This window comes from Staphylococcus sp. SUC_1.2, from assembly GCF_026222585.1.
This window is the reverse complement of the sequence record NZ_JANJPM010000016.1, coordinates 1-56,346: the sequence shown is the minus strand read 5'-3', so window position 1 is coordinate 56,346 and position 56,346 is coordinate 1. Positions and strand designations below refer to the sequence as shown.

The 56,346-nt window shown below is 31.0% G+C and carries 56 protein-coding genes and 3 pseudogenes; 42 read left to right on the top strand and 17 right to left on the bottom strand.

Translation table 11 applies throughout. From position 1 onward, the window contains the following. Positions 1–240 precede the first annotated feature (240 nt). A pseudogene (locus NR218_RS07140) lies at positions 241–1,069 on the bottom strand (lysostaphin resistance A-like protein); the annotation flags it as partial. 256 nt (positions 1,070–1,325) lie between these two features. On the opposite strand from NR218_RS07140, the gene hutG reads away from it, so the two are divergent. The 6 genes and pseudogenes from hutG to NR218_RS07110 all read left to right on the top strand — a co-directional run bounded on the left by hutG (position 1,326) and on the right by NR218_RS07110 (position 7,223). Next, entirely contained in the window at positions 1,326–2,261 is a 936-nt protein-coding gene (hutG, locus tag NR218_RS07135) for a formimidoylglutamase (protein WP_019835632.1), read from the top strand. Positions 2,262–2,417: 156 nt separating this feature from the next. Next, positions 2,418–3,536: an amidohydrolase gene (locus NR218_RS07130; protein WP_242282565.1), complete on the top strand. Its 1,119-nt coding sequence runs from the start codon at positions 2,418–2,420 to the stop codon at positions 3,534–3,536. Between the two features lie 87 nt (positions 3,537–3,623). After that, positions 3,624–4,505, top strand: a pseudogene (locus NR218_RS07125) (SDR family oxidoreductase). A gap of 77 nt (positions 4,506–4,582) precedes the next feature. Continuing rightward, complete coding sequence (locus NR218_RS07120) at positions 4,583–5,194, top strand: flavin reductase family protein (protein ID WP_017174904.1); 612 nt, start codon at positions 4,583–4,585, stop codon at positions 5,192–5,194. A gap of 96 nt (positions 5,195–5,290) precedes the next feature. Continuing rightward, on the top strand, positions 5,291–6,583 hold the full coding sequence (locus NR218_RS07115) for a Na+/H+ antiporter NhaC family protein (RefSeq protein ID WP_017174903.1): 1,293 nt from the start codon (positions 5,291–5,293) through the stop codon (positions 6,581–6,583). A 121-nt stretch (positions 6,584–6,704) separates the two neighbouring features. Further along, on the top strand, positions 6,705–7,223 hold the full coding sequence (locus NR218_RS07110) for an SRPBCC family protein (protein ID WP_002448616.1): 519 nt from the start codon (positions 6,705–6,707) through the stop codon (positions 7,221–7,223). Between the two features lie 57 nt (positions 7,224–7,280). Here NR218_RS07110 and NR218_RS07105 read toward each other — a convergent pair whose 3' ends face one another. After that, positions 7,281–8,042, bottom strand: coding sequence for a MurR/RpiR family transcriptional regulator (locus NR218_RS07105; RefSeq protein ID WP_048679170.1), 762 nt, complete (start codon positions 8,040–8,042; stop codon positions 7,281–7,283). Positions 8,043–8,243: 201 nt separating this feature from the next. On the opposite strand from NR218_RS07105, the gene NR218_RS07100 reads away from it, so the two are divergent. Next, positions 8,244–9,845: an alpha-glucoside-specific PTS transporter subunit IIBC gene (locus tag NR218_RS07100; RefSeq protein ID WP_017174901.1), complete on the top strand. Its 1,602-nt coding sequence runs from the start codon at positions 8,244–8,246 to the stop codon at positions 9,843–9,845. Positions 9,846–9,890: 45 nt separating this feature from the next. Here the strand turns inward: NR218_RS07100 and NR218_RS07095 are convergent, their stop codons facing one another. After that, on the bottom strand, positions 9,891–10,421 hold the full coding sequence (locus tag NR218_RS07095) for a hypothetical protein (protein WP_017174900.1): 531 nt from the start codon (positions 10,419–10,421) through the stop codon (positions 9,891–9,893). A 284-nt stretch (positions 10,422–10,705) separates the two neighbouring features. On the opposite strand from NR218_RS07095, the gene NR218_RS07090 reads away from it, so the two are divergent. Genes NR218_RS07090 through NR218_RS07080 form a run of 3 tightly spaced genes read left to right on the top strand, consistent with a single transcriptional unit; the run spans position 10,706 to position 12,511 of the window. Then, positions 10,706–11,620 (top strand): bile acid:sodium symporter family protein, encoded by a 915-nt coding sequence (locus tag NR218_RS07090; protein WP_017174899.1) that lies wholly within the window; start codon positions 10,706–10,708, stop codon positions 11,618–11,620. Between the two features lie 49 nt (positions 11,621–11,669). Next, positions 11,670–12,314, top strand: a complete 645-nt coding sequence (locus tag NR218_RS07085) for an HAD-IA family hydrolase (protein WP_265883293.1) — start codon at positions 11,670–11,672, stop codon at positions 12,312–12,314. 5 nt (positions 12,315–12,319) lie between these two features. Next, positions 12,320–12,511, top strand: coding sequence for a hypothetical protein (locus NR218_RS07080; RefSeq protein WP_002454981.1), 192 nt, complete (start codon positions 12,320–12,322; stop codon positions 12,509–12,511). A gap of 56 nt (positions 12,512–12,567) precedes the next feature. On the opposite strand, the gene NR218_RS07075 is transcribed toward NR218_RS07080, so the two are convergent. Further along, entirely contained in the window at positions 12,568–12,756 is a 189-nt protein-coding gene (locus tag NR218_RS07075; RefSeq protein ID WP_002448560.1) for a hypothetical protein, read from the bottom strand. A gap of 4 nt (positions 12,757–12,760) precedes the next feature. Next, a complete protein-coding gene (locus NR218_RS07070) occupies positions 12,761–13,105 on the bottom strand; it encodes a hypothetical protein (RefSeq protein WP_017174897.1) in 345 nt (114 codons plus the stop codon). A gap of 326 nt (positions 13,106–13,431) precedes the next feature. Here NR218_RS07070 and NR218_RS07065 point away from each other — a divergent pair, with 326 nt between their 5' ends. Continuing rightward, entirely contained in the window at positions 13,432–14,820 is a 1,389-nt protein-coding gene (locus tag NR218_RS07065) for an amino acid permease (protein ID WP_019835274.1), read from the top strand. Between the two features lie 215 nt (positions 14,821–15,035). Here NR218_RS07065 and NR218_RS07060 read toward each other — a convergent pair whose 3' ends face one another. From NR218_RS07060 to NR218_RS07050, 3 genes are all read right to left on the bottom strand, one after another. Next, the gene (locus NR218_RS07060) at positions 15,036–15,908 is read right to left on the bottom strand and encodes a MurR/RpiR family transcriptional regulator (RefSeq protein WP_017174895.1); all 873 of its coding nucleotides are present in this window, start codon (positions 15,906–15,908) and stop codon (positions 15,036–15,038) included. A gap of 323 nt (positions 15,909–16,231) precedes the next feature. Continuing rightward, the gene (locus NR218_RS07055) at positions 16,232–16,585 is read right to left on the bottom strand and encodes a hypothetical protein (protein ID WP_017174894.1); all 354 of its coding nucleotides are present in this window, start codon (positions 16,583–16,585) and stop codon (positions 16,232–16,234) included. Between the two features lie 105 nt (positions 16,586–16,690). Continuing rightward, complete coding sequence (locus tag NR218_RS07050; protein WP_070436506.1) at positions 16,691–17,386, bottom strand: helix-turn-helix transcriptional regulator; 696 nt, start codon at positions 17,384–17,386, stop codon at positions 16,691–16,693. Between the two features lie 368 nt (positions 17,387–17,754). Between NR218_RS07050 and NR218_RS07045 the strand changes: the two genes are divergently transcribed. From NR218_RS07045 to NR218_RS07015, 7 genes are all read left to right on the top strand, one after another. Next, a complete protein-coding gene (locus tag NR218_RS07045) occupies positions 17,755–18,534 on the top strand; it encodes an inositol monophosphatase family protein (protein WP_048762118.1) in 780 nt (259 codons plus the stop codon). A 115-nt stretch (positions 18,535–18,649) separates the two neighbouring features. Beyond that, positions 18,650–19,597 (top strand): LCP family protein, encoded by a 948-nt coding sequence (locus NR218_RS07040; RefSeq protein WP_048762117.1) that lies wholly within the window; start codon positions 18,650–18,652, stop codon positions 19,595–19,597. Positions 19,598–19,851: 254 nt separating this feature from the next. Continuing rightward, complete coding sequence (gene fdhF, locus NR218_RS07035) at positions 19,852–22,803, top strand: formate dehydrogenase subunit alpha (protein WP_265883290.1); 2,952 nt, start codon at positions 19,852–19,854, stop codon at positions 22,801–22,803. Position 22,804: 1 nt separating this feature from the next. Further along, positions 22,805–23,272, top strand: coding sequence for a DUF1641 domain-containing protein (locus NR218_RS07030; RefSeq protein ID WP_017174889.1), 468 nt, complete (start codon positions 22,805–22,807; stop codon positions 23,270–23,272). 165 nt (positions 23,273–23,437) lie between these two features. Beyond that, the gene (locus tag NR218_RS07025) at positions 23,438–23,659 is read left to right on the top strand and encodes a hypothetical protein (protein WP_017174888.1); all 222 of its coding nucleotides are present in this window, start codon (positions 23,438–23,440) and stop codon (positions 23,657–23,659) included. 23 nt (positions 23,660–23,682) lie between these two features. Beyond that, positions 23,683–24,474 carry an N-acetylglucosaminidase gene (locus NR218_RS07020; protein ID WP_048762113.1) on the top strand — a complete coding sequence of 264 codons (792 nt, stop codon included), beginning with the start codon at positions 23,683–23,685 and terminating at the stop codon, positions 24,472–24,474. Between the two features lie 20 nt (positions 24,475–24,494). After that, a complete protein-coding gene (locus NR218_RS07015; protein ID WP_017174886.1) occupies positions 24,495–25,619 on the top strand; it encodes an FAD-dependent monooxygenase in 1,125 nt (374 codons plus the stop codon). Between the two features lie 56 nt (positions 25,620–25,675). Here the strand turns inward: NR218_RS07015 and NR218_RS07010 are convergent, their stop codons facing one another. The 4 genes and pseudogenes from NR218_RS07010 to NR218_RS06995 form a co-directional block, all read right to left on the bottom strand. Then, positions 25,676–26,635, bottom strand: a complete 960-nt coding sequence (locus NR218_RS07010) for a 2-hydroxyacid dehydrogenase family protein (protein ID WP_017174885.1) — start codon at positions 26,633–26,635, stop codon at positions 25,676–25,678. Positions 26,636–26,714: 79 nt separating this feature from the next. Next, positions 26,715–27,029 carry a DMT family transporter gene (locus tag NR218_RS07005; RefSeq protein ID WP_017174884.1) on the bottom strand — a complete coding sequence of 105 codons (315 nt, stop codon included), beginning with the start codon at positions 27,027–27,029 and terminating at the stop codon, positions 26,715–26,717. A gap of 1 nt (position 27,030) precedes the next feature. Continuing rightward, entirely contained in the window at positions 27,031–27,360 is a 330-nt protein-coding gene (locus NR218_RS07000) for a DMT family transporter (protein WP_048681895.1), read from the bottom strand. 204 nt (positions 27,361–27,564) lie between these two features. Further along, positions 27,565–27,720, bottom strand: a pseudogene (locus tag NR218_RS06995) (CHAP domain-containing protein); the annotation flags it as partial. 557 nt (positions 27,721–28,277) lie between these two features. Here NR218_RS06995 and NR218_RS06990 point away from each other — a divergent pair. Further along, positions 28,278–29,348, top strand: coding sequence for an NAD/NADP-dependent octopine/nopaline dehydrogenase family protein (locus tag NR218_RS06990; protein ID WP_002448510.1), 1,071 nt, complete (start codon positions 28,278–28,280; stop codon positions 29,346–29,348). 56 nt (positions 29,349–29,404) lie between these two features. Further along, a complete protein-coding gene (nhaC, locus tag NR218_RS06985) occupies positions 29,405–30,790 on the top strand; it encodes a Na+/H+ antiporter NhaC (RefSeq protein ID WP_265883289.1) in 1,386 nt (461 codons plus the stop codon). Between the two features lie 301 nt (positions 30,791–31,091). On the opposite strand, the gene NR218_RS06980 is transcribed toward nhaC, so the two are convergent. Beyond that, positions 31,092–31,874, bottom strand: coding sequence for a CHAP domain-containing protein (locus tag NR218_RS06980; protein WP_019835268.1), 783 nt, complete (start codon positions 31,872–31,874; stop codon positions 31,092–31,094). 747 nt (positions 31,875–32,621) lie between these two features. Between NR218_RS06980 and NR218_RS06975 the strand changes: the two genes are divergently transcribed. The 7 genes from NR218_RS06975 (at position 32,622) to NR218_RS06945 (ending at position 38,614) form a co-directional block, all read left to right on the top strand. Then, on the top strand, positions 32,622–33,347 hold the full coding sequence (locus NR218_RS06975) for a helix-turn-helix domain-containing protein (protein ID WP_235444177.1): 726 nt from the start codon (positions 32,622–32,624) through the stop codon (positions 33,345–33,347). A gap of 177 nt (positions 33,348–33,524) precedes the next feature. After that, positions 33,525–34,253, top strand: coding sequence for a transcriptional regulator, SarA/Rot family (locus NR218_RS06970; protein ID WP_019835266.1), 729 nt, complete (start codon positions 33,525–33,527; stop codon positions 34,251–34,253). A 273-nt stretch (positions 34,254–34,526) separates the two neighbouring features. Beyond that, a complete protein-coding gene (locus tag NR218_RS06965; RefSeq protein ID WP_017174877.1) occupies positions 34,527–34,871 on the top strand; it encodes a transcriptional regulator, SarA/Rot family in 345 nt (114 codons plus the stop codon). 145 nt (positions 34,872–35,016) lie between these two features. Continuing rightward, entirely contained in the window at positions 35,017–36,162 is a 1,146-nt protein-coding gene (locus tag NR218_RS06960; protein WP_019835265.1) for an acyl-CoA dehydrogenase family protein, read from the top strand. Positions 36,163–36,252: 90 nt separating this feature from the next. Continuing rightward, a complete protein-coding gene (locus NR218_RS06955) occupies positions 36,253–37,194 on the top strand; it encodes a nucleoside hydrolase (protein WP_049379340.1) in 942 nt (313 codons plus the stop codon). Positions 37,195–37,268: 74 nt separating this feature from the next. Next, the gene (locus tag NR218_RS06950; RefSeq protein ID WP_002448536.1) at positions 37,269–37,814 is read left to right on the top strand and encodes a biotin transporter BioY; all 546 of its coding nucleotides are present in this window, start codon (positions 37,269–37,271) and stop codon (positions 37,812–37,814) included. Positions 37,815–37,849: 35 nt separating this feature from the next. Continuing rightward, positions 37,850–38,614: a GNAT family N-acetyltransferase gene (locus tag NR218_RS06945; RefSeq protein WP_049382608.1), complete on the top strand. Its 765-nt coding sequence runs from the start codon at positions 37,850–37,852 to the stop codon at positions 38,612–38,614. A 38-nt stretch (positions 38,615–38,652) separates the two neighbouring features. Here NR218_RS06945 and fdhD read toward each other — a convergent pair whose 3' ends face one another. Further along, positions 38,653–39,447: a formate dehydrogenase accessory sulfurtransferase FdhD gene (gene fdhD, locus NR218_RS06940; protein ID WP_049379341.1), complete on the bottom strand. Its 795-nt coding sequence runs from the start codon at positions 39,445–39,447 to the stop codon at positions 38,653–38,655. 187 nt (positions 39,448–39,634) lie between these two features. Here fdhD and modA point away from each other — a divergent pair, with 187 nt between their 5' ends. The 5 genes from modA to NR218_RS06915 all read left to right on the top strand — a co-directional run bounded on the left by modA (position 39,635) and on the right by NR218_RS06915 (position 43,342). Further along, a complete protein-coding gene (modA, locus tag NR218_RS06935; RefSeq protein WP_049419996.1) occupies positions 39,635–40,426 on the top strand; it encodes a molybdate ABC transporter substrate-binding protein in 792 nt (263 codons plus the stop codon). A 12-nt stretch (positions 40,427–40,438) separates the two neighbouring features. Then, complete coding sequence (modB, locus tag NR218_RS06930; protein ID WP_049419995.1) at positions 40,439–41,110, top strand: molybdate ABC transporter permease subunit; 672 nt, start codon at positions 40,439–40,441, stop codon at positions 41,108–41,110. Continuing rightward, positions 41,111–41,716, top strand: coding sequence for an ATP-binding cassette domain-containing protein (locus NR218_RS06925; RefSeq protein ID WP_072291583.1), 606 nt, complete (start codon positions 41,111–41,113; stop codon positions 41,714–41,716). 101 nt (positions 41,717–41,817) lie between these two features. After that, positions 41,818–42,822, top strand: coding sequence for a ThiF family adenylyltransferase (locus NR218_RS06920; protein ID WP_049419994.1), 1,005 nt, complete (start codon positions 41,818–41,820; stop codon positions 42,820–42,822). 13 nt (positions 42,823–42,835) lie between these two features. Continuing rightward, positions 42,836–43,342, top strand: coding sequence for a MogA/MoaB family molybdenum cofactor biosynthesis protein (locus NR218_RS06915; RefSeq protein ID WP_017174867.1), 507 nt, complete (start codon positions 42,836–42,838; stop codon positions 43,340–43,342). Between the two features lie 87 nt (positions 43,343–43,429). On the opposite strand, the gene moaC is transcribed toward NR218_RS06915, so the two are convergent. Further along, positions 43,430–43,924 (bottom strand): cyclic pyranopterin monophosphate synthase MoaC, encoded by a 495-nt coding sequence (gene moaC / locus NR218_RS06910; protein ID WP_048762098.1) that lies wholly within the window; start codon positions 43,922–43,924, stop codon positions 43,430–43,432. 142 nt (positions 43,925–44,066) lie between these two features. Here moaC and glp point away from each other — a divergent pair, with 142 nt between their 5' ends. The 7 genes from glp to NR218_RS06875 all read left to right on the top strand — a co-directional run bounded on the left by glp (position 44,067) and on the right by NR218_RS06875 (position 48,712). Further along, positions 44,067–45,326 (top strand): gephyrin-like molybdotransferase Glp, encoded by a 1,260-nt coding sequence (gene glp / locus NR218_RS06905; protein WP_017174865.1) that lies wholly within the window; start codon positions 44,067–44,069, stop codon positions 45,324–45,326. Further along, positions 45,323–45,814, top strand: a complete 492-nt coding sequence (gene mobB / locus NR218_RS06900; RefSeq protein WP_017174864.1) for a molybdopterin-guanine dinucleotide biosynthesis protein B — start codon at positions 45,323–45,325, stop codon at positions 45,812–45,814. Before glp ends, mobB begins: the two co-directional genes overlap by 4 nt. Continuing rightward, on the top strand, positions 45,801–46,250 hold the full coding sequence (locus tag NR218_RS06895; RefSeq protein ID WP_017174863.1) for a molybdenum cofactor biosynthesis protein MoaE: 450 nt from the start codon (positions 45,801–45,803) through the stop codon (positions 46,248–46,250). The genes mobB and NR218_RS06895 overlap by 14 nt, the downstream gene beginning before the upstream one ends. Next, complete coding sequence (gene moaD, locus NR218_RS06890; protein ID WP_017174862.1) at positions 46,251–46,484, top strand: molybdopterin converting factor subunit 1; 234 nt, start codon at positions 46,251–46,253, stop codon at positions 46,482–46,484. Between the two features lie 2 nt (positions 46,485–46,486). Further along, on the top strand, positions 46,487–47,092 hold the full coding sequence (gene mobA, locus NR218_RS06885) for a molybdenum cofactor guanylyltransferase MobA (RefSeq protein WP_017174861.1): 606 nt from the start codon (positions 46,487–46,489) through the stop codon (positions 47,090–47,092). 14 nt (positions 47,093–47,106) lie between these two features. Next, on the top strand, positions 47,107–48,129 hold the full coding sequence (gene moaA / locus NR218_RS06880) for a GTP 3',8-cyclase MoaA (RefSeq protein WP_017174860.1): 1,023 nt from the start codon (positions 47,107–47,109) through the stop codon (positions 48,127–48,129). Positions 48,130–48,361: 232 nt separating this feature from the next. Next, positions 48,362–48,712: a SarA family transcriptional regulator gene (locus NR218_RS06875; protein ID WP_017174859.1), complete on the top strand. Its 351-nt coding sequence runs from the start codon at positions 48,362–48,364 to the stop codon at positions 48,710–48,712. Between the two features lie 74 nt (positions 48,713–48,786). Here the strand turns inward: NR218_RS06875 and NR218_RS06870 are convergent, their stop codons facing one another. Further along, positions 48,787–49,992 carry an MFS transporter gene (locus tag NR218_RS06870; protein WP_048762095.1) on the bottom strand — a complete coding sequence of 402 codons (1,206 nt, stop codon included), beginning with the start codon at positions 49,990–49,992 and terminating at the stop codon, positions 48,787–48,789. Continuing rightward, the gene (locus NR218_RS06865) at positions 49,979–50,422 is read right to left on the bottom strand and encodes a MarR family winged helix-turn-helix transcriptional regulator (protein ID WP_048682439.1); all 444 of its coding nucleotides are present in this window, start codon (positions 50,420–50,422) and stop codon (positions 49,979–49,981) included. Before NR218_RS06865 ends, NR218_RS06870 begins: the two co-directional genes overlap by 14 nt. 170 nt (positions 50,423–50,592) lie before the next feature. On the opposite strand from NR218_RS06865, the gene NR218_RS06860 reads away from it, so the two are divergent. The 3 genes from NR218_RS06860 to NR218_RS06850 all read left to right on the top strand — a co-directional run bounded on the left by NR218_RS06860 (position 50,593) and on the right by NR218_RS06850 (position 56,320). After that, entirely contained in the window at positions 50,593–51,363 is a 771-nt protein-coding gene (locus NR218_RS06860; RefSeq protein WP_048762094.1) for a VOC family protein, read from the top strand. Positions 51,364–51,777: 414 nt separating this feature from the next. Continuing rightward, entirely contained in the window at positions 51,778–53,040 is a 1,263-nt protein-coding gene (locus tag NR218_RS06855; RefSeq protein ID WP_048762090.1) for a lipid II:glycine glycyltransferase FemX, read from the top strand. 106 nt (positions 53,041–53,146) lie between these two features. Then, the gene (locus tag NR218_RS06850; RefSeq protein WP_048762089.1) at positions 53,147–56,320 is read left to right on the top strand and encodes an efflux RND transporter permease subunit; all 3,174 of its coding nucleotides are present in this window, start codon (positions 53,147–53,149) and stop codon (positions 56,318–56,320) included. Positions 56,321–56,346 lie beyond the last annotated feature (26 nt).

Here is a 56,346-nt window from a genome sequence, read left to right as displayed (position 1 = left end):
TTTCTTTTTATTTATTAGATTTATGGATATCATTGATTTCTTCTTTTACATTATCCACTACAGATGAGCGTCTATCTTCTGTATATTTAGAAGATGATTTTAAATGATGATCACCGTCTTGGACTTCAGATTCATTAGTCTGTGTATGAGTCACATTATTTTCTTGTAACGATTGATGTGACGTTTCTTTTTTATCCAATTCACTATTAGATATCTTATTTGAATCATCTGTGTCATCATTTACATGGTCTAAATAATTATTAGGTTCTACTTCATCTAATGATTGGTTTGTTGTTTTATATAAGATAAAGCGAATGACTAAACTTAAAAGAATGAAAATAATACCAACAATTGTAGTACTTAAAGCAATGACTTTCATAGAGAATAAGTCGCCAGTTTCTTCGCTAAATAAGAATACTTGAGCAAATGTCATTGCAGCATGGAATAACATTGCAATATAAATCGTACGACCTTTAGTTGCTCTAATTAATTCACCGACAATCATTGAAAACATAAATGTATATAAGAAGTGATAACCTGCATATTGCATTCCATATGTCGTGTTAATAGTCCAAATAGAATACATTAAACCTACAATGATTGAAGCAAAAAATGTATTGACTTTACTTTCAACAATATTTTGTAAATATGAACGGAATCCAAATTCAGCAAAGAAAGCCATGAAAATATGACCAATCATAATTGTAAATACAGATACTGATAAATCATTGGCTTGTAATAAAATAAAACTATCAGCAAATCTATTGAAACTCATCATTCCAATAATAAAAATAATGAGCGGCAAAATTAACGCAAGTATTATACGTTCAATAACTCTAATATCAATAGAGAAATTCAAACCAGCTAGTTGAGTACGCTTATTTTTAAATGCAATAATACAAATTATTGCAGCAATAAATGGCGCTAAATTATTAATACTAAACACAAAACGTTTAATACCAATAGATGCTTGAAAGTCTCGCAGGATTAAAGACAATGCCATTGTAACAACGAAAAATACAAAAATTGTTAAAGTCCATTGAAATCCTGAAATACGTTTCGTCTTCATGTATGTAACCTCCATTAGGGTAACCATATATATTCTTTTCTTAATATTATACATATTACAAGGGGATAAATAAATTGTCCATTTTAAATATCATTAAAATGTAATAGTATTGAATTATTTTTAAATTTTTGAAACTAATATTTAATGTCTGAATCATAAATTAAAGGGTAAATAATTTAATAAAAATGGGTATTGATTGTATAAAATATGTTATATGATTAAGATAACCTTAAATAATTAGGAGGCATCTAATATTATGTACAGTGAAAGCAATCCAAAACTATGGAAAGGAAGAGTAGATAGTCAAAATGATCCTAAGCAGTTTAAGCATTTTCAGACCGTCACATTTGCTAATTTAGAAAAAATAGAAAATCGTTTTGATAAAGTTGGTGTAGGTTTGTTAGGCTATGCCGTTGATAAAGGGATTGAACTGAATGAAGGAAGAATTGGTGCTAAAAAAGGACCAGACGAAATAAAAAAAGCGTTTGCCCAATTACCTGATTTAAGTGAATGTGAATCTCTTGTTGATTATGGAAATGTAGAATATACAAAAGGTTCTCTAAGTGAAGTTCAAGAAGAAATGGGACATTTGGCTGCTCGAGTTATTCAACAGCATCACCAATCTTTTTTTATTGGTGGAGGACATGATATCGCATACGCACAATACCTAGCAACGAGACACACTTATCCTGATGCTTCTATTGGCATTATTAATATCGATTCACATTTTGAGACGCGTGCTGATGTACAATCTAATTCTGGTACAATGTTCAGACAAATTTTAGAAAAAGATGATAATGTTGATTACTTAGTTTTAGGCTTATCTCAAGGTAGAAATACACGTTCTCTATATGAATATGCTGAAGAAAAAGGAATTATCTATGTATATGCAGATGAAATTTTAAATGATTTGTCTCCAACCATTAAAGATAAGATTGAACGTTTTATTCATCAGCATGAAACGATTATGTTTACAATTAGTATGGACGCCATCGATAGTGCATTTGCACCTGGAGTAAGTGAACCTACTGTCCTCGGATTGAATCCTCATTCTGTATTTAATATAGGTAAACGCGTTATATTAAGTGGAAAGACATCTTCTATTAGTATTGCTGAAGTCAATCCAAATTATGATATTGATCATCGTACTGCTCAACTTGCAGCGAATTTTATTCACCATTTTATAGAGTAGTTATTTTAAAAATTGAAATGAACTTTTAGATAAGAGTAGTCCACCATTCTAAGTAATGGATATCTACTCTTATTTAGTTATAAGAAAAGTTTGATAATTATGATACTATAGACTATACAACATTTTATTGGACTTAGAGAAAGGGAAGTGACATTGATGACAAGTTTTAACGACGTTGTAAAATGGAGACGCATGTTTCATCAATATCCTGAGTTATCAAAATACGAATATAAAACGACGCAACGTATAAAAGATATATTAACTTCATACAATATTAAAATGATTGACATTCCAATGGAAACGGGCCTAGTAGCAGAAATAGGACAAGGAGAAAAATGTATTGCTGTTCGTACTGATATTGATGCGTTACCTATTCAGGAGCAAGTTAGTCAAGACTTTACTTCTACTAATGATGGAGTGATGCATGCTTGTGGACATGATATTCACATGGCTAGTATCTTAGCTATTGCTACCAAGTTAAAAGAAGAAGAAGAACAATTAAATGGAAGAGTAAGGTTTTTATTTCAACCCGCTGAAGAGCTTGGGTATGGTGCTAAAGTCATGGCTAAAACCAATGCATTAGATGATGTACAAGCGATTGTTGGATTTCACAATTATCCAACATTAGATATTGGAGAATTTGCAATTAAATCTGGTCCTATTACGTCTGCTGTAGATCGTTTTGAATTTAAAATTCATGGCAAGGGAGCTCATGCTGCCAAGCCAGAGCAAGGCAATGACCCTGTAATGGCGTTAGGGCAATTAATTACAAGTTTGCAAACAATTATTAGTCGTAATTTATCTGCCTTTGATAGTGCTGTCATTACAATAGGAGAAGTGTCTTCAGGTAATACTTGGAATGTTATTGCAGATAATGCTTATGTTCAAGGTACGGTACGTTCATTCAAACCTGAAGTACAAGATTATATTGAACAACGTATGCATGATATTGCTAAAGGATTAGAACAATTATTTAATATAGAGATTGAATTAATTTATACACGTTTACCAGGCGCAGTTATTAATGACGTAGAGCTTACAAAACATGCTAAAGAAGCGGCAAAAAAAGTAGGATACACAGTAATTGATTTAGAACATCCATATACAATTGGAGAAGATTTTTCTGGTTTATTAGAGCATCATCCAGGTGTGTTTGCATTTATTGGATCGAATAGCGAATATGATTTACATCATCCAAAATACAATCCAGATGAACGTATTTTAGAAAAAACACCTGATTATTTTATAGAACTGATTTATCAATTATTATCATAATATTTATTAGAAAATTTTAGAATTATGATTTAATTACTACTTAACGTGGTAAACCAGTGTTGAGTAATTAAATAGGAGATGATTTTAATGGGTGCACAAGATCCAAGAACTAAATTTAAAGATTCTGATTATAAAAAACAAGAACAAGAAACACCAGGTTATCAATATAAAATGTCACCTAAACCAGATTGTGGTGAAGAATCATATGAAGGTCATGGTCGTTTACAAGATTATAAAATGCTGGTAACTGGTGGCGATTCAGGTATTGGACGTGCAGCAGCAATCGCTTATGCTAAAGAAGGCGCTGATGTAGTTCTTAACTACTTACCAAGTGAAGAACAAGATGCACAAGAAGTTAAAGAAGTCATCGAAAAAGCTGGAAGAAAAGCAGTACTTATCCCTGGAGATGTGAGAAATGAGCAGTTTAACTATGATTTAGTAGAACAAGCTTATAATGAATTAGGTGGCTTAGACAACATTACTCTTGTTGCGGGTCATCAACAGTATCATGATGATATTCATGGATTTACAACTGAACAATTTGCTGAAACATTTGAAACAAATGTGTATCCAATTTTTTGGACTGCTCAAGCAGCAACTAAATATTAAAAACCAGGTGCTTCAATTACAACGACATCTTCAGTACAAGGGTATAAACCAGCTGCAATTTTACATGATTATGCCGCTTCTAAAGCAGCAATTATTTCATTAACAAAAAGTCTTTCTGAAGAATTTGGAGATAAAGGTATTAGAGTGAATAGTGTAGCGCCAGGACCATTTTGGTCACCTTTACAAATCAGTGGTGGACAACCTCAATCAGCAATACCAGAATTTGGCCAAGCTACTCCACTAGGCCGTGCAGGTCAACCTGTTGAATGTGTGGGACCATATGTATTATTTGCTTCAGAAGATGGTAGTTATTTAACTGGTCAAGTTCATAGCGTTACTGGTGGTATTCAAATCGACTAATTTAGTTAAACGTTAAGTATACTGGCGAGAGATTTTTAGAAATCTCTCGCTTTTTATTTTATAAAGGAGAATTAAAAATGAAAGGGATTAATCCAAATCAATTATCAGATATTCAAAATTATAAATTATTAAGTGGTTCAGTTATACCTAGACCTATTGCGTTTGTAACATCGGAAGATGAAAAAGGTAATTTAAACGGTGCACCATTTAGCTTTTTCAATGTAGTGAATAATAAGCCACCTATGATAGCAATTGCAGCACAAAGAAGTAATGGTAAGCGTAAAGATACTGCTATAAATATTGAAAAAACAAAAGAATTTGTTGTGCATATTACAGATGAATTCAATATTGAAGATATCAATGAGACGGCTGCACCTTTAAAATACGAAGACAATGAATTAGAACGCACATCATTGACTCTTATCAGTTCATCTATTATACAGACGCCTGCTGTGAAAGAAGCTAATATTCGTTTTGAATGTAAATTAGATCAAATGATTCAATTAGGTACTAAAAATGATGGTGCGGATTTAATTATAGGAGAAGTTGTTATGTATCATATAAATGAAGATGTCTATTTTGAGGATAGTAAAATTGATTTTAATCAGCTTAAACCCGTAGCACGTTTAGCGGGAAATAATTATTCTAAACTCGGAGACACATTTACAATTAAACGTCCAGAATCATAATAATATGAATTTTACATGTAATTGTATTGACGATGATATATGAATCTTGTACCTTTAAATATAAATTCAATTAGTATTAAGGAAAGTAGGTTAAATATGGAAGAAGGGAATAAAGGGCATGCATGGGCACTACTACCTCTTGTGCTATTTATTGCATTATTTTTAGGAATAGGAATCGCTACTGGAGATTTTAGTAATATGCCTTTAAATGTTGCGATAACGATTACTGTGATTGTAGCATTAATGATGAATAGAAAAGAAAAATTTTCAAAAAAGATTGAAATATTTACTCAAGGGGCAGGGCATTCAAATATTGTCCTAATGGTTTTCATCTTTATCTTAGCAGGTGCATTTTCAACTACTGCTGAAAAAATGGGTGGTGTCACGTCTACAGTTAATTTAGGACTATCACTCATACCACAAAATTTTATTATTGTAGGATTGTTTATAATTTGTATGTTTGTCTCTATCTCTATGGGAACCTCAGTTGGAACTATTGCAGCACTTGCACCTGTAGGATTTGGATTTTCTCAGGCAACTGATATTTCAGCTATGTTAGCGATGGGAACAGTAGTAGGCGGTGCGATGTTTGGTGATAATTTATCAATGATATCAGATACCACAATAGCAGCAGTACGTACTCAAAAAACAAAAATGAGCGATAAGTTTAAAGTTAATTTTTGGATTGTTTTACCAGGTGCAATTCTAACAATTATCATTTTATTTTTCTTAACAAATGGTGTACATATTGATCATTCTAAGCAATATGATTATAACTTAGTGAAAGTCATTCCTTATATTTTAGTGCTTGTTTTAGCCGTCATTGGTGTGAATGTTATCGTAGTTTTAATTAGTGGTACTATACTTTCTGGAATCATTGGTCTTATTGATGGTTCTTTCAATTGGAAAGGTTTATTAACTGCTATATCAAAAGGAATTATTGGAATGGAAGATATTGCAATTATAGCTTTACTTATTGGCGGGCTTGTTGGTCTTATTCAACATAATGGCGGTGTAGAATGGTTGCTTAATTTTGTGAAATCGAAAGTGAAATCGAAACGTGGTGCTGAATTTGGTATCGCTAGTCTTGTGAGTGTAGCGGATATCGCTACAGCAAATAACACAATTTCAATTATTATGTCAGGACCATTGGCTAAAAATATTGCCGACGAGTATGAAGTAGATCCTCGTAAATCAGCAAGTCTTCTTGATATTTTTGCTGGATGTTTTCAAGGTCTGTTACCCTATAGCCCTCAACTTATTGCAGCAGCGGGTGTTGCTGGAATATCTCCTTTTAGTATGTTGCCATATTGTATTTATTCAATTTTATTAGGCATTTGTGGAATTCTAGCAATTGTATTTAGATTTCCACGTCTTAAGACGAAATAAATGATATATAACAAGTTAAAATCATCTAAATTTATATTTTTTTTAATTTCTGATAGTTGAAATTTTGGTAGTATTTATAAATGCGTTAAAATATAACTAAGAGTGAAAGTAGGTGAGATGAGTGGCAAAATATAATGTAGAAAATGAACAAGTTGAGATTCATATTGAGCGTTTATTTAAATATTCTCCAGAATTGGTTTATAGTGCTTGGACAGATATAAACTTATTAAAGCAATGGTTTATGACCTCCCAACGAACAAATAAATTATTTGATGCAGATATTCATGAAGGTGGACAATATCGAATAGTAGATGCTCGTAATGGTAAACAAAATGTAATTCAAGGTAAATATGAAGAATTAGTATCCGATGAATACATCAAAATGACTATTGGAATGCCAGAATTAAGCGATAGTCAAGATGTTATTGAAGTAGAATTTGAAGAGCGTGAATCAGGCGGTACGCAAATGTTCTTTTACTATCAATCTATAGTAGAAAAAGAACGTCGTTTAACGGCTTTAGAATATAAACATAAAAAGAAAGAATATCATGATTCTACTGCACATGGTTTAGAATTAATGTTTGATCGAATGAATGAAGTTTTAGATCAATATGTAGAGGACAATGATATGTTACTTTAATTAAAATGAAAAGACCTATTGAGTAAAAGTCAGTTATTACTTAATAGGTCTTTTTATTTATTGTAATTCACCGTTTTCTTTTCGCTCATTATATTTTCTTAGTAGCGTTTCAAAAAAGATATGATAATTAATAAAGCTAGAATAATCTATATCATTGTATAAATAAAATGTATGGCTAGAAACGTAAACATTATAATTTGCCTTTTGTGCTAATGTATTGTCTTTCATGGTTGTAACAGAAATAAAATAACGTTGGCGCAATTGAAGTAAATTAGTAATCTCAGTTAATTGGTGAGTTTCTCCAGATAAAGAAATCACAAAAAATAAGTCATCTTCATTAGAGTAGTTAAGTACCATTTTAATCTCATGTTCATCATGCAATACAATTACATTTTTATGCATAGTTAATAAGATACGTTGTGCTTCTTCAGCTACATTTTTCTGAGCTCGTCCAGTACCATATAAGTATACATTGGTAGCTTTATCAATTTTTTCAGTAATAAGGTTAAAATTTACCCTTTCTAGGTAAGTAAATGTTGTTTCAATTTCTTGTTTAAATTGTTTGATTGAATCGGTAGGAACTTCATGTAAAGATTGACTTTCAAATTTTAAATAAGATTTAAAATCACTATAGCCATCAAAGCCTAATTTACGTGTGAAACGATGAATAGTTGCGTTTGATGCATGTGTATATTGTGATAGTTCTTGTATTTTTAAAGTTTTACATTGTTCTATATGTGTATTAACAAAATGAGCTATATGAAGATCATTGTCATTTAATTTATCAAAGTTAGTATTAACTCTCTCATCTAATAACATATAAACACCTCAAGTTATAATATTGAAAATTTTTTCATCTATAGAAAATGTAAACTGATTATACAAAAATATTTCAAAATGAGTCAATATCATTGTATATATGAAAGCGTTTACTATAATAGAATTAAGATATTAAGAAAGCGCTTAAAAAAGTGCAATATCATATGATTAACTATGATATTTAGATTTGGGGGTCAGCATATGAACGCAATAAAACGTTTTGGGAGCGCAATGATAGTTCCAGTATTAATGTTTGCATTCTTCGGGATTATATTGGGGTTTGCAACACTATTTAAAAACCCAACAATAATGGGTGGTTTGGCAGACAGTCACACATTTTGGTTTAAATTTTGGTCAGTCATTGAATCTGGTGGTTGGGTTATCTTTAATCACATGGAAATTGTATTTGTAGTAGGTTTACCAATTTCACTTGCTAAAAAAGCACCAGGTCACGCAGCATTAGCAGCTTTAATGGGTTACTTAATGTTTAATACATTTATCAATACCATTTTAACGCAATGGCCACATACGTTTGGTGCAAACTTACAAAAAGGTGTTGAAAATGTTACAGGTTTAAAAGCAATTGCAGGTATTCCAACATTAGATACTAATATTTTAGGTGGTATCATTATTTCAGCTATTGTAACTTGGATACATAATAGATATTACAGTAAGAAATTACCTGAAATGCTTGGTGTTTTCCAAGGTTTAACATTTGTAGTCACTATTTCATTCTTTGTTATGTTACCTGTAGCAGCCATTACATGTGTAGTGTGGCCAACGATTCAAAGCGGAATTGAATCATTACAACACTTCATTATTGCTTCTGGTTATATAGGCGTATGGTTATACCATTTCTTAGAACGTGTATTAATACCTACTGGACTTCACCATTTTGTTTATGCACCAATTGAAGTAGGTCCAGTTGTAGCAAAAGATGGTTTAAAAGCAGAATGGTTTAGACATTTAAATCAATTTGCCGAAAGTAGCAAACCATTAAAAGATCAATTCCATTATGGTTTCATGCTTCAAGGTAATGGTAAAGTATTTGGCGCAATTGGTATTGCTTTAGCAATGTATTCTACAACACCTAAAGAAAATCGTAAAAAAGTAGCTGCATTATTGATACCTGCTACATTAACTGCTGTTGTAGTTGGTATTACAGAACCATTAGAATTTACATTTTTATTTATTGCACCATTCTTATTTGTTATTCATGCATTATTAGCTGCAACAATGGATACAATCATGTATGGTTTTGGAGTAGTTGGTAATATGGGTGGAGGACTACTTGACTTTATTGCAACAAACTGGATTCCACTTGGACAAAATCACTGGATGACTTATGTAGCTCAAGTTATTATTGGTTTAATTTTCTCAGCAATTTACTTCTTTGTATTTAGATATCTTATTTTAAAATTTGATATTCCATTACCAGGACGTCGTGCTGAAGAAGAAGTGAAACTATTTTCTAAAAAAGATTATAAAGAGAAAAAAGGTGAAGATAGTACAGACACTTCAGGTTTTGAGCCTAGTAATGAATATGAAGAAAAAGCATATTATTATTTAGAAGGTTTAGGTGGAAAAGAAAATATTAAAGATGTGACAAATTGTACAACACGTTTACGCTTAACTGTTAATGACGAATCAAAAGTAGAAGATACTGCATATTTTACACATCAACAAATGTCACATGGACTTGTAAAAAGTGGTAAGAATGTACAAGTAGTTGTAGGGATGACCGTACCACAAGTACGAGAAGCATTTGAACACTTAGTATTTGATGAAAATGACAAAAAATAAGATACTAAAAGGGTCGAAACATTTTGTTTCGACCCTTTAACTATTCTAAGAAATACGTGCATTATGTAATGCGCGAGCTTTATATGTGGCTGATAAAATATCAATATTTCGACAAGCAATAAACTGAATGAGTTTCGAGAATATTTCTGGTTTACAACATACGCTAGCATAATTATTGTTTAATGTATAAGTTAAATCATATTGATTAGAGAAATATGTCATTATATCAATAACTTTATCTTTAATAAAAGCATCTTGTAATCCATCTATACATAAATTAAAGCGTTTAGAAGAAGAATAATATTGTCCAGAATCCAATAAGATGTGTGTATTTCTAGAAGAAAGAATTTGGTAAATAGAAATTTGGTAAAAACTTAAAAAACTAATGAAATAGGGTAATTGTTGTTTAGGCAAGCTGATTTCAAGGGCTGGAGTATTGTTATATTTAATAATGTTGTATTGAAATGATTCGCAAAATTGAACATTTCTGCAAATTTTCATTAATTGTCTTTTAGTCGATCTTGATTGCAAACCTACAATATTTAGAATGTAAGTTTCAAATTTATCTATCCACATGCAAGAACCTCCCAATTCTTAATAATATGTAGTCTTCATGTCATTATCATTCTTAAAATGAAACACGTCGTTCCCATATACAGTCTGATTGTATCACTCTTTATTATGATTATCACTACGACTTTTGAATGAATTTTAATTTAATATTTTTGTAATATATTCGTAACTCTATTTAAAAAAGAAAAAATAAAGACATACATATTTTAAATATTCTGAAAATTCATTGTTTTACTTTTTCTCCTGTGATACTCTTATTTCATTATTTAAAATAAGAGGGTGACATCATGTTAAGTAAAGTAAGTGAATTTGCAACTAAGACATTTTTATTATGGATGTTTATTGCTGCTATTATAGGTTTTATATTTCCAACTCAACTAGCGACGATGGGTCAATTCGTCCCATGGCTATTAGGAATTGTGATGTTAGGCATGGGAATGACAATTAAACCTAGTGACTTTAAATTAGTTTTTAAAGAGCCGAGGTCTGTTATTATCGGAGTGATCTTACAATTCACTATTATGCCTACCTTGGCCTATACTATTGCTAAAATATTTAATTTACCAGCTGAGTTAGCAATTGGAGTGATTTTAGTTGGATGTTGTCCTGGCGGAACATCAAGTAATGTCATGAGTTATCTAGCTAATGCTAATGTCGCGTTATCTGTAGCGATTACAAGTGTATCTACTTTATTAGCACCATTTGTAACACCGGCTTTAATTTATTTATTTGCTCATGAGTGGTTACATGTATCATTTTTAAGTATGTTATGGTCGGTCATTCAAGTTGTTTTATTACCAATAATCATAGGATTCCTTTTACAACTTGCTTCCAAAAAAGTAACTCGGGAAGCTACTAAAATTTTACCAATTATTTCTGTAGTAGCGATTTCATTGATTTTAGCGGCTGTTGTTGGAGGGAGTAAATCACAAATTCTTAAAACTGGATTCCTTATTTTTATTGTAGTCATTTTACATAATGTAGTGGGCTATTTATTAGGTTATGTTTTAGCGCATGTATTCAAACTTGATAGAAGAGACAAAAAGGCCGTTTCTATTGAAGTTGGAATGCAAAATTCAGGTTTAGCTGTGTCTTTGGCAACTGTACATTTTAGTCCACTAGCAGCAGTGCCAGGAGCTGTATTCAGTTTTGTTCATAATATTTCTGGACCTATTCTTGCCAAATATTGGTCTAAACGTTAATGTAATATGTTAAACTTACCTATAATATTAAGTTTAAAGGAGAAATATCATGTATAAAGCAATAGTATTCGATTTTGATGGTACAATTGTCGATACTGAACAACATTTATTTAATATTATTAATAAGCATTTAATTAGTCATAAAGCAACACCAATTACACTCGATTTTTACCGTGAAAATATTGGTGGAGAAGCAAAGGATTTACACGAATATTTGGAACAGACGATTGGAAAAGATAATAAAGAAATTATTTATAAAGAACACCATCAAACAAGTAATCAATTAGAAATTAATCCTACGATTAAACAATTAATGAAATACTTGAAGCAACGTCATATTCCTATGGCAATTGCGATAAGTAGTTATAAAAAGGATATTTTTCCAGTATTTAAGAGTTTAAGTTTAGGTGAATATATAAATATTATTGTTGGGAGAGAAAGTGTAGAATATGTAAAACCAGATCCAGAACTTTATTTGACTGCGGTTCAGCAGCTTAATTATTCTCCAACTCATTGTTTAGCTATTGAAGACTCTGTAAATGGTGCTACAGCTGCTTTTCGCGCTGGATTAGATGTTATAGTAAATACAAATGATATGACTCAAAAACAAGATTTCTCAACTATTCCATATATTGGTAAAGATTTAAATGGTGAAGAAATTATAAATCGTTTTTTTGAAAAGGGTCATGTGTGAATGACATGTCGTGGCAATTAATCATCTTCTTTTTAGCTGGACCCATTATTATCGGAATAGGAAATCTTGTTTTAGGTCCAATATTTAATAAACGTATTCCTTTTAGAGTTCGTATACGTTCATTCATGTTAGGATCAATGATATATCTTATACTTGCTTTTATAGCGTATTTCTTTTTGTTACAAGGCAAATTATAAAGTGACTGACCAATATAACAGTAAAAAAGGAACCTTTTTCTAAGGTTCCTTTTTTATTAAATAATTATTTTTAGAATAATTGTAAAGACTAATAAAACAATTAAAATCGCATCAATACCTACCATTACGGTAAATCTAGTGCTTTTAGATCCTTGAGATTTAGCTTGTTTCATTGCATTATAATTTGGTATGAGACTTAAAAATAATAAAACAATAATTAATATTATACCAATAGTGACTGACATATATTTATTCTCCTTTTCTTTTTTCAATCCATTCCCATATAAATCCTGCAATAATACCTACACAGATTCCTGTTAAAACACCGAACTTTGGAGAAGATAATAATGTTCCTATAATTAAAAAGATTATAACAGCGATAGATAAAGTAATACTAAATTTTATTTTACGTTGATCAGAATTAAAGATTGAAAATACAATTAAGTATAGTAAGAAAAATACTAAAGTTGCTAAAAGCGTTCGTAGTATAAGCAAACTTACCATGTGTTGTTGTTCACTAAAAAAGTTCAGTAAAAAGAACACAATAGCAAAAATAATAGATACCTTCATATCCTTTTTTAATAAATGCTGCATAAGGTTAAACTCCTTTAAGTCTATATAAGCAGTATAGCATACTGCTAAAGTATCAATTAAATATATTAATTTAGTAATATGATTCTCAACTAAAAATAACCCAATAACACAAATATTAGATTATTCATTTTTGCAAAAAGTAAAAAAATTTAAGTAAATTGACGAAACCGCTTTCGACAGAATTTAAAAAATATATTTTATTTTCTGAAAATTATAGTATAATAACTTCAATAAGGTAAAGGATATGTCGACTAAGAAAACGTAATAAATATTTTCTAAAGGTTAAAAGTATCGCACCTTAGTCCAAATAGAGATGGGGTATTTTTATGGATAATAATGAATTACATAGGGGACTGAGTGCACGTCAAATTAGAATGATTGCGCTGGGTGGGACAATCGGTGTAGGTTTATTTATGGGGGCAACAAGTACAATTAAATGGACTGGACCATCAGTTATTTTTGCGTATTTAATCGCAGGGATATTCTTATTTTTAATAATGAGAGCAATGGGAGAAATGATTTATTTAAATCCAACAACAGGTTCATTTGCAACATTTGCTAGTGAATACATACATCCAGCTGCTGGCTATATGACAGCGTGGAGTAATATATTCCAATGGATTGTCGTTGGGATGAGTGAAGTCATTGCCGTAGGTGAGTATATGAATTATTGGTTCCCTCATTTACCACAATGGATACCAGGCGTGATTGCAGTAGTATTATTATTAATAGCAAACTTAGCTTCAGTTAAAGCGTTTGGAGAATTTGAGTTTTGGTTTGCAATGATAAAAGTGGTAACAATTGTATTAATGATTATTGCTGGATTAGGATTGATTTTCTTTGGAATTGGTAATGGAGGACACCCTATCGGTATTTCTAACTTATGGAAACATGGTGGATTTATGCCAAATGGATTAGTTGGTTTCTTCTTTGCACTTTCAATCGTTATTGGTTCTTATCAAGGGGTTGAGCTAATTGGTATTACTGCAGGTGAAACAAAGAATCCTCAAAAGAATATTAAAAGTGCTGTAAATGGTGTTATATGGCGTATATTAATTTTTTACATAGGTGCTATTTTTGTTATTGTTTCAATATACCCTTGGAATCAATTAGAAAGTATTGGTAGTCCTTTTGTAGCTACATTCTCTAAAATTGGTATTACATTTGCCGCAGGTTTAATCAACTTTGTTGTATTAACTGCTGCATTATCAGGATGTAACTCTGGTATTTTTAGTGCAAGTCGTATGATATATACACTTGCTCAAAAAGGGCAAATGCCTAAAATCTTTACACGTGTAATGAAAAATGGTGTGCCATTTTATCCTGTATTAACTATTGCAATTGGTATTTTAATTGGAGCATTATTAAATGTTATTTTACCTTTATTTATAAAAGGCGCTGATAGTATTTTCGTGTATGTTTATAGTGCATCTATTTTACCAGGTATGATTCCATGGTTTATGATTTTAATCAGTCATATTCGTTTCAGAAAATTACATCCAGAACAGGTTGAAAATCATCCATTTAAAATGCCAGGAGGCACAATTTCTAGTGTTATGACAATTATCTTTTTACTCATTGTTTTAATTGGTATGTTATTTAATAAAGACACAGTTATTTCAGTGGTTATAGGTATTATTGTCTTAGCAGGGGTTACAGTGTATTACTTTATTCGCGGTCATCACAAAAATGATGCTATAAAAAGAGTAAAATAACGATAAAAATATATAATAAAAAATCTGAGACGTGCATAAACGTCTCAGATTTTTTAACGTTTGGATAGTAAATCCCTAAATTAAACATAGACTAATATCAAGTTTTTTTAATTGTAGACCGAGACCCCAACATAAAGTCATTCAAAAAGAACGTCGACGCCCAACATAAGTTGGGAATGAAGTGGAACAATGAGTTTTATCCCACTCCTTTTTTATTAATGTTTAAATTCAATTTTTGATAAATACTTGTGGTAATTATCTAATGAAATCTTTGACTGTGTCATATAGTCTAAAGAAGCGTGATAATTACGTGCTATAAAGCGGTAAAATATAATATCAATCGTATATAATTGTGCAAATAATGCAGTTGTCGCACTCATACACAGTTCGTTTTTATAATCTTCATTATACGTTAAAACTAAATCAGAATCTTTTGCAATTGAATTATTGTTAGAACTTGTAATTGTAATCATTGAAAGGTTAAAATCTTTAACGACTTTTACCATTGCTTGTAGTTCGCTCTGTTCACCACTATGGGTAATAAAAACGACACAATCATTTTTATTATGTGTAGACAACATTGTAGTTAGTAAATGTGTATCTTGAACTAATTGAATATTGAGACCAATACGGGATAATTTCTGATAAAATTCAAGCGCACACACGTATGAACTCCCATAACCATATAGAAAAATGGTATGTGCCTGTTTAAATGTTTCGCAAATAGCGTCAATAGTTTGGTGATCTATAAAATGATTACTTTGTTTTAACGACGCTTTAGTTTGAAAATATAATTTTTGTTTTAAGCTTTCTACTGATTCATTTTCTACTAACTTGATATTATACGGTGTGACTTGTTTAGGAAACCATTGCTTAATTTCATCGCGTATAGCTTTAAAATTTTGATTAATTAATTTTTGACTATAACGATTCATAGTAGACACACTAATATTAAGCTCATCTGCAATCGCTTCATTAGACATTGAAACTAATTTATGTGGAGAATTTAATATGAAACGTGAAAGTTTCTGTTCACTTTTAGAAGACGAAGCGTAGACTTCATCTATCCTACTTAAAATATTTGTCATCCAATCACCTAATTTATTAAAAGTTTTTCTTTCATCATAAATAGATAGATGAAAATGAAAACATCTCTATCTAGGCATGTGAATACATCATATATTACATCTAAATTCCCACAAATATCGATAAATAACTGTAAAGTGATTAAGTTAAGTAAAGGTTTACGTAACAGGATTACCGAAATAATGTGATATTCTCCCACCAATATGACATTATTTCGTGAATTAAAAAACAGTATGCAGTTTTTACTTAATATTAATCAAGCATTATTATACATACTATAAATTACAATGACAATTTACCTACTAAACTTATCGAAAAAATAAGGTTATTGATAATTATTAATTTGATTATAAACTTTATAAATATGATTTTGACGTTCTTGCAAATCGACGATTAAATTTCCATTTTTAAAATTTTGAAGAGGGATTTGTTTTAAATGAGTCATCAATTCATTGTATTGTTCGAAGCAATACGTTTGTGAATCAGAACAATGAGATGAAATACTATTTATTTGATTATGTTTAAAATGCGCACGACAATGATTAATAAAATTATTGTAATCTTTAATTCCCAAAGATAAATGTGCTATGTCCATAAAATAATAATATTTAGCTTTTTCTAGTAAAATTAATAATTGAATTAAAATGTGTTGATCGTATATTAAGGTTTTATAATGCATGGTATACTCATCCTTTAAAAGAGGGTGTTAAGGATATTTGGTATGTAAGCATTTAGTATTTGAGAATGAAAGTGAGAATACACGAAAATTTCTTCAATACTCACTTTATTCATTGTTTTTAGGTTGTAGAAATTCCTTATAGTTATGAATAGTAATATCGTATGTTTGAATTTTTTTTTCAAATGAATAAGAAATATCAACAATATTTAATATTGATAATTCACGAGTTCTACCGAATCCAATTTCATAAACAATAGCAAACCATTGACCGTTACGGCACAGTAAGCCGATGAATATCACATTTTCTGCAGTAATTTCATTATTTTCTGAAAAGTCAACAAGCATAACATGTCTTTCGTTACTATAAATTAAAATATCTGAAAACAAATGTGGTAATGTTAGAGAATGTGTATCTTCTAATTTAATATTATTGGAGATATGTTTCAGTATTTTTAGCATTTGTGTATTAGGTGTTTTTAAACATTGGTTTATAATTGAATGAATGTCTTGAGTGTAAGGTAATGTAGAGTGAGATTGACTTTCTTGCAAAGTTAAAAATAGTGCAATAAGTTCGGATTCATTTAATTTAAGATGAAAATAATGATCAGTATTTTGAATTTCATATCCACCGCGTCTTCCTTTATGAGCGTATATATGAACTCCTTTAGATTCTAAATCATCAATATCTCTAGTAATTGTACGGGTAGAGACATTAAATTGTTTTGCTAAATCAGACGCATTGATTTTATGTCCTTGTTGAATTAATGAAATAATTTGATTTTGTCTTTCCATTTTATTCAATATACTCACCACCTATGAACATTACATATTACATTAATTATAACATAAGACTGAGATTCAAGACATTTTTAGTAATAAGTTGATTGGAAGTGTAATAATAAACTATTTTTATTTAGAAAACGCTTACAATCATTAGATAATTATGCTAATATAGTATTTGTAACAGGGTAGAACGATTTCAAACAAAGGGGTAGGGGCTGTATAACAGATAGCTCAAGGTGAATCGTTCGGGTTACATCGAAACATCTTCAATATTTATTACTTACTTTCCTTTCTATTTTGTCGGCTAGCAAATGACTAGCCGATTTTTTATTTAAAAAAAATAATATGTTATATGATAAGATGAATAAAAACGTTGAGGTGACATCATGCAAAAACAACAACTTCAATTTATAGATAAGCATATTACGGATTGGTTCCAACATTTAGATGGTATTATTCCTAATTTAATTAAAAACATGGTTACAGAAACAAAAGAAAATCGATTCGATTTAGTTACAAATGTAGATAAACAAATACAAAATGATTTCGAGGCCTATCTGGAAAAGTATTTTCCTACACATCAGTTATTAGCTGAAGAAAAAAATAATGAGGGTATTGAACCTTATCAGGGACACCTTTGGATTATGGACCCTATTGATGGAACAGCCAATTTAGTGAAACAACAAGAAGATTATTGTATTATTTTAGCTTACTTTGAAAATGGACAACCTAAATTATCTTATATTTATGACTACGCTCATAAAATAATATATAAAGCAATTGAAGGTAAGGGGGCCTTCATGAATAATGTCAAACTTGAGTCTCCAGAAGTATTATCGCTTAAAGATACTATTGTTTCATTTGGTTCAGAATACGTGAATGAAAAATTAAGTAAAGCTTTGTATCAATCGTCTTTTAGTGTGAGATATATAGGAGCTTGCGGATTAGATTCAGTGCGAGTGATAAAAGGACAATTTGGAGCACATTTTAATACTAATCCTAAACCTTGGGATATCGCAGCACAGTTTTTATTCGCCAGAGAATTAGGATTAGTGATGACACAGATGGATGGACAACATCTTGATTTCGCTAAAGGTGGCCCCTTTATTATTAGTAATAAAGGGTGCTACGAGGAGATATTAGCTATTATTAATGATAAACACTAATCCTTCTCTTCTTAGTTATTTAATATATTTCCTACTAAAGTTGTATAGTAAATTAAATCATTTAATATATAATAATGGAGATATATTTTAATATAAGTAGAATAGGAGGAGGAAGATGCAACGTCCTGATAGAAAAAAACGTTCCTCTAGTAAAATAATGAAATGGATTATTAGTATACTTGTTGTGTTAGCTGTCGTTACTGTAGCCGTTATCGCGACAACGATATTGATAACAGGTAATAAAATTCATAACCCGCTTCATCGTCAACAATCTGAATTGCGTTCTCATAATGTTAATTTAAAAAATGGAGATCCATTTACAATTGCCTTATTTGGTGTTGACTCTAATGCACAACGTAAAAGCACAAATGATGGTGAACGTAGTGATACAATAATGATTTTATCAGTGAATCCAAAGAAAAAAACGACTGAGCTTGTAAGTATTCCACGTGATACTCAAGCAGAAATCGTAGGAAGAGGTACAACTGAAAAAATTAATCATGCTTACGCTTATGGGGGGCCTACCATGGCTGTTAAATCATTAGAAAAACTAATGAATGTGCCAATAGACCACTACGCTACTATTGATATGGATGGATTACACGACATGATTGATTCGGTAGGCGGTGTTAACATAGTAAGTAATGATACATTTACAGTTCAAGGTACAACATTTACTAAAGGGCAATCTACTCATGTTGATGGAGATACAGCCATGGCATTTATTAGAAGTCGTAAAGAAACAGGTGCAGGTGGTGATTTTGGACGTCAAGAACGTCAACAACTAGTTTTACAAGCTATGGCAAATAAAATGGTTAGTTCTTCAGTGATTACACATTTGCCATCATTAATTACTCAAATTCAAAAGAACGTCACAACTGATTTAACATTAGGAGACTTAAATGAAATTAGAAGTCATTATAAAGAGGCTAATGATACAGTTAATCGTCATCAGCTAGAAGGGACAGGTAGTATTCAAAATGATGGATTATGGTATTTTATTCCTAATGAAAGTTCAAAAGTGCAAATGACAGAGGTATTAAATAATAATTTGAAAAAATAAAAAAAATATATAGCAATTAAAAAATCTGAGACTAATTTATAGGTCTCAGATTTTTTATTTAAAGATATAAAAATTTAAAAGTATATTCTTTATTTAAAAGAATAAAGAAAGGTCAATAGATATGATTGAAAGCCTTAACATTATATGATTTTAGTTATACAATAATATTAATTCTGTATTGAATATGGGGAAATAATACAGAATCTTAATGAAATTGGTTGTTTATGGAATATAAATATAAGGTGGGGAAAGCAATGCAAGAACATTTAGTTTTAACCCTAGATGATGTGGATTACCTTGTAGAACCTGGAACAAATTTACTTGAATTTATTAAATCTCGTGATACTTTCGTTCCTTCAATTTGCTATAACGAATCCATGGGTCCAATTCAAACCTGTGATACTTGCATGGTTGAAATTGATGGTAAAGTTGAACGAGCGTGTAGTACAGTAGTTGACCGTCCGATGTCAGTCAATACTCAAAATAAACGAGTGAAAGCTAGCCAAAAAGAAGCATTAGATAGAATTTTAGAAAAACATATGCTGTATTGTACAGTATGTGATTATAATAACGGTGATTGTGAGATTCACAATGCAATGGATGCATGGGGATTACAAGAACAATCATATGAATATAAAACAAAGCCTTATGAGAAAGATTATGGTCCTTTCTATCGTTATGACCCAGACCAATGTATCCTATGTGGTAGATGTGTAGAAGCATGTCAAGATGTGGAAGTTAACGAAACACTTTCTATAGATTGGGATTGTGAGCACCCACGTGTGATTTGGGATAATGATGTTCCAATAAATGAATCGTCTTGTGTATCATGTGGTCAATGTGCGACAGTGTGTCCATGTAATGCAATGATGGAAGTCAATATGGAGGGCAATGCGGGATATTTAACTGATACAGAACCGGGTTCATTAGCATCTATGATTGATTTAACTAAAAAAGCTGAACCAGGTGATGGATTGTTATTTGCTGTGTCGGATTCTGAAGCAGAGATGCGTAAAGAAAGAATTAACAAAACTAAAACAGTATGTACATATTGTGGTGTAGGATGTTCATTTGATGTATGGACAAAAGATAGAGAAATCTTAAAAGTTCAACCATCACACGACTCTCCAGCAAATAAAATCTCTACTTGTGTAAAAGGCAAATTCTCGTGGGGACACATTAATTCGGATCAACGTTTAACTAAACCTTTAGTACGTAAAAATGGTGAATTTCATGAGGTTGAATGGGAAGAAGCCCTCGATGTTATAGAAAAGAACTTTAAGCGCATTAAAAATGAATATGGTGGCGATCACCTAGCATTTATCGCCTCTTCAAAAGGTACAAACGAAGAGTCATACTTAATGCAAAAACTTTCTCGCCAAGTATTTGGTTCAAATAATATTGATAATTGTTCGAGATATTGTCAAGCACCTGCTACAAAAGGATTATTTAGAACGGTAGGACATGGCGGGGACTCAGGTTCTATTGATGACTTGGAAAAAGCAACTATGACGGTACTTATTGGTACAAATACAGCAGAAGCACATCCAGTTATTGCTTCAAGAATTAAACGTGCACAGAAATTGTTTGGACAAAGAATGCATGTCTTTGATATTCGTAAACATGAAATGGCTGAACGTGCAGATGAATTTTATCAACCTAAACCTGGTACAGACTTAGTATGGTTGAGCGCTGTGACAAAATATATTATCGATCATCATTTACATGATATTGAATTTATTAAAGAGTGGGTTGACAATTTTGATGAGTATTATGAATCATTAACTCCATTTTCATTAGAATATACTGAAGAGGTTACAGGAATTTCAAAAACGCGATTAATTAGTTTTGCGGAAGAATGCGCAAAAGCAGAATCTGTAGCTATTTGTTGGGCAATGGGTGTCACACAACAAGATATTGGTAGTGATACAAGTACAGCAATTTCAAATCTTCTTCTTGTAACAGGTAACTATAGAAGACCTGGCACAGGGGCTTATCCATTACGTGGCCACAATAATGTTCAAGGTGCAAGTGATATGGGAAGTATGCCGGACCAATTTCCAGGTTATCAAATGATACACAATGATGAAATTAGATCGAAATTTGAGAAAGAGTATGGTGTTACATTGAATCCAACGCCTGGTCGAGATAATCATCAAATGATGGATGGTATTCATGAAGGACAAATTCATTCACTATATTTGTATGGTGAAGATACTGGAATTGTAGATTCAAATATTAACTATGTACAATCTGCATTAGAAAAAGTTGAATTTTTGGTAGTTCAAGATGAATTTTTAACATTTACAGCAACGTATGCAGATGTTGTGTTACCAGCTAGTCCTTCATTAGAAAAAGATGGCACATATACAAATACAGAGCGTAGAATCCAACGTATTAATCAAGCACTATCACCTTTAGGTGACTCAAAACCTGACTGGGTAATTTTCCAATTGATTGCTAAAAGAATGGGCTTTGATTGGAATTATAGTCATCCTTCAGAAATCATGGACGAAATTGCACGCTTAACACCGTCTTATTCAGGTGTTAGCTATGAAAGATTAGAAGGTTTTAACAGTTTACAATGGCCTGTAGCACCAGATGGTACAGATCAACCTACATTATATCTTGATGGCTTTAATTTCGATAATAAACGTGCAAAATTATTTGAATTAACATTTGATAATTTCTTTAAAGAAGATGAAGTATATGATTTACATGTAAATAATGGTCGCGTACTAGAACATTTCCATGAAGGAAATATGACATATCAAACAGAAATGATTAAATATAAAATGCCTCACGCATTTGTAGAAATTTCACCTGAATTAGCCAAAGATCGCGATATCCATGAGGGTGCAGAAGTAAAACTTATTTCTGATACAGGAGAAGCTACTTTAGTTGCTACAATTACTGATAGAGTTAAAGGAAAAGAAATATATATTCCTTTAAATAATGATGCTATGAGTAATGGCGATATAGGTGCTATAAATAAATTAACTAATAGTGACGTGGATTATGCTACACACACACCATCTTATAAACGTACACATTGTCGTTTAGAGGTTATAACTAGAAAAGGTAAATCTCCCTTAAATCCAACGAATTTCCGTGTAGATAAACATCGTCATCCGCAATATAGTGTCCAAGTTCAGAAAAAATGGAAACGTAAGGATTATATTTTCCCAGGAAATGTGGTGGATTAATATGGCTGAAAGAATAACTAAAATTAATCGTCTTGAAAAATCAAAAGAACAACTTAAGTTGGAAAGTTTGAATGAAGTTACAGATGCAATTGTTGAAAATAAGGATAGTATTTTAAAAGCTATTCGTATTATTAAAAATTTAGATGATGCAAAACTCTTAGATGCTATTAACGGTGGTATTAAAGGTCGTCAAGTTATTATAAATAAATTCGCTACGGAATTAAATAAAGATATGTATACTGGACTCATTACAAATTTAGCTCCAATGGTATTTATGCTTGGGAATTTAGAAGTTAAAGAACTAAGTCAATTTTTAAATAAACTTAATAGTGGCTTACACGTAGCTAATCAAGCAAGTCCAAATGCCAAAACGACAATACGAAGCTTAATGAGTGTATTAAAAGATGATGATATGAATCGTAGCTTAACGTACATGATAAATTTACTTAAAGGTATGTCTAAAGAATAAATTGAATATATACGACTCCTTAATATAAGAACGAAATGACTTATGTTGAGGAGTTTTTTTAGAAATGAATTTGTAAAATATAGTATACATCTATTATGATAAAGTAGAGTGTATAAATTAAAGTGTAAGGAGAGAGGACTTATTCATCCAAATATTATTAAAATAATGACTATTATTTCTAATATTTTTGTTGTATTAGGAATTATATTTTTAATTATGATGAAATTAATGTTAGCGATAGCAATGTTTGCCGTTTCATTGGCAATTAGTCTTGTTATTTTTAATGTTTTATTTCGAGATCGTACGGGCATGAAAATTATTATTAATATTTCGTTTGCCATCGTCATTATTGCTATTATAGTTGCATACAGTATGTTATCTAAATAAGACAATTAGAGGAATTTCAATTTATGAAATATAGAAATAGTAATCAGTTACGTTTATCTATTATACTTTTTATTATTGTTCTCATCATATTGATTGTATTACTTTGTATCAATCATAAGGATATACTACGTAATGATCGAAGATACAGTTTTCAAGAGGCCCTTCAAAAGCAAACCCAATCGAACCAATTAAATACCATTGATAAAAATAATCAGTTTGTTCTAGCGAATAATAATGAAGTGAAAAGAGCAATGAGTATTTCTAAAAAAGACAATGATTTAAAATATATGGATCTATCTAAAACGGTTCCAATGAATGAAGATGAGGTAAAACATATACTTAAAAATAAAGGTATTTTAACAGATCAGGCTCAAACATTTTTAAAAGCCCAAGATAAGTATCAAGTGAATATTATATATTTAATGAATCATGCAATCATAGAAACAGCAAATGGTCAATCCGAACTGGCTAATGGTATTAAAGAGAATAATCATAAATACTATAATTTTTTTGGAATTGGTGCATTTGATCAAGATGCCATTGCTACTGGTCATAGTTATGCTAAAGAACATAATTGGACAACACCAAGTAAAGCAATTATGGGCGGTGCAGCTTTTATTCGTCATCAATATTTTGAAAACGAACAAATTACGCTTTATCAAATGAGATGGAATCCTAAAAATCCAGGGTCTCATCAATATGCGAGTGATATTGAGTGGGCAGATAAAATTGCAGATAATATGAAAAAAGATTATGAACGTTTGGGTATAAAAAAAGATAAGATACGTAGGAATTACTATATATCTAATAAATAGAGATATTGAGGTGTAATAGAATGAAAGTTGCAGTGATAGGTGCTGGTATCGGAGGTTTAACGGTTGCAGCACTTTTACAAGAACAAGGGCATGATGTCAAAGTCTTTGAGAGAAAGACTGATATTAAAGAAGTAGGTGCAGGTATTGGTATCGGTGATAACGTTTTAAAAAAACTCGGTAATCATGATTTAGCTAAAGGTATCAAAAATGCCGGACAAAATTTAAAATCATTAAATATCTATAGCGATAAAGGTGATTTGCTTACATCTGCTAAGTTGAAAGAGGGAACATTAAATGTGACATTATCTCGTCAGTCATTAATAGAGTTAATATCTTCATATGTAAAACCTAATACTGTATTTACTGATTATGAAGTGACTAAAGTGGATGTTCAATCTGAACTGCCAATGCTTCATTTCTCAAAACATGCAAGTCAGACGTTTGATTTATGTATTGGAGCGGATGGTATTCATTCAATCGTTAGAAAAGCATTATTCCCAGACTCTAAAGTGATTTATCAAGGTTATACATGCTTTAGAGGAATGATAGATGAAGCGGACATAATGAATCAATATACAGCAGATGAATATTGGGGAAGACGTGGACGCGTGGGCATTGTGCCTCTAATTAATAATCAAGCCTATTGGTTTATTACAATTAATGCAAATGAAAAAGATCCTAAATATGTATCATTTGAAAAACCACATTTGCAGGCTTATTTTAATCATTATCCTAATCAAGTGAGGGCATTGTTAGATAAACAAAGTGAAACAGGTATTATTAAAAACGATTTATATGATTTAAAACCTTTAACTTCATTTGTACATCGTCGTACAGTCTTATTAGGAGATGCTGCCCATGCAATGACGCCAAACATGGGTCAGGGCGCAGGACAAGCAATGGAAGATGCTATCGTTTTAGCTAATTGTATCGCTTCTTATGACTTAGAAAAAGCATTACAGCGATATAATAAATTACGTGTAAAACATACTAAAAAAGTAATAAAACGTTCTCGAAAAGTCGGAAATATCGCTCAAAAAGATAATAAACTAGTTGTTGCATTGCGCAATGCTATCATGAAACGTATGCCAAAACGATTTTTTAGTGGTCAAACTAAATTTTTATATAAAACAAAAGACAAATAAGGAGTTATCATAGAATTCACTATGGATTCTATGATAACTCCTTATTTTATTTAACCTTATTTTTTATTAACAACAAATTGCGGTTCTTCACCATTCAATTTTTTAATTGTATCATTAGCTACAATTTTAGACATCATTTCACGAGCTTCGAACGTAGCATTACCAATGTGTGGCGTAATGACTACGTTATCTAAAGATTTCAAGCCTTCAGTAATATCTGGCTCAAATTCATACACATCGAGAGCTGCACCTTCAATATCTTTATGCTTCAATGCATCAACAAGTGCTTGTTCATTAACGATTGGTCCACGCCCTGCATTGACTAAATAAGCAGTAGATTTCATTTTTTTAAATTGTTCTGAATCAATCATGTGGTGTATATCTGGATTGTAAGCAGCATTGATTGTAATAAAATCAGAGTGTTCTAATAATGTATCTAAATCAACGTATTTAGCACCAATTTCACGTTCTTTTTCCTTTTTTTGGTGAGGACCTGTATAAAGGATATCCATATCAAATCCTTTTGCACGTTTAGCTACTGCACTACCAATTTCTCCAAATCCGATAATACCAAGTGTTTTGCCTGAGACTTCACGGCCTCTAAAGAATAATGGCGCCCAACCATCAAATCCTTTTGTACGAGAAAGTTTGTCACCTTCAACAATACGACGAGCAATTGCTAATACTAAGCCGAATGTTAATTCAGCAGTTGCAGCTGTAGATGCTTTTGGTGTATTTGTAACATCAATGTTTTTTTCACGTGCATAATCTACATCTACATTATTAAATCCAGCGCCATAATTGGCAATAATTTTAAGATTTTCACCACTGTCAATTACTTCTTTATCTACATTAGTGGATAAAATACTAATTAAAGCAGAAGCATCTTTGACACCTTTTTTTAATGTTTCTTTATCGATGATACCTTCACCTTCATACATGTCTACTTCAAAATGTTCTTTGAGTAGATTTAAACCAGCTTCTGGAATTTTACCAGCTATATATACTTTTTCCATCCATCTCACTCCTTTGTATTCTTTCAAATTAAGTATAATGGAAGAAAGATAGGGACACAAAGAATTTATATGAATAAAGTTACTGTATTATTTTTAAAGCAATTACGGATATTAAGATTAAACCAATACAAAATATACGAATAAATTTTTTTGATTCATTATAGAAAATCATACCTACAATGGTACCTCCAGCAGTCCCGATCCCTGTCCATATTGCATAGGCAGTTCCCATCGAAATCGTCTGCATAGATAGTTTTAAAGTACTAAAACTAAATATAAAAGTAAGCGCACCTAGTAGAATATATATTTTTTTATGTGTACGATTCAGTTCATTTAAGAAAACAACACCTAAAATCTCAAAGCATCCTGCAACTAAAAGGTATAACCACGCCATTTTATAGACCTCCTTCAGATTGGTCATCAGTAGAAAGCTTTAATCCGATAATACCTATAATTAATAAAATAATAAATAATAATTTCATAAGTGAAATGACGTGATTAATAAATAACATATCAACGATAACTGTTCCTGCAGCGCCTATACCAACAAAGACAGCATAAACAGTACCTACTGGAAGTTGTTTTGTCGCAGAAAGCATTAAATAAAAACTTAAAGCAATAAATAATAAAGTGATGAGCCAAGTAAACGTATTATGAGCGTAATTTAAACACGTAACCCAAACAACTTCTATCAATCCAGATAAAATGACCTTTAACCATTGCATTATATCCATTACTCCTTATAATATTTTTGATAAGTAAAAATATTTTCTCAAACAATTATGAGTTATGCAATTTTAGAAAATAAAAAAGTGAGAAAGAATTCATTATGAATTCATTTTCTCACTTTTAAATTAATGAAAATATAATCTTAAAGGTTATCTTAAACGGTAATATATTTATATTCAAGTTATATCAATCTTAGATATTTACGATAAATGAATATAATTATAAGCACTTACTTCGCTTGCTGAAATTGTACGTGTATCAGTCACGTATGCGCCACCTGTGTAATTCATTTCTGAAATTGTAATTGATCCATCACTATTTACACTTTCTACATAAGCCACATGTCCTAAACTTCCTGCTGTCAGTGTTGATAATGTAATTCATTTTTTCATAAATAAAGTCCTCCCAAATACTATTCAACAATAGGATAATTTTAGCGATATGTTGAATATGTTTTAACATTAACTTGTCGCTATTAACGATAAGTCATACTTTATCAGATAAAAACATGTAGTAGGGCATTGTTACTTTACCGTAAATGAAATTCAAAATTCTTGTACAACTATGTAATAAAAATCTGTTTAATATTTCTTAATGAAATATTTCTTGCAAACTGCATGTTTGCTATACATTTTCTAATTTTTTTGAAAATATTAATAGAATTTATATTACAGAACCTTGTAATAAACTTATTATATATATAGGTATATACTTAAAGGATAAGCGGTTACATTTATGGAGATTTATGTGATATCATACTACTAATAGTGTTTGTAAAAATTTAAATTAGGCTATAGAATAAAATAATACTATTTTGAAGATGCAGTATTTATATCTGCATCTTTATTTATTGATAATAATTTTTTTAGATGACTATTAAAAATTCTAAATAGAGAAATGAGGAATGATAACTATGAAAATTGCAATAGTAGGATCAGGAAATGGTGCGGTTACAGCTGCAGTAGATATGGTCAATCAAGGACATGAAGTCAAATTATATTGTCGAAATTCATCAATTCACAAATTTGATAGAGCGTTAGAAAAAGGTGGATTTGATTTTAATAATGAAGGTCATGAAACGTTTGTACCTTTTACAAATATTAGTGATGATATTGAATATGTATTAAAAGATGCAGAAGTGATACAAGTAGTGATTCCTTCATCTTACATTGAATATTATGCAAAAGTGATGTCTCATTATATAACGGCGGAACAAATTATTTTCTTTAATATCGCAGCAGCTATGGGATCAATTCGATTTATGAATGTATTAGAAGAACGTCATATTAATATTCAACCTAAATATGCAGAAGCTAATACCCTTACTTACGGAACACGTGTAGATTTTGAAGAGGCTCGAGTGGATTTATCTCTTAATGTAAGAAAAGTCTTTTTCTCAACGTACAATAAGAGAGAGTTAAATGAATGTTTTGATAAAGTGAGCCAATTGTACCCACAATTAGTAAAAGAAGAAAGTTTGTGGAAAACGAATCTAGAAAATGGAAATCCTGAAGTTCATCCAGCTCCTACACTATTAAATGTAGGTCGTATAGATTATGCAGATACATTTGCATTATATAAAGAAGGTATCACAAAACACACAGTGCGACTTTTACATGCTGTAGAATTAGAACGTCTAACTTTAGGGCGTAAATTAGGTTTTGAATTATTAACTGCTAAAGAAGCGCGTATTCAACGAGGTTATCTAGAACGTAAAGACGAGGATGAACCGCTAAATCGTTTATTTAATACAAGTCCTGTATTTTCACAAATTCCAGGACCGAACTCTGTAGAAAATCGTTATCTTACTGAAGATATCGCATATGGACTTGTATTATGGTCAAGTTTAGGACGTGAAATTGGTGTAGATACACCGAATATTGATGCGATAATTACCATTGCCTCTACTATTCTCGAACGTGATTTCTTTAATGAAGGACTAACAGTAGAAGAACTTGGTTTAGATAAATTAGGATTAAAATAAGTATAATGTTTGGTATAGAAAAGAGGTCTTAAGAAAAAAGAAAAAGGAGCAGATATATGAAAAGAAAACCCACATTTCTAGAAGCAATATCTACAATTATTGTCATGGTAATAGTTGTTACAATTGGATTTGTTAAATTCAATATCCCTATTCAAGTATTGTTACTTATCGCTTCAACCTACGCTGCTTTTATTGCTATGCGTGTCGGTTTAAAATGGAAGGACTTAGAAGAAGGAATTACACATCGATTGACAACAGCTATGCCTGCTATTTTCATTATTTTGGCTGTAGGTATCATTGTAGGTAGCTGGATGTACGCAGGCACTGTACCTGCATTAATCTACTATGGGCTTAAGTTTTTGAATCCTAGTTATTTTCTAATTTCAGCATTTATCATTTCGGCTATATGTAGTTTAGCAACCGGAACAGCTTGGGGGTCTGCGTCTACAGCTGGGATTGCCTTAATATCTATTGGAAGTCAACTTGGTATAAATCAAGGAATGGCAGCAGGTGCAATTATTGCAGGTGCAGTATTTGGAGATAAAATGTCACCTTTATCAGATACAACCAATCTTGCTGCACTCGTAACAAAAGTAAACATTTTTTCTCATATTAGAGCAATGATGTGGACAACCATTCCAGCATCAATCATTGGACTTATCGTATGGTTTTTTGCAGGATTAAATTCCCAAGGTAATGTAAATACTAAGCAAATAAAAGTACTTTTAAATGAACTATCTAGTATTTATAATATTAATTTTTTTGTATGGATTCCTTTAATTGTGATTATCATTTGTTTAATATTTAAAATTTCAACTGTTCCATCTATGCTTATTTCAGCGTTGAGTGCTATTTTGATAGGTAGGTTTAATAATGGATTTAAATTTGTAGATGGTTTTAAAGCAACGTTTGATGGTTTTACATCATCTATGACTGGGCATTCTCATGTTACCGAAAATGCAAAAACATTGATTGAACAAGGTGGAATGATGAGTATGACACAAATCATTGTGACCATTTTTTGTGGTTATGCATTTGCAGGTATTGTAGAGAAATCTGGTTGTTTAGATGTAATGTTACAAACTGTTGCAAAAGGTGTTAAATCTGTTGGTACCCTCGTTCTTATTACTGTGCTATCGTCCCTAATGTTGGTATTTGCTGCTGGTGTGGCGTCAATTGTTATTATTATGGTTGGGGTACTTATGAAAGACATGTTTGAAGATATGAATTTAGATAGAAGTAATTTATCTCGTACATTAGAAGATTCCAGTACTATGGTCCTACCATTAATTCCTTGGGGAACCTCAGGTATTTACTATGCGCAACAATTAGGAGTTTCAGTTGATCAATTCTTTATTTGGGCAGTACCATGTTATTTATGTGCTATATTAGCAATTATTTATGGATTTACTGGCATTGGAATACGTAAAAAAATAAATTAAATGATTAATTTGATGTTTAATTCCCCTATAATATGGAAATAATAAATTAGGATTAAAGTATTGATTAGAATCATAGTAGCGATGTTATTTAAAAAATACATTCATTTTAGATATCCTAAAAAATGAATTAAAGGTGGATTTAATTTTTGTGGCGAGAATTCAATCCATAATAACGAATTTGATTAATATGATAACTTAAAGCGTTCTAAACACTAAAGTTTCGAACGCTTTTTGTATGTATGCATAAAAAAAGATTTAGAATTCATATTGAATTCTAAATCTTTTTTCTTTATCAATTTAATTAATGAATGAAATTATATGAAGCAGCTTCACTTGAAGAAAGTGTACGAGATGTTACTACACCTACACCATGTCCATAATTCATTTCAGATACTGTGATTGAACCATTACTATTTACACTTTCAACATATGCTACGTGACCGTAAGCACCAGCAGTAGATTGCATAATTGCACCTGCAGATGGACGGTTATTTACTGTGTAACCAGCAGATGCTGCAGCATTTGCCCAGTTATTTGCGTTACCCCAAGTCGAACCGATTTTACCACCTACACGGTCATATACATAATATGTACATTGGCCAGAAGTATAGTAGTTTCTACCTGAGCTAACAGAGTTAGAAATTGAAGCTCCCGTTGATGAAGGTGCAGTTACAGTAGTTACTTTTACATTATTATTAGAAGTAGAAGCAGAAGCTGAACCTAAACCACCAGTGTGTTGATTATTTGTTGTGTAAGATTGTGTTGGATTACTAGCAACTTGATTTGAGTTATTAGTATGATAGTTGTTATAACTATATGTTGAATTTGTATTAGAATAATTATTATATGTATTGTAGTTATAATTATAATTATAGTTAGAATGATTTAAACGATCTGGGCTCCAGTTACCTTTCCAAGTGTAATGGTAGTTACCTTGTTGATCGATAGTGTAAGAGTAGCTATATGAAGTAGGATCATTTGGATTATATCCTTGTTCAGCTGCATGAGCTTCATGTCCTTGTCCGGCGATAGCAATTGCGGCAACTCCTGCAGTAGCGATTGTAGCTGTAGCGATTTTTTTCATTATAAATTTCCTCCTGAGAATTAAATTAATATTATTTTATATTTAATAGTCATTTGTTAACTTAGTCTTTAAATCATTTTACTTAACGACAAGAATTACTTTATCAAAAAAATTACAATTTGTGGGGAATGTTAATGATTTGTAATTTTTCGATAATATAAAAGCTTGTAAATTTAATTATTAGTAATATTTTTTAATATAAAAAAAGCTATTATGACAGTGTTTACAGAAGAATATGAAAAAAATACTCATTTTCTTGTAATCTTTTTGTAAAATAATAGAAAAATAATTTATAACAAAATAATTTAGCCTATTGAATGATTCCTTGATTAAACAAATACTAAAAAATCATTTTATATGTCCTTTTTATATATAAATAAAGTAAGTTTATATTGAAAAATAATAAAATCATACTATAAGATAATAAAGTGATAAAATAAGTCAAAATATTGCTACTGCTAATACCGAAATAAAACATAAAATTGTATATGAAGATAGATCTCCGATACGCATACACAAGTATCGAAGCGATAATTCAATAGAATTAAGTGGTGAATAAAGGGGAGAAATGTCATCGCTTATATCTAGTCTTTATATTACAAACGAGAGGAAAGACGTATGATAGATAATTTTTCGGTAAAGCTTTTAAAAAATACGAGAATAGTAAAACAAAAAGAATCCAATATCAAACTTATATATTGGTTAAAGGGTTCTGGAAAAATAAATTTAGACTTAGATACATATAATATGAAAAAAAGAGATCTCGTATTTATTATGTTAAATGATTTATATTCGATAGAAGGCGAAACGAACTCTGTTATTGCAATAATTGAAATTTCATTCACAGATTATTTAAGATTTGCAGACGATTATATCAGACAAAAAGGATATAAATTTTCTTCTATTGAACGAAAACAATTAGAATCATTTATTATTAATCTTCTTGAATTTGAAAGTCGAAAACCTCGACTTCCACACATAAGGGATAAATTAGTTAAACATTTATGTGTAGAATTAGGTTATATTCAAAGAAAACATCGTCAAAACTATAAACTAGACAATCCACTTGTAGATGAAGTTCATGAATATATTATTGAACATCATCATGAAAAGATTAATAAACAAGCATTAGCGAATTCACTTGATATGTCTAACAAAGAGTTAAGTCAAGTGATTAAATTTCATACACCTTATCATAATATTGCTCAATATATTAATGATATTCGTTTGAAATTATGTTTACTTGATATTTTAGATAGCAGTGAATTTATTCAAGATATTGCTTATAAACATGGATTTAATCATTTTCCGAGATTTATTGCATTATTTAGTAAGAAATATGGGATGACTCCAGGTCAAGCACGAAAAAAACAATTTGCTCCAATATATAAGGCTACCGAAACGGTTGAAATATCTTTAGATTATGAAGCACAGTTACTTATAGCTGAGGCCAAAAGTAACTATCATACCTAAAATAGGATTAAGTCCATTAATAAGTAAAAAGATAAAGTATTTAGACCTTTACTCATACTTAATATGAAGTAAGTATATGTATGATATAGAGATAAACTTGTAACACTTTAAAATTGTATCGCAATACTAAAGTCTGTCTTCTAGAATTGTTGTATAAATTGCGAGGTGGCAACTATCATGACAAAAAACGATATGGATGTACTATTATTTTATCTTTTATTTTATAAAGCAGTCGATGAACTTCTAAAATATTCTAAAAACCTAAATATTGAACACCTAAATGTACTATATGCTATTATTGATTATCATAAAACGAACCATCAAGGTATGGATATTGAAACATTAATGAAAAAAACGTATTTATCTAAACGAACTTTATTCTATCTTGTTAGCCATTTATACCACGAAAATTGGATTTTTAAATCTTATGATGCAAATGATCAACGAAGATTAAGAATCTTACCTGTAGAAATGTATGAAAGAAAAATGAAACATTTATTATTAGAAATTGGAGAATTACTTGAAAATAATTATCTTAAAACATCAATCAAGAATATGAATTATTGTAAGTTAACATATCTAATTACTATTTATAAAGTTTTAAATAAGATTGAAAAGAGTATTAAGCATTATCAGTTAAGTTTAAATGATTTGCTTGTTTTAGGCATTATTTGGTCGAATCAAAATGATATCTCGTTGAAATCGATAAACTATTTTTCACGTTGTCAGTCTATAAATATAAATTTAGTAATTAAACGATTACAACAAAGTGGTTATATTTTGAAAGAAAGAGATGTTATAGATGAACGTAGAGTGTGTATAAAGTTAAATATGTCAAAAAAGGAAGAGATTCATGATATCTTGAGACATTGTAGTAAAATGATAAAAAAGGAATTAACATTATAATTTGTTTTAAAAATAACTAGTGATGTAAGAAAGGCTTATCTCTTACATTACTAGTTATTTTAGGTGTATAACGCATGAAATAATTATGTATAATTTAATTTGTCAAATGAGATTTTAATATATAATATCATTTTAATTTCATAAAAATATTGAAATATTATACTTAAATGTTATAAAATAATTTTTATAGCATAAGAAATGTTTAGTGTTGTAGTAGTTAGTATACATGAACCTTGTAGCAACTAGATGTACATCAGAGGAGTGGTTTAGAATATGGGACAAATTAAAGACATCAATGATTTAGTTAACGCAACATTTCAAGTGAAAAAGTTTTTTAAAGACACTAAGAAAAAATATAATCTGAATTATGAAGAAATTTATATTTTAAATTATATTGTTAAAAGTAAAAAAGATGAAATTACTTCAAAAGAAATTGCAACGTATTCAGAATTCAAACCTTATTACTTAACTAAAGCATTACAAAAATTAAAAGATTTACAATTATTATCAAAAAAACGTAGTATACAAGATGAAAGAACAGTTATTGTTTATGTAACAAAAGAGCAACGCGGGAGAATTAATGCTTTAATTGCTGAATTAGAGAAATATATACAATAGAATGATGATGGGGTAAATGAGTGAGACAGAATGTCTGTCCACTCTTTTTTAATTCTATTATACTATGTGAATGAGATGCTTTATATTATTAAAACCGAGTGTTAAACTATGATTAAATATATCAAATATCGAATAGGTGATAGTCATGTTAGATTCATTTTTAATAAGTAGTGATATTCAAAGAAAATGGATTGAAAAATTTAAAACAATTGAAGATACATTTAAACAAAGAGCAGCAAAAGAAGATATTGACTCTAAATTCCCATTTGACAATATAAAATGGCTTGTAGAGGAAGGTTATAGTGTGTTAACTTTACCTAAATCATATGGTGGAGAAGGTGCAACCATAGAAGATATGGTCGTTTTACAATCGTATCTTGGAGCCATAGATGGCGCTACAGCACTATCTATAGGCTGGCATCTAAGCGTTGTAGGGCAATTATATCAACAGCATATGTGGAGTCAAACTATGCTTGATCAATTTGCAAAAGAAGTAAAAAATGGCGCACTTGTAAATAGAGCAGTAAGTGAAGCGGATACTGGTAGTCCTACTCGTGGTGGAAGACCTGCTACGCATGCAATAAAAACTAAAGACGGATATAAATTAAATGGTGTGAAAACATTTACTTCTATGAGTAAAGCATTGACACATTATATTGTTGCTGCATTTGTAGAAGATATTCAAGAAGTAGGCTTCTTTTTAATTCCTAGAGAGAGTAAAGGTTTAGAAATTGCAGATAATTGGAATATGTTAGGGATGCGTGCAACGGAAAGTCATGATTTAGTATTAAATGATGTTATAGTTCCATTTGAAAACTTTGTAGAAACGAAACATAAACCGCAACCCAATGGATGGATTTTACATATACCAAGTGTATATTTAGGTATTGCCCAAGCAGCGAGAGATTATGCTATTGAGTTTGCCAAAACGCATTCCCCTAATAGTATTGAAGGCACAATTGCTACGCTACCTACTGTACAACAAAATGTTGGGAAAATGGAATCACTCTTATTATCTGCTCGTCATTTTTTATGGAGTACAGCTAGAGGTTACAATCAATATAATGAAACACTTAATATTTGGAATGAAACATCTGCAAGTAAAATTTTAGTCATGAATCAAGGATTAGAAGTAGTGGATCTTGCTATGCGAATAGTAGGGGCGAAAAGTTTAGAAATGGATCGTCCATTACAACGCTATTATCGTAATATGCGTGCGGGCCTACATAATCCTCCTATGGAAGATGCAGCATATACGAATATTGCAAAATCTATACTTGATTTAATGTAGAATGAATTTTTTATTTATAATATGTTTAAAGAAAGCTATGATTACGTATAATGTAGTCATAGCTTTTTTACATATTTTTGGAGGGATTTAATGACTAAAATATATTTTAATCATGATGGCGGCGTTGATGATTTAATATCACTATTCTTATTACTACAAATGGATAATGTTGAATTAGTAGGTGTAAGTACAATCGGTGCAGATTGTTATTTAGAACCTTCTCTAAGTGCTTCATGTAAAATTATAAATCGTTTTTCAAATTTATCTATTGATGTAGCTCCTTCATATGAAAGAGGAGTTAACCCTTTTCCGAAAGACTGGAGAATGCATGCCTTTTTTATGGATGCGCTTCCTATTTTAAATGAGAAATGGATTGATAAACGTTCTGTAACGAGTACATTTGAAGCTTATGAGGATATTATTAATGTATTAAATAATAGTAAAGAAAAGGTGACTTTATTGTTTACTGGTCCGTTAACCGATTTAGCCAAAGCAATCAAACATGATAAAGCAATAGTAAACAATATTGAAAAGTTAGTTTGGATGGGAGGAACATTTTTAGAAAAGGGAAATGTAGAAGAACCCGAACATGATGGCACAGCTGAATGGAATGCTTTTTGGGATCCTGAAGCTGTTAAAACAATATTTGATACGTCTATCAAGATAGAAATGGTAGCGTTAGAAAGCACTAATCAAGTACCATTGACGCCAGCTATTCGTCAAATGTGGGCAAATCAACGTCAGTTTATAGGAGTTGATTTTTTAGGAATCAGTTATGCAGCTGTACCTCCTCTTACTCATTTTGTCACAAACTCTACTTATTTTTTATGGGATGTATTGACGACTGCTCAAATTGGTAAAGAAAACTTAACAGATTCTATAGAACTTAAAGTAGATGTATGTACAAAAGGACCAAGCCAAGGACGCACATATGAGAGCGATGATGGACGTATGGTGCATGTCGTTAATCATGTCAATCATGATGAATTCTTCAACTATATCACGTCTTTAGCTAAAAAAGTAGTTCATTAACTTTAAATGTAAACTTTTTATATAAAATAGTTTACATAAGTGGTATAATTTTCTTCATAAAAGGAGGAAATCAAATGAGTACAAAAAATTTAGTATATACAGCGTTAATGACAGCGGTTATTTGTATTTTAGGCCTAGTACCTGGAATACCGTTACCATTTATGCCTGTACCAATTGTATTACAAAATATAGGTATCTTTTTAGCAGGAGTTATATTAGGACGTAAATACGGCGCACTCAGTGTTATTATCTTCTTATTATTAGCAGCCACAGGTTTGCCATTATTATCAGGTGGACGCGGTGGAATAGGTGTGTTTGCAGGTCCTTCAGCAGGATTTTTATTCTTATATCCAGTAGTGGCGTATCTTATAGGTTTAGTAAGAGATCGTTTTAAAAATCATATTAATTTCTTGACATTATTTATTGGTATACTTGTATTTGGTGTTTTATTATTAGATATTGTAGGAACAATCATTATGGGATTCATTATACATATGCCTATAAGTAAAGCATTTTTATTATCATTTACATTTATTCCAGGAGATATTATTAAAGCGATTATTGCGAGTTTAATCGGCACAACATTACTTAACCATTCACGTTTTAAGAATTTGATATAATAGTACAAAATATACATAGTTGGGTGATGGTTACTATGACATACATAACAATGAAGCAGATTAAAGAAAATGGAAAAATATACTTAGAAGATGAGTTGAATATTATATATTTAACACCTTCTGATCCAATGACATATCACATGAATAAGTGGCAGTACAAAACGTTACCTTCAATTAATCAGTGGTATTCAGATATGGAGAAACAACGAATTTTGCATAAAAAACAACATTCTTCTCATTTATCTTTTACATTTCCAGAAAACCAATTACTGCATTCTACATGGTTAGAAGCGATACGCAATGAAGGATTTCAATTAGGACTACTTGAATTGTATGCGATAGACAGTGCTACATTAAAACAATTTGAGAGCAATATTCAGGTAGATATTGAACCTGTAACTTCATTCAATATGGAAGATTATCTAAGTGTTTACAATGAATTTTCAAAACCGTATGGCGAAGCGTTTACTAAAGAAAGTGAAGAACGAACGAGAGAAGCAATATTAAAGCAAATAGATGACGTCACTCGTATAGTTGCATATTATCTTCATAAACCTGTGGGGATTTTGGATGTTATAGTTACAGATGAAACTGTTGAAATTGATGGGTTCGGCGTTTTAGAAGACTATCGTCATAAAGGAATAGGTACTACGATGCAGTCCTATGTAGGCCATTTAGCCGGTTCTCGACCAGTCATATTAGTGGCAGATGGCGATGATACAGCAAAAGACATGTATATAAAGCAAGGCTATATTTTTCAAAGCTTTCAATATCAGATAGTCAAAGAAGATGCGATATAAATAAAAGTAGGGAGTGAAAAATGAATTTATAATAAATTCTAATTCACTCCTTTTACACGTTCTGGATGACTATAAATATTAAAAGAATCACCTCTAATAAAACCAATAGCAGTAATATTTAAGTCATGTGCCAGTGTTATTGCCAATGTGGTAGGTGCAGATTTCGATAATATAACACCGACACCGATTTTAGCTGCTTTTAGTAAAATTTCAGATGATATGCGTCCACTAAAAATAAGTACTTTATTTCTAACAGGAATTTGATGAGTAAGACAAAAACCGTAAAGTTTATCTAAGGCATTATGTCTACCTATATCTTGACGATGTTCAAAAAATGCCTCACCATCACTAATTGCTGCGTTATGCAAGCCACCTGTTTGTTTAAATAAGGTACTTGCACTTTGTAAACCTGTCATCATATTTAAAATTTGTCTTGGAGTGAGAATGATATTAGACATAGACGTTTTAGCAATTGCTGCATCATTTTGAAAATAAAATTCTCGACTTTTTCCACAACATGAAGCAACCATGCGCTTTGTAGAATACTCAAAACGGTCGCTTAATGACTTAGTTAATTCTACATGAGCAAACCCTTTACTATCATCAATTTGTAAATGTTTAATTTCTTCTTTTTTATAAATGGCTCCTTCAGATGCTAAAAATCCTATGACTAACTCTTCTAAATGTGTCGGACTGCAGATTACTGTAGCAAATTCTTTTCCATTCACCATAATCGTTAATGGAAATTCGGTTACATAGCTGTCTTCAGTTTCGATGAGTTGCTCATCTTCATACCTAATAATCGGTTGATTTTGAACGGCATCTTTATCCATGAATGTCTCCCCTTTGGTTATAACTACTTTATACTGTATCATTATATTCACAAAAAGTATTTCAATATTGAATGATTATATAAAACTTTATATTTTAAAATTTAGAAATAAATATAAAATATGGTAAAACTTTTCAAAAGATATAAAAAGCGTATAATATTTGATTGGATAGGGGGCATAAAAATAAATGACTGTAAAACGATTATTAGCGATGTTAGTGGCTGTTATTATCATTTTGGCAGGTTGTTCAAATTCAAAAGATAATGAGAATAGCAAGCAATCTTCAAAGTCAAATAATAGTGATAATCCTAAAACTGAATTGAAAGTTTCAGCAGCAGCAAGTTTAAGTGATGTAAGTAAAGCATTAAAGAAAGAGTTTGAAACAACACATAAAAATGTAAATGTAACATTTAATTATGGTGGATCAGGGGCCTTAAGACAACAAATTGAAAAAGGTGCACCAACTGATGTCTTTATGTCTGCAAATACGAAAGATGTAGATATGTTGAAAAAACATAATCAAGCTCATAATACATATAAATACGCACATAATCAGTTAGTATTGATTGGTGATAAAAACAGTGATCAAGCTTCAGTAAAAGATTTAAAAGACAACGAAAAATTAGCTATTGGTGAAGTGAAAACTGTACCAGCAGGTAAATATGCGAAACAATATTTAGATGATCAACATTTATATAGTGATGTAAAAGATAAAATTGTATATGCCAAAGACGTTAAACAAGTATTAAATTACGTTGAAAAAGGTAATGCTCAAATGGGATTTGTATATGAGACCGATTTATATACGAATAATGAAAGAACAGATAAAGTAAATGAGATTAAAAAAGCGGATTTGAAAAAACCTATCACTTATGAAGCGGGAGCAACATCAGATAGCAAATTTGCTAAAGAATGGATGGAATTTTTAAAATCTAAAAAAGCGAAAGATATTTTAAAAGAATATCACTTTAAAGTATAGGGGGGATGATATATGCCTGATTTAACACCTCTATGGATTTCTATTAAAGTAGGATTTATCAGTACGATAATTGTCTCTATATTAGGAATTTTTATTTGTAGAACGTTATATAAAAGAAAAGGGCATGCAACTCAATTTCTTGAAAGCTTAATATTATTACCTATTGTTTTACCACCGACAGTACTAGGGTTTATACTTATTATTGTTTTTTCACCTAGAACATTTGTGGGACAATTCTTTCAAAATATACTTCATTTACCCGTAGTATTTACAATGACAGGTGCAGTAATTGCATCTGTCATTGTTAGTTTTCCACTGATGTACCAACATACTATTCAAGGATTTCGAAGTATTAATCCTAAAATGTTAAATACTGCACGAACAATGGGAGCAAGTGAACGTAAAATCTTCTATCGTTTAATTCTACCATTATCTAAACGCTCAATTATTGCGGGTATTATGATGAGTTTTGCGAGAGCTATTGGAGAATTTGGTGCAACATTGATGGTTGCAGGATATATTCCAAATAAAACCAATACTCTGCCACTGGAAATCTATTTTTTAGTAGAACAAGGAAAAGAGAATCAGGCATGGTTATGGGTACTTGTACTCGTTGCATTTTCTATTACAGTCATTAGTATGTTGAATTTTGCGAATCGTGATAAAGTTCAGGAGGTAGACTAGATGTTACAAGTTAAATTACAACATCAGTTAAAGCAAACGTTGATTCATATTAACATTGAAGATACAAAAGCTAAAATATATGCAATACAAGGTCCCTCCGGTATTGGAAAAACGACAATATTAAATATCATTGCGGGATTAAGACAACCAGATGAGGCTTATATCAATATTGATAATCATCTATTAGTGGATACTGAAAACCATATTAATGTAAAGATTCAACAACGCCAAATTGGCTATTTATTTCAAGATTATCAACTTTTTCCTAACATGACGGTTCTTCAGAATATTACATTTATGACTAAACAGTCTAAACATATTGATGAGCTTATTCAACGTTTAAATATTAGCCATTTAATAAATCAATTTCCGCCGACACTGTCTGGTGGGGAAGCCCAACGTGTAGCACTCGCGCGAACTTTAAGCACGAAACCCAATTTAATTTTACTTGATGAACCTTTTTCAAGTTTAGATGATATTTCTAGAGATGAAGGCATCCATCTAGTTAAGCAAATTCATGAGGAATGGTGTATACCTATTATTTTTGTAACGCACTCTAATTATGAAGCAGAAGTATTAGCAGATGAAATGATTCAAATTAAATAAATAGGAGTAGGATATCGAAGTTTAGAACGTTTTAGATTTCTGTCCTACTCCTATTTCGTTATAATAAAAAGAAGAGAGAATGTTGAGAGAGGTTTCAAATAATGACTCAAGAACGTTATTCAAGACAAATTTTATTTAAAGATATTGGAGAACATGGACAACAAACCATTAATCAGAAACATGTATTGATTGTTGGAATGGGCGCTTTGGGTACCCATGTAGCTGAAGGACTTGTTCGTGCTGGTATTCAAGAGTTGACTATTGTGGATAGAGACTATATTGAATATAGTAATTTACAAAGACAGACATTGTTTACAGAAAGTGATGCAGATCGTATGTTGCCAAAAGTGGTTGCTGCACAAGATCACTTAAGACATATTCGTTCTGATATAAAAATGAATATTTATATTGAACATGTAGATGCCCAATTTTTAGAGCAATATGCAACGAGTGTAGATTTGATTATTGATGCAACGGATAATTTTGAAACAAGACAATTAATCAATGATTTTTCCTATAGATATCGCATTCCTTGGATTTATGGTGGAGTAGTTCAAAGTACCTATGTAGAAACTGCATTTATTCCAGGTCAAACCCCTTGCTTTAATTGTTTAATGCCTCAGTTACCAGTTATAAATCTGACATGTGATACTGTCGGTGTGATTCAGCCAGCCGTAACGATGACCACAAGTTTTCAATTACGGGATGCTTTAAAGATATTGATTGGTAAACAGATTCCCACAAAGCTGACATATGGAGATATTTGGGAGAATACACATTGTTCTTTTGGTTATAGTAAAATGCGTCGTGATGATTGCCCAACTTGTGGTAAGAATGCTAGCTTTCCATATTTATATGCTCATTCGACTTCATATGCAACTTTGTGTGGTAGAGATACAGTTCAATATGAAAATAAAGACATTACAAAAAAAGTAATAGTTGATTTTCTTACAGCACTCAATATTCGTTACCATGAAAACCAATATATGTTAGTATTTGAATTTAAAAAACATAGAATTGTATATTTTGAGGGTGGGCGAATGTTGATTCATGGTACAACTAAGAAATCTGAAGCAATACATTTAATCAATCAACTATTTGGATAAGGAGAGAATGATGATGCATCAGCATGATAACAAAGAAGTTAAAAAAACAATTCAATGTGCAGTGTTAACAATTTCTGATACACGAAATAAAGAAACAGATAAAGGCGGTCAATTAGTTCAAAAGTGTTTGAAAGAACTGAATATAGAAGTGACAGAAGAACACTATCATATCATTAAAGATGACAAGGAAGACATCCAATCTCAAATTGACGAATGGTTAGCATCAGATATTGATGTCATTATAACGACTGGAGGCACTGGTATAGCACAACGTGATGTGACTATAGAAGCTGTAAAACCACTTTTAGATAAAGAAATTGAAGGATTCGGCGAACTTTTTAGATATTTAAGTTATACGGAAGATGTAGGAACAAAAGCGCTTCTCTCAAGAGCATTAGCGGGAACAGTTATGAGTAAATTAATCTTTACGTTGCCGGGATCAACTGGGGCAGTAAAGTTAGCAATGACTAAACTCATTATTCCGGAATTAAATCATATGGTTTATGAACTCCATAAATAAAATAGTCATAAAAAGCATTGTAAATCATAGGTTTCCCTAATTGAAAATGCTGCTTATGACTATCATAATAGAAGAAAATCATAAAGATTAATCACATTGACGGTGATAATCTCCAGATTTACCTCCAGATTTTGATTCAAGGTATGTGTCACCAATGATCATTCCTTTATCAGCTGCTTTTGTCATATCATATACTGTGAGAGCTGTAACTGAAGCAGCTGTTAAAGCTTCCATTTCAACACCAGTCTTACCTGTAGTAGAAACCGTAGCAGTAATGCTTAATTGATAGTGGCGTGGTGTGTTTGCTTGATTCCAAGAGAATTCAATATCTATTCCAGTTAAGGGCAATGGATGACACATAGGAATAATAGTCGATGTATTTTTAGCAGCCATTATACCTGCAATTTGAGCAGTATTAAGTACATTACCCTTTTTATTTGTATTGTCTATAATTTGACGGTAAATCGTCTCATTCACTGTGATGCTTGAATGCGCTTTAGCGATACGTTTTGTAATACTTTTATTAGAAACATCAACCATTTTTGCATTACCTTGATGATTGATATGTGTAAAATTTGACATAAATAGCCTCCTATAGAAATATCTAAAAAATCATAACATATAAATAAAGTTATAAACATTTATTTTTAATGAGTACATCATTATCTTACTGAGTTTATAAAATAGTATAGCATGAATTTATCGTGTAATTGGAGTTGATAAAATGGTAGTTGAAAAAAGAAAACCAATACCTATTAAAGAAGCAATTGAACGTATTGTAAAACAAGATATATATACTCAACAAAATAATATATCATTAGAGGACAGTTTAGGATATGTCTTAGCAGAAGACATTGTAGCAACTTATGATATACCACGTTTCAATAAATCGCCGTATGATGGTTTTGCTATAAGAAGTGAAGATTCGGCTGGTGCCTTTTCAAAAAATCGTAAAACGTTTAAAGTGATAGATCATATTGGTGCAGGCACAGTATCTCATAAAACAGTTGGAGAAAATGAAGCAGTTCGTATTATGACAGGCGCTCAAATTCCTGAGGGTGCAGATGCAGTAGTGATGTTTGAACAAACTGTGGAAAATGGAGATACATTTACGATTAGAAAACCTTTTGAAGAGAATGAAAATGTGTCGCTAAAAGGAGAAGAAACTAAAACAGGAGATATCGTTTTAAAAAAAGGACAAGTCATTAATCCTGGAGCTATTGCAGTACTAGCGACCTATGGTTATACAGAAGTGCCTGTATTTTTAAAACCAAGTATTGCAGTTATTGCTACTGGAAGCGAATTATTGAATGTAGACGAAGAATTACAACCAGGAAAAATTAGAAATTCTAATGGTCCGATGATACAAGCGTTAGCTGATAAAATGAGATTAACGATAGAGCCTTATAGTATACAACAAGATGACTTAGAAAGTAGTATTCAAGTCATCACTAAAGCAATGAAAGATCATGATATTGTCATTACTACTGGAGGCGTTTCGGTAGGAGATTATGACTTTTTACCAAAGATATACAAAGCAATTCAAGCAGAAGTGTTATTTAATAAAATTGCGATGCGTCCTGGAAGTGTGACAACTGTGGCAGTTGCAAATAAGACGTATTTATTTGGTTTATCAGGGAATCCATCGGCTTGTTTTACTGGTTTTGAATTATTTGTTAAACCAGCAGTGCAACATATGATGCAAGCCAAAGCAGTTTACCCTCAAGTTGTGAAAGCAACATTAATGGAAGATTTTGCGAAAGCCAATCCATTTACAAGATTTATTCGAGCAACTGCATCTTTTACTCATAATTGTGCGACTGTGGTTCCATCCGGATTTAATAAATCGGGTGCTGTGGTAGCAATAGCACATAGTAATGCAATGATTATGTTGCCAGGGGGTACAAGAGGATTTAAAGCCGGCCATACGGTAGATGTTATTTTAACTGAATCGAATGTTTTCGAAGAGGAACTATCATTATGATTTTACAAATAGTTGGTTTTAAAGATTCGGGTAAAACAACGTTGTTACAACAATCTATTACATTTTTAAAATCTCAAGGCTATCACATTGTGACGATTAAACATCACGGACATGAAAAAGATGATATTACACTTCAATCATCTAATGTGGATCATATGAAACATTTTGAAGCTGGTGCAGATCAGAGTATTGTTCAAGGATCTGCTTATCAACAAACAGTAACACGTAGAAATCAGCCGTCGCTTGAACAACTGATAAAAGAAAGTGTAACTATTAGTTATGACGTTATTTTAGTTGAAGGGTTTAAAAATGAGGATTATGACAAAATAGTGGTATATAAAACCCAAGAAGAATTAGAAGAACTGAGACTTCTTACACATGTTCAATATTTTTATAATTATAATAATGAGAATGCTTTAAAAAACTATGAGCAATGGTTACTAAAATGGATGAAACGAAAGGATGAACATAAAAATGAAACAATTTGAAATCGTGACGAATCCAATTGAGCCCGAACAATATAGAACATTTACTTTAAATGAACATCAAGGAGCTGTTGTTGTATTTACAGGTCATGTTCGCGAATGGACTAAAGGGGTGAAAACAGAATATCTTGAGTATGAAGCTTATGTTCCAATGGCTCAAAAAAAACTAGAACAAATTGGAGAAGAAATTACACAGCGTTGGCCAGGAACGATAACAACGATTGTACATCGTATTGGTCCCCTACAAATCTCTGATATTGCAGTATTGATTGCTGTCTCTTCGCCACATCGTAAAGATGCCTATCGTGCAAATGAGTATGCGATTGAAAGAATTAAAGAAGTTGTGCCAATTTGGAAAAAAGAAATTTGGGAAGACGGTGCAGAATGGCAAGGACATCAAAGAGGAGATTATAGTCAAGCAACTAAAGGAGAGGCTTAAATGAGAGTATTATATTTTGCAGAAATAAAAGAAATATTAGAAATGAATTCAGAAGACATTGATTTAATAGAAGATATTACAGTAGAAACGTTTAAAGAATTATTATTTGAACGTCACCCATCCATTCGTGATAAAAAATTTCAAGTAGCTGTAAATGAAGAATTTGTTCAACTTAATGATATTGTAAAGCAAGATGATGTTGTTGCGTTAATACCTCCAGTTAGTGGTGGTTAAATATGAAAGCAATTATTCTAGCTGGGGGACACTCTAAACGTTTTGGTAGTCCTAAAGCATTTGCTTGTATTCACGGGGAAATGTTCTATAAACGAATTATTAACACATTAACAGAAACGAATTTATTTGACGATATTATTATAAGTACAAACAAACAACTTAAGAATGAATTTGAGTATAAACATATTATGGTAGATGAAGAAACACATGCAGATAAAGGCCCGTTATCAGGAATCTACACAGTTATGAAACATTATAATAATGAAGAATTATTTTTTGTGGTCTCTGTAGATACTCCTATGATTACTAAAGAAGCAATAAGTCAACTATATCAATTTACAATTTCACAGCGTATGGAACATCAAGCCGATATTATAGCTTATTCAGACGATGATAAACCTATACCGACCATTGCTTTTTATAGTCGAGGAGTCATTTCGAATATTGAAAAAGCACTCAATTCTAATGATTATAGTTTACAGCATGTATATAAAAATGTGATAACATGTTTTCTAGATACTAAAGAGGTTCAGCCTTTAAAAAATTGGTCTAAAAATATTAATTATCAAGATGATTTGAATACTTTACTTCATCAGATTAATGATTAAAGGGGGACACGTTAATGACGATCCAAATTAAAGATAAATTAGGACGTCCTATAAGAGATCTACGAATTTCTGTAACAGATCGTTGTAATTTCAGATGTGATTATTGTATGCCAAAAGAAATATTTGGTGATGATTTTGTTTTTTTACCTAAAGAGGAATTACTTACATTTGATGAAATTACAACAATTGCCAAAGTTTATGCTGAATTAGGCGTGAAAAAATTAAGAATTACTGGTGGAGAACCTTTATTACGACGTGATTTATATAAATTAATTGAAAAACTTAATCATATTGAAGGTATTGAAGATATTGGTATGACCACTAATGGTTTACTTTTAAAAAAACATGGTCAAAAGTTGTATGATGCAGGATTGCGTAGAATTAATGTAAGTTTAGATGCAATTGATGATGAAGTATTTCAAGCAATCAATAACCGTAACATTAAAGCTTCTACCATCTTGCAACAAATTGATTATGCAATATCTATTGGATTTCATGTAAAAGTAAATGTAGTGATACAAAAAGGAATTAATGATGATCAAATCCTACCTATGATTGAATATTTTAAAGATAAACATATTCAAATAAGATTCATTGAATTTATGGATGTAGGTAATGATAATGGTTGGAATTTTAGTAAAGTTGTTACGAAAGAAGAAATGCTATCTACTATTGAAGAAGAGTTTGATATAGAACCTCTTCCACCTAAATATTTTGGTGAAGTTGCCACATATTATAGACATAAAGATAATGGTGCACAGTTTGGTCTAATCACAAGTGTTTCAGCTTCATTTTGTTCTACTTGTACAAGAGCAAGATTATCATCTGATGGGAAATTTTATGGATGTTTATTTAGTGTGATTGATGGTTTTGATATTAAATCATTATTGCGTAGTGGTGCTACACATCAAAAATTAAAAGACACGCTCATTTCATTATGGCAAGCACGTGATGATCGTTATTCAGATGAACGAACAGAACAAACAGTAAGAAATCGACAACGAAAGAAAATTAATATGAATTATATTGGTGGTTAATCTATACAGAAGCAAGTGATAATCATATGTGATATCACTTACTTCTGTATTTTAATTTGATAGTATTTTTAATTAATTTTAATAATTTCAAAGTAATTTATATTAATCACTAAACAGATATAAATTAATATTTGTAATAGATTAAATTGTGCATATGTTATATAATTAAATTAAGCAATTTTATTATATTATGTATTTATACAACTTAGAATCAACTTTGGAGGCATGTACTATGAATAATAAAGTGACTCGCTTTATTGAAGCGGAAAGAGAACTTAGTCAATTGAAGCATTGGTTGAAAATGACGTATAAAATTTCTATTGAGGAATTTGTTGTTTTATTTAAAGTGTATGAAGGTAAAAAAATTAGCGGAAAAGAGTTACGCGATACATTACATTTTGAAATGTTATGGGATACAAGTAAAATTGACGTCATCATCCGCAAAATTTACAAGAAAGAATTAATTTCTAAATTACGTTCTGAAACAGATGAACGACAAGTATTTTATTTCTTTAATGCGTCGCAACAAAAAGTATTAGATAAAATGAAAAATGAAATTGAAGCTATTAGTATTGCAAATTAATTAAATAAAAAGAGCACCTCTAATATTCTATAACGAATCATAGGGGTGCTTCTTTTTATATATTAAATGAAAGATTAATACGTATTACCATTCACTTTTCTACCATGAACAATTAAATAAAGTACCGTACATAAAGCGGCTACAATAGCCATAATGAAATAAACTTGAGTATACGTGATTGAACCTGTAAATAATCCAAGCAACGATGGACCAAAACCAATACCAATATCTAATCCAATAAAGTAAGTTGAAGTTGCAATTCCATATTTACTTGAAGGTGACACTTTAATTGCAATGGCTTGCATAGAAGAAGAGAGATTTCCATAGCCAATACCTAAGAACACGCCAGCAAGTAATAATACCCAACCATTATAGCTAAATACTAATAAAACAAATGTGATAATTAAGGCAAGAAATGCTGGATAAACCACAACATTTTCATTTTTTGCATCAATCATCCTACCAGCAATAGGTCGAGTGATTAATGAAGCGACCGCATAGAAAATAAAGAAATAACTAGATGCTTCTAACAAATGACGTTGCTCAGCAAAAGATTTTAAGAATGTTAGGATTGAAGCATAGTTCAACCCGATAATCATCATCACAATTGCTACTGGTACAGCTTCTTTAGCAATGAAATTATGAATGTTGAAACCAGAAGCTTGGGCTACTTTTCTATCAATTGCATTTTTAGTAGGATTAAAGTCAATTTTAATAAAGACTGAAACAATTAAACTTGCAATTCCTAGTATAAGACAGATAAGAAATAGTAAATTAATTGAGAATGATTTCAATAATAAAATTCCAAAGAAAGGACCAATGGCTGATCCAAGAACAAGACTTAGTGAAAATAAGCTAATGCCTTCACTTTTACGTTCTACAGGGGTAACATGTGCAGCAATTGTACCTGTAGCTGTCGTTGCGATAGCTGTAGCAATTCCATTTAGGAGTCGTACTAACATCAAGATGGTTATCGATCCTGGGATAAAATAAAGTAACTGAGTAATGATTAGAAAAATTAAACCAGCAATTAAAATCTTTTTAGGACCAAAACGATTGACATACTTTCCCGTTCCAAAACGTCCTATCAATGATCCGATAATAAATAGTCCTACAACAAGTCCAGATAAGCTGTCCGACACATGATAGGATGTTTTAGAATAATCAGCGATGATAACTAATAATAAGTACATACACAAATAAACAAAGAAGTTAATCATAAAATTGATCGTAAAACTTTTAGTAAAAATAGGTTGTTTAGTAGTACTAGTCTGATTCATGAGGATCCCCCTTCAATAATGTGTTATGTAATTTTTTCATAATTGCTATGACGTGATCCAAATCATCATTAGATATATTAGATTGATGGATTAAATCTTCTTGAATAGGTGTAATACAAGCATTAATGTTCTCAAATAATTGCTGTCCTTTTTCAGATAAACTTAATAGCTTTTCACGTTTGTCAGTACCTGGAGTAACCAAAAGTAAATCTTTTTCAAATAGTACTTTAATAATTTTACGCGCAGTTGGTTTTTCAATAAAACGACGTTTAGATATTTGAACTAAAGTCGTTTGGTCATATGTAGCAATATCTTTAAGCACTAACCACTGACCTGTATGTAGACCAAACTGATCTAATATAGATTGAGTACGTTTAATATAAGGACGATAAATACCAATAAAACTATTAAAAAATTCATTTGTGAGCATTTTGAATTATCTCCCTCAAAAATAGTTAGCAAGGCTAACTAATTGATGACGAAAAATATTATACGCCGATTTCATTCATTTTTCAACACTAAATATAAGTTATAGAGTAAAGTATAGTGAAATTTGTTAAAATACAATTAAGTTTAAATTAGTAAAGGGGATATTGATAAATGAAGTTGAAATTTGATCATATGATTCATTACGTCGATCAATTAAAAGGATTTAAATATCCAGGTGAGTTATTAAAAATTCATTCTGGAGGCAAGCATCATCAATATGGCACTTTCAATCGTTTAACTTATATAAATGAAAATTACATCGAACTTTTAGATGTTGAAGATGTCGAAAAGTTAAAGAAAGAAGCTAAAACTGAAGAGGGAAGAGTCGCTTTTGCAACGAAAATTGTTCAAGATGATTTTAAGCAAGGATTTAAAACAATGGCATTTAGAACGGAAGATATAGAGAAAGTAAAACAATCTTTAAACGAACGTCATATTGATACGATTGGTCCTATACATATGGACAGAGAAGATAAAAAGGGTGAAAAGATAAGATGGAAGTTACTCTATATCGCTGATCCCGACTATATGGTTAGGCCACCTTTTTTTATTGAGTGGAATAAAAATAAAGTCGATCATATGCAAAATTTAGATTCATTTTTTCAGAAACAATTTAAAATTGATAAAATTATTATAGATAGTTCTAAACGCTCTAAAACCTTAACTAAGTGGCAAAGCTGGTTTAATATGGACATTATAGAAGAAAATGAGAACTACACTGACTTAAAATTAGAGGGGGATACTATCGTTTATCGGATTCAAGATGCGGCTCAATCTGGATACAATACCATTGTTTTTAAAGATAATGAAACTACGACTCCTTATTCAATTATTATTAAAGGAGCCAAATATCGTTTCGAACCGAATGAAGGAACTAATTAAATAGATAGGTATAAGTACTATGTGCGATAAAAGCAATATGAATAAAAACTAGTACTAGAGAGATTAAGCTTAATATTAAAGAAAAACGATTTGTTTTTAATAATATAAATAAAATGGTAAGTACAAGTGATAAAGCGACAAACATCACTCTCAGACTAAAAAAATTTATAGTTAAAGGATGAGCCATTGTATAAATTATTGCAATAGTATTACATACAATAAATATAAGTAAAATTATATTTCTCAATTTTAAAAACCTCTTTAATAAAAAATAGTAGTGTTTTTCATTCATTAAGTATAACAAAAAGAATAGCTTTTTGAAGAAAATTCAACTTCTATTATGAGTTTGTCGACACTCTCAAATCTACAATGTATAATGATAAGTAATGCAAAGATAAAGGAGTTTTATATAGCATGGAAAAGATGAATATCACAAATCAGGAACATGACGAATTTGTAAAAACTCATCCGAATGGTGATTTATTGCAACTGACAAAGTGGGCAGAGACAAAGCGCTTAACTGGATGGTATTCAAAACGTGTGGCAGTAGGTGAAAATGGTGAAATTAAAGGTGTAGGACAGTTATTATTTAAAAAGATACCGAAGTTACCATTTACATTATGCTACGTATCACGTGGATTCGTAGCCGATTATAATGATAGAGATGTACTGAGAGCACTTTTAAATGAAACAAAAAAAATCGCTAAAGAAGAAAAAGCGTATGCGATTAAGATTGATCCAGATGTTGAAGTAGAACATGGCACAGAAGCACTTAAAAATTTAAGAATGCTTGGATTTAAACATAAAGGGTTTAAAGAAGGATTATCAAAAGACTATATTCAACCTCGTATGACAATGATTACACCTATTGATAAAACTGATGATGAAATTATTCAAAACTTTGAACGTCGTAATCGTTCTAAAGTTAGATTAGCGCTTAAACGAGGTACTAAAGTTGAACACTCAAATCGTGAAGGGCTTAAAACATTTGCGAAATTAATGCAAATTACGGGTGAACGTGATGGCTTCTTAACACGTGATATTAGCTATTTTGAGAATATTTATGACTCATTACATGAAGATGGGGATGCAGAATTATTCTTAGTGAAATTAGAGCCACAACAAGTGCTTGATGAAACGAATAAAGATCTAGAAGCTCAAGAAGCAGAAAAAGCTAAACTAGAAGCGAAGTCAGAAGCACGTCCAAATGATAAAAAAACAGCTAACAAATTAAATGATGTAAAAAATAAGATTTCTAAGACAACTGAATTAAAAGAAGATTTAGAAAGATTAAATCAAGAACATCCAGAAGGCGTATATTTATCAGGCGCATTACTTATGTTTGCAGGTAAAAAATCATATTACTTATATGGAGCTTCTTCAAATGATTATCGTGATTTCTTACCGAACCATCATATGCAATATGAAATGATGAAATACGCAAGAGATCATGGTGCAACAACGTATGACTTTGGTGGCACAGATAATAATCCATCAAAAGGTTCTGAACACTATGGATTATGGGCTTTTAAACGTGTATGGGGCACTTATTTAAGTGAAAAAATTGGTGAGTTTGATTATGTCTTAAATCAGCCGTTATATCAATTAATCGAACAAGTTAAACCAAGACTTACAAAAGCCAAAATTAAACTCTCTCGCAAATTAAAACGTAAATAATTAATTTACAGTATTGTAGATACAGTATTTAATCTGAACGATTCTATAAAGAAACGTTCAGATTTTTTTACCAATATTAATAACTTATTATAGGAGAAGTAATTAAATGATTAAAAAGATGCTTCAATTTTCATTAGGTAATAAGTTTGCTATTTTCTTAATGGTTCTTTTAGTCATTATAGGTGGCATATATTCAAGTGCTAAACTTAAATTAGAATTATTACCTGATGTTGAAAACCCAATTATTTCTGTCCAAACGACGATGCCAGGCGCTACACCTCAAACGACACAAGATGAAATTAGCTCGAAAATTGATAAACAAGTCAGATCACTCGCTTATGTAAAAAGTGTAGAAACACAATCGATATCTAATGCTTCAATTGTGAAAGTTGAATATAACAACGGAACTGACATGGATAAAGCTGAAGAAGTACTGAAAAAAGAAATAGACAAAATCGATTTTAAGGATGGAGTAAGTGAACCAGAATTAATACGTAATTCCATCGATGCTTTTCCTATTGTAGCTTACTCATTTACAAATAAAAGTAATGACTTAAGAACTACGACAAAAGAAATTAATGAACAATTAATACCTAAACTTCAAACTGTTGATGGTGTTCAAAGTGCACAACTGAATGGACAAACTACCCGTCAAGTTACTTTAAAATTTAAACAAAAAGAATTGGATAAAGTAAGGTTATCTGCGGAGGATGTTGAAAATTACATTAAGACAGCGACAAGAGAAACACCACTCGGTTTATTCCAATTTAGAAATAATGAAAAATCTCTCGTTGTGGATGGTCAATTTAAATCAGTCAGTGCATTAAAAGATTTAAACATCCCGCTTTCTATAGCAGGCCAAGGACAATCAAGTGACTCTAACGATAATAGTATTAGTAGTACTGGCCAAGAGGGTAGTCAATCATCTAGTGCAAGTCAATCGCAAACGAATAGCTCTTTAAAAGGAACAAATGGTCAAATGCCAAGCGTGCCACTTAAAGATTTAGCTAACATCACTGTGGGCGATGAACGAGATTCTATTTCAAAAACAAATGGTAAAGACGCAGTGAACGTACAAGTAATGAAAGCACAAGATGCAAATACAGTTCAAGTGGCTAGAGCAACGCAAAAGAAAATAGACGAGTTTGTTAAGAATAATAGTGATATCAAAGCTACAAAAACAATGGACACAGCTAAACCAATTGAAGATTCATTATATACTATGATTGAAAAAGCGGCATTAGGTACCATCGTCGCAATTATTGTTATTTTATTATTCTTAAGAAATATTAAAACAACAGCGATATCTATCGTTTCAATTCCGTTATCTATTTTGATTGCACTTATTGCACTGAAATTAAGTAATGTATCACTTAATATTTTAACTTTAGGTGCATTGACGATTGCGATTGGTCGGGTCATAGATGATTCTATTGTTGTAGTAGAAAATATCTATCGACGATTATCAGATCCAAGTGAACAATTAAAAGGGAACAATTTAGTTATTAGTGCAACGAGAGAGGTATTTAAACCTATTTTATCTTCTACGATTGTTACAATTATAGTTTTCTTACCGCTAGCTTTTGTTTCCGGCTCAGTAGGTGAAATGTTCCGACCATTTGCGTTAGCTATCACATTTAGTTTACTGGCTTCGCTTCTTGTTTCTATTACTGTTGTGCCAGCCCTTGCCTCAACATTCTTTAAAAATGGAATAAACATAAAGGGCAATGTTAATGAAGAAAATAAATTAGGAGGGATTAGTAAGGGATATAAACGAGTACTTGGTTGGTCGCTTAATCATAAATGGCTTGTTCTTATTATTAGTATTGTTATATTAATTGCGAGTATAGGAATTGGTGCAGCTAAATTAGGAACAAGTTATATTTCTACAGGGGAAGATAAGTTTTTAGCGTTAACTTATACACCTAAACCAGGAGAAACTGAAGAAGCAGTACTTAAACATGCTGAAAAAGCTCAAAAATACCTTCAAAGTAAAGATAAAGTTAAAACAGTTCAATTTTCTGTAGGGGGACCTTCTCCAGCAGATCCAACGGGAAGTACGAATAGCATGGCTATTATGGTGGAATATGATTCGGATACGCCGCACTTTGAGGAAGAACCAGATAAAGTGGTTACACATCTTTCTAAAATGAAAAACCCAGGTAAATGGAAAAATCAAGACTTAGGTACAGGAGCTGGAAACAATTCAGTGGACGTAACTGTTAAAGGATCTTCTACTGATGCAATTAGAAGTACAGTAACTAAAGTTGAAAATAAAATGAAATCCATTAAAGGTGTAGCAGATGTCAATTCAGATTTATCACAAACCTATGATCAATATGAAATCAAAGTAGATCAAAATAAAGCAACAGATAAAGGTATTTCAGCTGCACAATTAGCATTGAATTTAAATGAGAACTTACCAGAAAAAACAATTACAACTGTTAAAGAAAATGGTAATAATATAGATGTAAAAGTAAAACAGAATAAACAAACAAATTGGTCTCAAAATAAACTAGAAAACATCGACTTACATGCACCAAGTGGAGAAACTGTTAAATTAAAAGATATTGCACGTCTAAACAAAACAACAACACCAAGTAAACTTGTTCAAGAAGATGGCGATTATGCTACAACAATTTCAGGTAAAATTACCGCTTCTGATGTTGGTGGAACTTCTAGTAAAGTGATGCGTGAAATCAATACAATTGATAAACCTAATAACGTTAAGTTTAATGTTGGTGGTGCAACAGATGATATTAATACAGCTATGAGCCAACTCGCTTTTGCAATGCTTATTGCTATTGTTATTGTGTATCTTGTGTTGGTTATCACATTCAAAGGTGGTTTAGCACCATTTACAATTCTATTCTCATTACCATTTACAGCTATTGGTATAGTATTTGCATTATTGATTACCGGAGAAACCATTTCAGTACCAAGTTTAATTGGTATGTTGATGTTAATTGGTATTGTTGTTACAAATGCAATTGTATTAATTGATAGAGTGATTTCAAATGAACAACAAGGTATGTTAATGAAAGAAGCTTTAATTGAAGCGGGTGGAACCCGAATTAGACCTATTTTGATGACTGCAGTTGCAACAATCGGTGCATTATTACCATTATTATTTGGGCAAAATAGTTCAATTCTAATTTCTAAAGGAATGGCCGCTACAGTCATAGGTGGATTAGTATCATCAACACTACTAACCTTAATCGTAGTGCCAGTTATCTATGAAATACTCTTTACTTTAAAAAACAAACTTACACGTAAATAAAGATAAATTTAGGATAAGTCAAAAAA

Bases quoted from the DNA above. Each gene is read 5' to 3' on its own strand.
- hutG (WP_019835632.1), top strand. From the start codon at position 1,326: ATGTACAGTGAAAGCAATCCAAAACTATGGAAAGGAAGAGTAGATAGT.
- NR218_RS07130 (WP_242282565.1), top strand. From the start codon at position 2,418: ATGACAAGTTTTAACGACGTTGTAAAATGGAGACGCATGTTTCATCAA.
- NR218_RS07120 (WP_017174904.1), top strand. From the start codon at position 4,583: ATGAAAGGGATTAATCCAAATCAATTATCAGATATTCAAAATTATAAA.
- NR218_RS07115 (WP_017174903.1), top strand. From the start codon at position 5,291: ATGGAAGAAGGGAATAAAGGGCATGCATGGGCACTACTACCTCTTGTG.
- NR218_RS07105 (WP_048679170.1), bottom strand. From the start codon at position 8,042: ATGTTATTAGATGAGAGAGTTAATACTAACTTTGATAAATTAAATGAC.
- NR218_RS07100 (WP_017174901.1), top strand. From the start codon at position 8,244: ATGAACGCAATAAAACGTTTTGGGAGCGCAATGATAGTTCCAGTATTA.
- NR218_RS07095 (WP_017174900.1), bottom strand. From the start codon at position 10,421: ATGTGGATAGATAAATTTGAAACTTACATTCTAAATATTGTAGGTTTG.
- NR218_RS07090 (WP_017174899.1), top strand. From the start codon at position 10,706: ATGTTAAGTAAAGTAAGTGAATTTGCAACTAAGACATTTTTATTATGG.
- NR218_RS07085 (WP_265883293.1), top strand. From the start codon at position 11,670: ATGTATAAAGCAATAGTATTCGATTTTGATGGTACAATTGTCGATACT.
- NR218_RS07080 (WP_002454981.1), top strand. From the start codon at position 12,320: ATGTCGTGGCAATTAATCATCTTCTTTTTAGCTGGACCCATTATTATC.
- NR218_RS07075 (WP_002448560.1), bottom strand. From the start codon at position 12,756: ATGTCAGTCACTATTGGTATAATATTAATTATTGTTTTATTATTTTTA.
- NR218_RS07070 (WP_017174897.1), bottom strand. From the start codon at position 13,105: ATGCAGCATTTATTAAAAAAGGATATGAAGGTATCTATTATTTTTGCT.
- NR218_RS07065 (WP_019835274.1), top strand. From the start codon at position 13,432: ATGGATAATAATGAATTACATAGGGGACTGAGTGCACGTCAAATTAGA.
- NR218_RS07060 (WP_017174895.1), bottom strand. From the start codon at position 15,908: ATGACAAATATTTTAAGTAGGATAGATGAAGTCTACGCTTCGTCTTCT.
- NR218_RS07055 (WP_017174894.1), bottom strand. From the start codon at position 16,585: ATGCATTATAAAACCTTAATATACGATCAACACATTTTAATTCAATTA.
- NR218_RS07045 (WP_048762118.1), top strand. From the start codon at position 17,755: ATGCAAAAACAACAACTTCAATTTATAGATAAGCATATTACGGATTGG.
- NR218_RS07040 (WP_048762117.1), top strand. From the start codon at position 18,650: ATGCAACGTCCTGATAGAAAAAAACGTTCCTCTAGTAAAATAATGAAA.
- fdhF (WP_265883290.1), top strand. From the start codon at position 19,852: ATGCAAGAACATTTAGTTTTAACCCTAGATGATGTGGATTACCTTGTA.
- NR218_RS07030 (WP_017174889.1), top strand. From the start codon at position 22,805: ATGGCTGAAAGAATAACTAAAATTAATCGTCTTGAAAAATCAAAAGAA.
- NR218_RS07025 (WP_017174888.1), top strand. From the start codon at position 23,438: ATGACTATTATTTCTAATATTTTTGTTGTATTAGGAATTATATTTTTA.
- NR218_RS07020 (WP_048762113.1), top strand. From the start codon at position 23,683: ATGAAATATAGAAATAGTAATCAGTTACGTTTATCTATTATACTTTTT.
- NR218_RS07015 (WP_017174886.1), top strand. From the start codon at position 24,495: ATGAAAGTTGCAGTGATAGGTGCTGGTATCGGAGGTTTAACGGTTGCA.
- NR218_RS07010 (WP_017174885.1), bottom strand. From the start codon at position 26,635: ATGGAAAAAGTATATATAGCTGGTAAAATTCCAGAAGCTGGTTTAAAT.
- NR218_RS07005 (WP_017174884.1), bottom strand. From the start codon at position 27,029: ATGGCGTGGTTATACCTTTTAGTTGCAGGATGCTTTGAGATTTTAGGT.
- NR218_RS07000 (WP_048681895.1), bottom strand. From the start codon at position 27,360: ATGCAATGGTTAAAGGTCATTTTATCTGGATTGATAGAAGTTGTTTGG.
- NR218_RS06990 (WP_002448510.1), top strand. From the start codon at position 28,278: ATGAAAATTGCAATAGTAGGATCAGGAAATGGTGCGGTTACAGCTGCA.
- nhaC (WP_265883289.1), top strand. From the start codon at position 29,405: ATGAAAAGAAAACCCACATTTCTAGAAGCAATATCTACAATTATTGTC.
- NR218_RS06980 (WP_019835268.1), bottom strand. From the start codon at position 31,874: ATGAAAAAAATCGCTACAGCTACAATCGCTACTGCAGGAGTTGCCGCA.
- NR218_RS06975 (WP_235444177.1), top strand. From the start codon at position 32,622: ATGAAAAAAAGAGATCTCGTATTTATTATGTTAAATGATTTATATTCG.
- NR218_RS06970 (WP_019835266.1), top strand. From the start codon at position 33,525: ATGACAAAAAACGATATGGATGTACTATTATTTTATCTTTTATTTTAT.
- NR218_RS06965 (WP_017174877.1), top strand. From the start codon at position 34,527: ATGGGACAAATTAAAGACATCAATGATTTAGTTAACGCAACATTTCAA.
- NR218_RS06960 (WP_019835265.1), top strand. From the start codon at position 35,017: ATGTTAGATTCATTTTTAATAAGTAGTGATATTCAAAGAAAATGGATT.
- NR218_RS06955 (WP_049379340.1), top strand. From the start codon at position 36,253: ATGACTAAAATATATTTTAATCATGATGGCGGCGTTGATGATTTAATA.
- NR218_RS06950 (WP_002448536.1), top strand. From the start codon at position 37,269: ATGAGTACAAAAAATTTAGTATATACAGCGTTAATGACAGCGGTTATT.
- NR218_RS06945 (WP_049382608.1), top strand. From the start codon at position 37,850: ATGACATACATAACAATGAAGCAGATTAAAGAAAATGGAAAAATATAC.
- fdhD (WP_049379341.1), bottom strand. From the start codon at position 39,447: ATGGATAAAGATGCCGTTCAAAATCAACCGATTATTAGGTATGAAGAT.
- modA (WP_049419996.1), top strand. From the start codon at position 39,635: ATGACTGTAAAACGATTATTAGCGATGTTAGTGGCTGTTATTATCATT.
- modB (WP_049419995.1), top strand. From the start codon at position 40,439: ATGCCTGATTTAACACCTCTATGGATTTCTATTAAAGTAGGATTTATC.
- NR218_RS06925 (WP_072291583.1), top strand. From the start codon at position 41,111: ATGTTACAAGTTAAATTACAACATCAGTTAAAGCAAACGTTGATTCAT.
- NR218_RS06920 (WP_049419994.1), top strand. From the start codon at position 41,818: ATGACTCAAGAACGTTATTCAAGACAAATTTTATTTAAAGATATTGGA.
- NR218_RS06915 (WP_017174867.1), top strand. From the start codon at position 42,836: ATGCATCAGCATGATAACAAAGAAGTTAAAAAAACAATTCAATGTGCA.
- moaC (WP_048762098.1), bottom strand. From the start codon at position 43,924: ATGTCAAATTTTACACATATCAATCATCAAGGTAATGCAAAAATGGTT.
- glp (WP_017174865.1), top strand. From the start codon at position 44,067: ATGGTAGTTGAAAAAAGAAAACCAATACCTATTAAAGAAGCAATTGAA.
- mobB (WP_017174864.1), top strand. From the start codon at position 45,323: ATGATTTTACAAATAGTTGGTTTTAAAGATTCGGGTAAAACAACGTTG.
- NR218_RS06895 (WP_017174863.1), top strand. From the start codon at position 45,801: ATGAAACAATTTGAAATCGTGACGAATCCAATTGAGCCCGAACAATAT.
- moaD (WP_017174862.1), top strand. From the start codon at position 46,251: ATGAGAGTATTATATTTTGCAGAAATAAAAGAAATATTAGAAATGAAT.
- mobA (WP_017174861.1), top strand. From the start codon at position 46,487: ATGAAAGCAATTATTCTAGCTGGGGGACACTCTAAACGTTTTGGTAGT.
- moaA (WP_017174860.1), top strand. From the start codon at position 47,107: ATGACGATCCAAATTAAAGATAAATTAGGACGTCCTATAAGAGATCTA.
- NR218_RS06875 (WP_017174859.1), top strand. From the start codon at position 48,362: ATGAATAATAAAGTGACTCGCTTTATTGAAGCGGAAAGAGAACTTAGT.
- NR218_RS06870 (WP_048762095.1), bottom strand. From the start codon at position 49,992: ATGAATCAGACTAGTACTACTAAACAACCTATTTTTACTAAAAGTTTT.
- NR218_RS06865 (WP_048682439.1), bottom strand. From the start codon at position 50,422: ATGCTCACAAATGAATTTTTTAATAGTTTTATTGGTATTTATCGTCCT.
- NR218_RS06860 (WP_048762094.1), top strand. From the start codon at position 50,593: ATGAAGTTGAAATTTGATCATATGATTCATTACGTCGATCAATTAAAA.
- NR218_RS06855 (WP_048762090.1), top strand. From the start codon at position 51,778: ATGGAAAAGATGAATATCACAAATCAGGAACATGACGAATTTGTAAAA.
- NR218_RS06850 (WP_048762089.1), top strand. From the start codon at position 53,147: ATGATTAAAAAGATGCTTCAATTTTCATTAGGTAATAAGTTTGCTATT.